Here is a 55,352-nt window from a genome sequence, read left to right as displayed (position 1 = left end):
CAGTCCGCTGGCCCGTGGCCGGCAGACGGCAGAAATCTACGGGAAGGCGCTGGGGGTGCCGATCGAGGCATGGCCGGAGTGGATCGAAGTGAACATGGGAGAGTGGGAAGGTTACACCCACGGGGAGCTATCGGCCCGGGAGCCCGCGGAGTACGACCGCTGGCTGGCCGATCCGTCCCAGGTTCCGCTCTCCTCTATCGGAGGGGAAGACGTCTGGAGTGCGCGCAAACGTGTCGTCGGCGCGCTCTGCTCACTGATCGGCAGGCCGGAGCGGGGGATCCTCTTGATCCTCCACAAGTATATCCGGGCGATTCTTCAATGCGCGATTCTCGACCTGCCGTTCCGGCGTTTCTCGGAAGAAATCGTCGACTCGACTGCACCTTCCGAACTTCCTTCTCCCGCCGCCGAAAGACTCTGCCGGTGACGACCGTGCGCTGGGACGGGCTCATCTGGGACGTCGACGGGACCATCGCCTTGACCGAGAGGGAGGGACACCTGCCGGCCTGCAACGCGGCGTTTGCGGCCATGGATCTGCCGATCCGCTGGGCCTGGGAGGAGTTCCAGAACCTCTTGGGGATTCCGGGAAACGAGCTTCGCATGAAGCGAGCCCTGGAAGCTCTCGCTCGCCCTCCCGATAATCTCGAGGAGGTGGCCGGGCAACTCGCGCGACTCAAGAAGAAGCTTTATTTGGAAAGATTTCTGCCTGGGACCAGCCTGCGGCCGGGGATTCGTGATCTGATCCGGGAGGCGAGGGAGCGGAGGATGCGGCAGGCGATCGTCTCGACGAGCGATGAGGAACAAATCCATGCTCTTCTTTCGCTGCACCTCCCGGAGGAAAAGGGGTGGTTTTCCCCGGTTTTAGGAAAACGGGCGGGAAGGAAGACCGCTCCCGACTCTCCCCTCTATCGGCGCTGCTTGGCCGAATGGCGGTGCGCCGGCGACCGGGCGCTGGCGATCGAAGACTCGGAGGTGGGATTGCGCGCGGCGTGCGAAGCGGGAATCCCCTGCGTCGTAGCCTACAACGATTACACGGCGGGGCACGATTTCCGCGGAGCGACTTGGATTACCAGCAGTCTCGCCGGTGTCTCCCTGGATCGCTTGGCGCAGGAGATGTCCGAGGCTTAGCGCGACCGGGTTGCGTTTCGCTCGCTTTTTGCCAGCTCCTCCAGCAGCTCTTGCAGCACCACCGCTTGATTGTGCTCCTTGTCCCGAGCGCTATAGAGCAGCGTTAGATCTCGAGAGCCGGCAGCATGGAGCAGCTCCTGCAGCAGATCGGCATGGAAGTCGAGTTCGCGGCGGTAGCGCCGGGAGAACTCTTCCCACCGGCTTGGGTCGTGCGCAAACCATTTGCGAAGCTCAGTGCTCGGCGCGAGCTCCTTTTTCCAGGCTTCGATCGGCAGCTTCTCCTTGGAGACGCCGCGAGGCCAGACGCGATCGACCAAGACGCGATACCCCTCCTCGGCACCGGGAGGCTCGTAGACGCGCCGGATCCGGATGCGGTGTGGCGGGAGCATCACCACTCCCAGGTAAAGAGCTCGAGTCCTCCTCCCGGAGTCATGACCTCGGTCTGCCCCGCCGAATAAGGAATATGCGGAGTGTAGGCGGACTTCGACATATAGCGCCGGCCATATCCATATTCCTTGGGGGCCAGCGGGTTGACCATGTTCGGTCCCTTTCGCACGCCTTCAGGGATGATCCCCTTGAGCTTTGGCGGCTTCGCTTCCGGAGGCTTCGCAGGCTTTTCGGGAAGGACTGGAACTGTCGGTCTCTTTTCGATGCGGTGCGACGCGGAGGCTTTGTGAGAGGCGGGCGCTTCCGTCCCGCCCTCTCCCGCCGGTTGCGCGACGAGGAGGCCGACTCCGAGCCAGAGGCCGAGAGAAACGAGCAGGGCGATACGCACTAGCACAAGTTAACGGCAAGAGCGCGAAACGGTCAAGGGGCCGATGCCGCTCTAGCCTGCCGGTCTCACAAAGTTCGTACCCGAGGCGCGGCGGATGGGTCTGGATGCAAGGCGCAACGAAGCAGAAAGGTCCATTTCGCAAGCCGCAGGAGATCGCTTGTGAGACAGGCAGGCTAAATCTGTACCAAGCGCACGGAGTAGACGTCCGGGATTCGAAGAATCTCTTCGAGAACCTCGCTCCCCGGCGCCGCGTCGACGTGAAGAACGCTGACCGCTCGCGAGCCCTGCTCGGTGCGAGCGAGCGACATGGAGGCGATGTTCACGGAGCGCTCGCCCAGGACCGAACCCACCCGGCCGACGATGCCGGGGCGATCCCGGTTTTCCAAGACCAGGAGCGCGCCCTCGAGCGGCGCTTCGATGGGATTTCCGTTGATCTGCACCAGGCGCTGAGCGCTTCCCCAGAACGTGGCTCCCGCTTGAAGCGAGGTGGAATCGACCTGGATCTCCATCCCGATCCAGTCGGTAAACTCGCCGGCCTGGGTGGTCTTGACCTCGCTGACGACGATGCCCAGTGTTTCGGCGAGGTAAGCGGCGTTCACTTCGTTGACTTCCGAACCGGCCGCCTTCCGAAGTAGGCCCTTGAGCGCTGCCCGCGTCACGGGCGTTGTATCGTATTCGTTGATCTTGCCCGCGTAGGAGAGAGCAACCCGACTCATCCGGTTCGGCGCCCACTGGCCCATGAAGAGACCGAGGCGCTCCGCCAGCGACAGGTAGGGGCGGAGCAGGGCGGCTGTGCGCGGATCGACATTGGGGATGTTCACGGCGTTGCGAATCGTTCCATTCACCAAAAGATCGAGAACGGCTTGGGCGATCTGAATCCCCACCTGCTCTTGCGATTCGGCCGTGGAGGCGGCTAAATGCGGGGTGAGGATCACGTTCGACAGAGAACGCAGTGGGAAGTCGGCGGGGGGCGGTTCCGGATCGAAGACATCGAGCGCGGCTCCCGCTACGTGGCCCGAATCGATCGCCTCGCGGAGGTCGTTAGGCACGATCAGGCCTCCCCGCGCACAGTTGACGATCCGGACCCCTTTCTTGCAGAGGGCCAGGCGGCGCGCATCCAACAGCCCCTTGGTTTCCGGCGTCAAGGGGGAGTGAAGGGTAAGGAAGTCCGCTTCCTTGAGAACGGTGTCGAGGTTGTCCGCAACCTGGACGGGAAGGTTTTGCACCCGAGCCGGGGAGAGATAGGGATCGAAGCAGATCACCCGCATGTTGAAGCCAAGTGCTCGACGGGCCACTTCGGTTCCCACCCGGCCCATGCCGACGATTCCGAGCACCTTGCCGCAGAGCTCGACCCCTTCGAAGGCCTTCCGATTCCAAGCACCCGCCCGCATCGAGGCGTCGGCCTGGGGAATGCTGCGCGCCAGAGCAAGCAGGAGGGCCACCGTCTGCTCGGCCGTGGCGATCGTGTTTCCTCCGGGGGTGTTCATGACCACGATCCCGCGCTCGGTGGCCGCCGTAACGTCGACGTTGTCGACTCCGACCCCGGCGCGACCTACGACACGGAGGCGATCCGCCTTTTCGAGGATTCTCCTGGTGATCTTGGTTTGGCTACGCACCAGGATCGCCTCGCACGAGGCAGCCACTTCGATCAGTTGGTCTTCGGTCAGGCCCGTCTTTTCGATGACGCGGACGGACGGATTGGCGGAGAGAAGCTCGATCCCCTTCGGACTAATCGAGTCGGCGATCAGGATAGTGAATGTAGCGGACATAGGAAGCTCCAGAGCGTAACGACGCGGCTCATCGCTGTCAAAGCCGTTATCCTCCTCGATGGCCGGGACCGATCTCCGATCGGGAGGGGAACGGTCTGGGATGGAAGCGATTCGAAAGGGAATCTGTCCTTTTTCCCATCGTCTGTTCAAAAAGCGATTAACGAGGCCGCTTGATCTCTGCTACAACGAAGCCGAACCCCTTTCCCTCTCGTCAGTTATGGATAGCGACAACTCCTCGCCGATTCGGAACCAGAAGCAGGCGATCCTTGGCGAGATCAAGCGGAGCGACGGCCTTTCGGTGGGAGAGCTCGCGGAGCGGATGAACCTCTCCTACATGGGGGTGAAGCAGCACTGCAACGCCCTGGAAAAGGAAGGTTATCTCTCCACCCAGCGCAGAGCGAAACGGGTAGGAAGACCCGAAAAGCTCTACATTCTAACTGAGAAAGCCAATGAATTCTTTCCTCAAAAGGGGACACCCTTTGTTCTGGAACTTCTGGAATCGATCGACGACGTCTACGGTTCCCTGGCTGTAGATCGGATCCTCCACCGCCTTTACAGCCGTCGCATCGAGGCGTTGCGCTCCCGCATTTCCGCTTCGGCGCTCTCCGAGCGGGCGCGGCAGTTGGCGCGGGCTCGCGAGGAAGAAGGCTACATGAGTCGTTATGAGCCAAGCGGGGCGCCACACGGGCAGGTCCTCGAATTTCATTCCCCGGTTCTGGAGATTCTCGACCGGTTCCCTCGGGCACGAGAGTTTGAGCGAGCGCTGTTCGAACGGCTGCTCGGCACGCAGGTGGAGCGCAGCGAGGATCGGACCAGAGGAGGATTCCGGGTCGCCTTTCTCCTTCTCGATTCGGAGGACCGTGAGCCTGTCGAGGAGGCGGGAAGTTTCGTTGCTTCTTCGGAGGCACCCGGGAGAGAAGTTGCCCCGCCCCCGCCCGTGATCACGCCGATCCCGTCCGCTGCTAGGGGAACAGCCGTTAGAGAAAAGCGTTGCGGGAAACGGAATGGTCAGGTATTAGATTAAATTAATCCATGTCTTCCGAAATGGCTCGTCCGCTCGAGGAGATATCCTCCGCTTCCTCTCAGAAAAGTTCACCGCTATGCGTCGGAGAATACTATCTACATCGTAGTTGGGGATTCGGGCTCATCCGAGAAATCTCGCTCGACGCGGGCTCGGTCATCATCGATTTCCAAGAGAAGCCGCGCCACCGGATGCAGTGGGAGTATGCGGTCCAGTCCCTCCAACTGGTCTCACGGGATCATCTCTTTGTCCTGAAGGCCGAGAGGCTTGCGATGCTTCGGGAGCAGGCCGCCTCCGATCCTCTTGCGCTCGTCGAGCTTTGTGTCCGCAGCCTAGGCGAGGCAGCGACCGTGGAGGCGCTCCAGGAGGCGTTGAGCCCATCGGTGATTGCCCCCGAGGCGTGGAAGAAGTGGTGGGACGGCGTCCGTCGGGTCATGCGCCAGGAGGGCCGCTTCGAGATTCCGACCAAAAAGAATCAGCCGATTCGCATCGCTTCCAGCGTAGTCCCGGCTTGGCAGAAGTTGCTTCAGGAGTTGGAAAAGCCGGCTTCCAGCAAGTCCGCGGTCGAAACGGCGCGCGCCCTGGCCAAAGCGGAGGGGGAGCTTTCCCCCAGCGGACGGGAGCAGGCCGTCTCGGCGATCCGTGCCATTCTTTCCTCCCCGCATGGGGCGCTCCCGGAAGAAAAGCTGGAACTCGCCGTCCTCCGCGACCAGTTTTTGGCGGCATTGGCGAAAGAGCCGGAGCAGGGAGCCCTGGCCGTATCGCAATGGCTCCCCGAAGACAACCACTCCCTTCGGAAGGCTTTGTCGGCGATGGCAGCCTCCTCGCAGAAAGAGGTTCTCCGAAGGCTGGTTCTGGAGCGGGGAGGGACCGTATCTCTCCTGTTGGAGCTTCTTCCTAACGCTCCGGCACGAACGGCTGATGCCATCGTGACGGTGCTCGCGGATGCGGGGCAGGCAAACGAGCTGCTGGAGCGGCTGGGGCGGGCCATTCGGGAGAGGACTATCGGCACCGAAACCTTGGCTTGGATCTGCCGCACGCGCGACGAGCTCTTCCGTCCTCTTTTTCGTCCGGATCTCTTCTTCTGCATTCTCTATCTCCTGGAGCGCGAAAGCAGCGGTGCCGCCAAGAAGGGCTCGAAACTCTACGAGCTGCTCACGGGAAAGCTGGCGATCCTGCATGCGATTTTGTCGGATGCCCATCTCACCGATGCACGCGACGTGGCCCGGGCCGCGCTGGCGAGTCCCGTCCTCCGGGAACTGGATAAGCGCTCGCTCTTGGGTGCGATCCTCAAGAAGTTCCCCGGGGTTCAGGATCTGGTTGCGGGGGGCCAACAGCAGAAGAGTGAAGAAGTCCTGATCGTATCGTGGACAAGCTTGGCCCAAAAGAAGAAGGAGTTGGAAGAGCTCGTGACCAAGCAGATCCCGGAAAACACCCGAGAGATTGCGATCGCGCGATCCTATGGAGATCTTCGCGAGAATCACGAGTATAAGGCAGCCAAGGAGATGCAGGGAGTCCTCCACCGCCGGAAAACCGAGTGCGAGGTGGCCATCGCCCGAGCGCGAGGCACCGATTTTTCCGATGTGGCCACCGACTCGGTCAACATCGGAACCCGGGTTGTGCTGAAGGATCTGGCGACCGGCAAGGAGCGGCAGCTCACGATTCTGGGAGCCTGGGATAGCGATCCGGCGGCCGGAGTGGTTTCTTATCTGGCCGGACTGGGACAGGTCCTTCTCGGGCACAAGTCTGGCGACGAGGTAACCTTGCCTGCGGAAGGGAAGGAAGAGGGAGCCAAGGTCCGGGTGGAGCGGATTGAAGCGGCTGGTCCCATCCCGGCTTAGCGAAAAAGGTCTGGTCATGCCTACGTACGAATACGAGTGCGCAAAATGTGGTGCCGTGGTGGAGGTCGTCCAACGGATCTCCGATCCACCGCTAGAGGAGTGCCCTAAAGAGCTTCCCGGGGAGGGAGGCCAGCGTTGCGGAGGACGGCTCAAACGGAGAATTTCCGGCGGGGCTGGGCTCATTTTCAAGGGGTCGGGCTTCTACCTCACCGACTATCGCAGCGAGAGCTACAAAAAGGCCGCGAAGGCCGAAAAAGAATCCTCCTCTGCCGGAGGATCGACCGCCGCCAAGAAGAGCGCGAGCGAGGCGAAGCCGGCCGCCTAGTCCGCCCGTCTCACCAAGTTCGTCCCAGAGGCTTGTGAGAAATGCCGGCTAGAACAGGTCCGGTTCCGCTGCGAGGGGAGGAACATCCTCCCTTGGGGGGAGCGTAGGACGTTGCTGCGGGACGATCGCGATCTGCTCCGGCACCTGTGGACGATCCAAGACCAACTGGGCCCTGGCAAGGTGACGGAAGTGATATTGCGCTTGCAAAGGACTCTTGCCGGGAGATTGCTTCAGACGTAGATAGCTTCCGTCAGGCTGAAGAACCCGAGCCTTGACACAATCGGAGAGATAGGTTTCTAGGATTTCGTTCGTCAGCCGCTTCTTGATGTCGGGCACCTCGATGGGGAACGCGACCTCGATCCTCCGGTAGAAATTGCGCGGCATCCAGTCCGCGCTGCCCAGGTAGATCTTGGGGTCTCCGTTGTTCGCGAAGTAGAAGATGCGAGAATGCTCCAGAAAGCGGCCGACGATGCTGACTACGCGGATGTGCTCGCTCACCCCGGGGATCCCGGGGCGGAGGCAGCAGATGCCACGGACGATCAGGTCGATCCGGACACCCGCGGCGGAGGCTCGGTAGAGGGCCTGGATCATCTCCTGATCCACGAGCGCGTTCATCTTCGCGATGATGCGCGCGGGCTTTCCCTGCTGAGCGAAGGCCGCTTCGGCGGCGATCAGATCGTGGAATGCCTCCGCCATGCGGAAGGGTGCCACCAGGAGCTTGCGGATTCCGTGGAAGCGGGAGAGACCCGTGAGGATGTTGAAGAGAGTGCCCACCTCCTTCGTGAGATCTTCCCGAGTCGTCAAGAGGCTCAGATCGGTATAGAGGCGCGCCGTGCCGGTGTGATAATTTCCCGTTCCGAGATGGACGTAGAGCCGGATCCGATCCGGATCGCGGCGGATGATTTCGAGCACCTTGCAATGGGTTTTGAGCCCCAGCAGCCCGTAGACCACGTGCACGCCGGCTTCCTCCATTTGCCGTGCCCAGACGATGTTGTTGGCTTCGTCGAAGCGCGCCTTGATCTCGACCAAGGCGGTCACCTGCTTGCCGTTTTGCGCGCCGCGCATCAGCGCGCGGACGATCGGAGAATCGCCTCCTGTCCGGTAGAGGGTCATCCGGATTGCGAGAACTCCCGGATCGTCTGCGGCCCGCTGCAGCAAGTCGACGATGACTCCGAAGCTTTCAAACGGGTGATGGAGAAGAATGTCCCGACGGCGAAGAATCTCGAAGATGTCCGAGTGGGAAGCGAGATCCTTCGGGATCACAGGAGTCCACGGCCGGTCCCGCAAGTGCGGGAACGCTTCGTGAGAGCAGACCGGCAACAGATGGAGGAAACTCAGCGGCTCGAAATGGCGGTAGCTGTCTGCTTGTCTTAGATTGAGAGCGTGCAGGAGAAACGTCTCCATCTCCGGAGGGCATCTCTCTTCGATCTCCAGACGCACGGCATTTCCCCGGTTCCGCTTGCGCAGCTCCTCCTCGACCGTCTGCAACAGGTTCTCGGCTTCCTCGTCGTCGATGTAGAGGTCGCTGTTCCGAGTCACGCGGAAGCCGTTGATTTCGCTGATCTCGTCTCCGGGAAAGAGGCTGCCGAGAAAAAGCCCGATGACCTCCTTGATCTGAATGAAGCGATACCGGTTGGGTCCGCTTCCCGGCAGCGTGAGCAGCCGCGGCAGATTGTGAGGCACCTGGACGATCTCGAAACCCGCCAGGTGCGCGGCCACCGGCCGGCGCAGCGTGACGATCAGGTTGAAGCTCTTGTTCGTTACCTGTGGGAAGGGGTGGCTGGGATCGACGGCCAGCGGCGTGAGCACCGGCAGGATCTCCTCGGTGAAGTATCGCTCTGCCCACTCCTCTTCCTCGGCCGTCAGGTCGTTCCTTTGGCAAAGGAGGACGCCGTCCTTTCGTAGCAGCGGCTCAACCTCCTGCCGCCAGATTTCGTACTGGCGGGCGACGAGCTGATGCGTCCGCCGTTGAATGCCTTCGAAGATCTCCTGCGGGGTCAGCCCGTCGGGTCCTTCCTGATCGCTCTGGATTTCCACCTGCTGCTTGATGCCAGCCACGCGGATCTCGAAGAACTCGTCCAAGTTCGCGCTAAAGATGCAGAGGAAGCGGAGCCGTTCGAGGAGCGGCTGCGATGCATCCGCCGCCTCTTCCAGCACCCGGGCGTTGAACTCGAGCCAGGAGAGCTCTCGATTGATGTAGTAGGCGGGGTTGTCGAGATCGAGGGTCATCCGCAACCTAGAGAGTAAAGCACGAGTTGGGTCACCCGCCGACTGAAATTTGGTCCACCAGAAACTTCGCGGGTCGCGTGGCCGCCAAGACCCGGTGCGCGAACGGACGGGGGAAGAAGAGCCGAACGTTGACAGGGAGGAGCGAGGGCGATAAGCGCATGGGGAGCCATGATGCTATTTGAGCAGGAATCGGCGGATGCTTGGTGCAAGGCGATTGGGGAGAGCGAGGCGTTTCAAAAAGAGGGGCGCAATTGGACGACACGCTTGGGCCTTATCGCCGGAGCCAAGGGGATTCTTCTGGAACTGGAAGGCGGGAGCTGCCGTTCGGCGAAGGCGCTTCCGGCCGAGGAGACGATCGGGCAGGCCGACATCGTCTTTTCGGCAAGCGAGGAGACTTGGCGGGCGCTCATCCAGGGTCGGGAAGGCATCGTGGGAGCCGTCATGGGCGGCAAAGTTCAGGTCCCCAAGGGCGATCTACTCTCTTTGGCCAGCTATGTGAGTGCTGTAAAGGCGCTCTTCGACGCAGCGCGGAAGGCGTCGGCTAGCTTGGGAAGCGTTTGATCCAGCCTTTGAGCTCGCTTCGCGGCTCCTTCGCCATTCATCGAAAATCGTGGGAGCTTGGCTCGGGCACTCCCCGGGAAGCCAGGGCGGCGATCTTTTCCCCTCGGATCTGGATGGGGCCGTCTGCCTTCTGGAGGATCCCCTCTACCAAGAGAAAGGGCTCCAGGGAGATCAGGAGCCGGTTGGCTTCGAAGAGATCGGGAGCGATGATCACGTTGGCGATTCCCGTCTCGTCCTCCAGGGAGAGGAAGAGGAATCCTTTGGCCGTTCCCGGCCGCTGACGGCAGATTACGGCTCCCGCTACCTGCACGCGCACTCCCTGCGGGAGCCCGTAGAGGTCGGCGGCCTTTCGGGCGGCGGGCACTCTCGGGCGCAGGTAGGCCATCGGATGGGAGCCCAAGGTGATCCCCGCTCCAGCGTAGTCCGCTCGTAGCCGTTCCGGCGGCGACATGGGAGAGAGCGGGCAGGGACCCTCTGACGGTCTAGGGAGGATTTCCTCCGAGAAATTGGGTCGCTCGATCTGCCAGAGTGCCTCCCGCCGGTGGGAAGCGAGCCCCTGGAAGGCGCCCAGGGAAGCCAGGAGCCGAAGCTCTCTTCGGCTCATCGGAACCCGGCGCCGGAACTCCTCGAGCGAGCCAAAAGGAGCCTGGGCGCCCGCGGCGAGAATCCGGGCGCGAGTCTCCCCGGTCAGCCCGAGTGCCAAGCGAAGACCCAGGCGGACCGAGCCGCCCTCCTCGATCGTGCAGGAATCCTCCGAGAAGAGCACCGAGATCGGCCGGAAGCGGATGCCCCGCCGCTTCCCCTCTTGGATCAGGGTGGCGGGAGCATAGAAACCCATCGGCTGGTGGTTGAGGAGCGCCGCGTAGAACTCGGGGCCATGGTGCGCTTTGAGGTAGGCGCTCGCATAGGCGAGGCCCGCCCAGCTGATCGCATGCGATTCGGGGAAGCCGTAGAGGGCAAAGGAGGAGAGCGAGCGGACCACCCAGGCGATGGTGGGAGGAGAGATGCCTCTCTTCCGCATGGCTCGGTCGAGATCTTCGAGAGCCCGCTCCATCCGCCGGGAGTCCCGGCGAAACCCGAGCGCCCGACGCAGATCCTCGGATTGGGCGGCCGAGAAGCCTCCAAGCACCATCGCGATTTGAATCGCCTGCTCCTGGAAGAGAACGACCCCTAAGGTCCGCTCCAGGATGGGAGCAAGCCTTGGGTCGGGATAGGTAACCGGCTCGCGGCCGCTCCGGCGGGCCAGGTAGCTGCCGATCAGCCCCCCGTGGATCGGTCCCGGACGAACGATGGCTACCTGGACCACGAGGTCGTAAAAACACTGGGGGCGCAGCCGGGGAAGAATCGACATTTGGGCGCGGCTCTCCACTTGGAAGACCCCGATGGTTTCCCCCCGCTGCAAGAGAGCAAAGGTCGCGGGATCGTCCTTGGGCAGGAGGGAGAGCTCGACCGGATGATCTCGAGCCCGGCAGCGCGCAAGCGCCTCTTGCAGCACGGCGATCATTCCCAGCCCCAGGAGGTCGATCTTCACCATCCCGAGCTCCTCGCAATCGTCCTTGTCCCATTGAAGGATCGAGCGGCCCGGCATGGCGGCATTTTCCAAGGGGACGATCCGGTCGAGCTCCCCTTGGGCGATCACCATGCCTCCGGGATGCTGGCCCAAGTGGCGCGGCAGGCCGAGGAGCCTTGGGTAGAGCCGTAAAAAGGCCGCCTGCCGGGGATCGGCAAGGGAGAGCCCGCTCTGCCGTCCATGCTCTTTCCAGGAAAGCGTGTGGGGATAGTCCCCTCCGGGGAAGAGGGCGGAGAAGCGATCGATGATCTCCTTGGGCAGGGAAAGAACTTTGCCTAGATCCCGGGCGGCACTCCGGCCTTGGAAGCAGATGACACTCGCCGTCATGGCCGCTCCCCGGCGCCCGTAGCGGCGGTAGACTTCCTGGATCACCCGCTCCCGGGCCTCTCCGCTCGGCAGATCGAGATCGATGTCGGGCCAGCCCTTCCTCCCCTCGCTCAGAAACCGCTCGAAGAGCAGGCGGCTGCCGACGGGATCGACCGATGTGATTCCCAAGCTGTAGCAGACCGCGCTATTGGCCGCACTCCCTCGCCCCTGCACCAGCATCCCCTGCTGCGTGCACCAGCGGACCAGGTCCCAGACGATCAGGAAATAGCCGGCGAATCCGAGCTTTCGGATCACTCCAAGCTCATGATCAAGCTGTCGGCGAACCGCCGGGGAGAGGGAGCCGTAGCGCTTCTGCGCCCCGGCCCAGACCACCGTTTTCAAAAAGTCGTCCTCGCTCTCCCCCGTGGGAGTGGCATATCGCGGGAAGGAGTAGCCTAGGTCCTCCAAGGAAAAGGCGATCCGGGAGGCGATCCGCCCGCTGGTCTCGATCGCTTCGGGAAGATCGGCAAAGAGCGCTTCCATCTCCCGGGGGGCGTGAAGATGCCTCCGGTCATTCGGGGAGAGCAGCGACCCCGCCGCATGGAGAGTGGTCCGGTTCCGGAGGCAGTGGAAGACGTCGAGCAGGGGACGCTCTTCGGCCTTCGCGTAGAGGACCCCTCCCGTCGCCGCCACGGGAAGGGCGAGTTCTCGGGCAACCGAGCAGAGCGTCCGGTTGCGGAAGCAATCCCCTCGGAGCCCGTTTCGTTGCAACTCGACAAAGAGCCGCTCCCGGCCGAAGAGACGAAGGAGCCGCTTGGCTGGCTCCCCAGGGGATTGGCCCCGGGCCAGCGCGCGCAGGAGCGGCCCTTCCTCGTCCCCGGTCAAGGCCAGAAGGCCGGGAGCATGGTCACCCAGCTCCTCCCACCGGATCACCGCCTCCCCTTTGGGGCTGCGGAGCTTGGCTTCGGAGAGAAGCCGGCAGAGGTTCTGGTAGCCCTCGCGCGTTTCCACCAAGACGGGCAGGACCGACCCGTCGTTCAAGGAGAGCTCCGCTCCGACCAGCGCCCGGAGGCCGGCTTCCCGCGCGGCGGCATGGAACCGGGGAATCCCGTAGACCCCGTCCCGGTCGCAAAGGGCAAGCCCGGGCAGGCCCAGACGGGCCGCCTCCCAGGCCAGCTCTTCGGGCCGGGAAGCTCCCCGAAGGAAGCTGAAGGCGCTCCGGGCGTGGAGTTCGACGTAGGGAAACCGGCGGTGCATTGCGGGAAAGACCTCCTCTTAGGATAGATTCATATGTATAATATTCAATCCTTTGATTCCCTGGCGGATCTCTCTCCGGCTGGGTAACCCATTCCGCTGCTGCAGGCGCATCGCTCTCCAATGGCCTTTGCGTCCTTGCGCCAGGGTTTGAACAGTTTTATTGAAATGTTAGCAAAAATGCTTTATTCTCTCCAAGATGGACAGGTTGGTTGGCATAGGTGAGGCGGCGCATGCGCTGGGGGTATCGATCACGACACTCCGGCGTTGGGAGGCGGAGGGCCGCTTGCTGGCGGAACATACCGCTGGCGGTCATCGCCGGTATGATCTAGCAAAGTTGCTGCCGGAACGCTTCCGAGCCGGACAGCAGGCAAGCCGCAGGACCATTGCCTATGCTCGTGTTTCCAGCCATGACCATAAGGACGATCTGGAGCGCCAGAAGCAGGTTCTGGAACTGTATTGCGCCCAGCAGGGCTGGACGTTCGAGATCGTCGCCGACCTCGGGTCGGGCATGAACTACCGCAAGAAGGGACTCAAGCGGATGCTGGACGCCATCATTGACGGTCAGGTCGGGCGATTGGTGATCACTCACAAGGACCGACTGCTCCGCTTCGGGGCGGAACTGGTGTTCGCGATCTGCGAGGCGAAGAGCGTCGAGGTGGTGATCCTCAATCAGGGCGAGGATACGACCTTCGAGGAAGACCTCGCCAAGGACGTGTTAGAGATCATCACGGTATTCTCGGCCCGGCTCTACGGCTCGCGTTCCCGCAAGAACCAAAAGCTGCTGGACGGGGTGAAGCGCGCCGTGGAGGAATCCGTAACATGCTGATTGCCCATCGCATCGCGCTGGATCCGACCGACAAGCAGCGGACCTACTTTGCCCGCGCATCGGGCGTGGCGCGGTTCGCATGGAACTGGGCATTGGCCGAATGGCGACGGCAACATGCGGCGCGGAAGGAAGATTCATCGTTGCCGCCGCCGTCCGACGTCGCCCTTCGCCGCCAATTGAACAGCCTCAAGCGGGAGCGGTTCCCGTGGATGTTTGATGTGACGAAATGTGCGGTGCAAGAGGCAATAATCGATCTTGGCACGGGGTTTCGGGCGTTCTTCGATCGTCGTGGCCGATATCCCCGGTTCAAGAAGAAGGGCGTGCGCGATAGTTTTTGCGCCGCCAATGAAGCCGGCACCTTCCGGGTGGATGGCCTGCGGATCCGGCTGCCGGTCATCGGCTGGGTGCGGATGCGTGAGGCGGTGCGCTTCACGGGCAAACTCAAGCGCGTCACGTTCAGCCGCGAGGCCGACCGCTGGTTCGCCAGTATTATGGTTTAGACAGACGACATCAAGCCGGTGGAGCATCCGCAGGATGCGGTTGGCGTTGACTTGGGCGTGACCACGCTGGCGACATTGAGCCGGGGAGAACCGATACCCGGCCCCAAGGCGCATGCACAGCTTTTGAAGAGATTACGCAGGGAGAATCGGCGGCTGTCCACGAAGCAAAAAGGATCCGCCAACCGGAGGAAGGCCAGAAAGCGCATTGCCAGGATTCATCAGCGCATCACCAACATCCGGCGCGATGCCACGCACAAAGCCACCACGATGCTGACGCAGACCTACCGCCGCATCGGCATCGAGGACCTGAACGTGTGCAGCATGGCCCGCAATCGGCATCTCGCCCGGTCGATCATGGACGGCGCATTTTTCGAGTTCCGCCGCCAACTTGCTTACAAGGCAAGGTTTTATGGTTCCACGGTCATTGTTGCCGACCGATGGTATCCCTCAAGCAAGACGTGCTCTTGCTGCGGTTCGGTAAAGGCCGAACTGGCGCTGTCGCAGCGGACTTATCATTGCGACGCCTGCGGGCATGAGGTCGATCGTGACCTCAATGCCGCCCGCAATCTCGAAATTCTGGCCGCAAGCTCTGCGGTGTCAGCCTGTGGAGAGGAACGCTCTGGCGCGAGGCGCAGGCCACGCGTGAAACGGGCCTCGACGAAGCAGGAACCGAACAGCACGATCGCCGCATAGCTTTAGCCGGCTATGCGACGGTTTGCGTAGGTTTCGGAGAACGGCTGTTTACCCGTCGGTAAGCGTGAGGAAGAACGTGGTTGTTGCGGTGGTTTTCCGCTTGCGTCTCTTCTGGCGCAGAATGATCGTCCTCCATGACGATGCAGAAGCTGTACGACCGCGACTTCTACGCTTGGAGCATGGAGACGGCGCGGCTCCTGCGCCAGCGCCGCTTCGGCGAGTTGGATCTCGAGAACCTGATCGAGGAGGTAGACGGCTTGGCACGGAGAGAGCGCAGAGAACTCAAGAATCGGTTTGGAATCTTGATGCAACATCCTCTCTACATTGCCTACCTGACCAGACCTTCGCAGAGAGAGTGGTGGGGCTGGGGCGATACGGTCAGGGGAGCAGCGTCGCGAGTTGGCGGTGCTTTTAGAAGACAATCCAAGCCTTAAACACGGGTTAGACGAGACGGCAGTGAAGGCGTATAGCGGCATCCGAGACCTAGTTGTCGACAAGTCTCGGAAGATGTGCCGGGAACAGGATATCGATTGGACTGTGGACCATGATGATCTGCCAGAGAGATGTCCTTGGACGATCGGGGAGCTATTAACTCCAGGCCTTTATTTCACGCGCGCCGAGCTCGCCCGGCGCATAGATCCAGCTTCCGAAGCTAGGCTGCATTGAAGTTTCTTCGATTTTGCGGACAGGAGTTTTGGGGCAGAGAAAGGAAATCCCAAATAAAGAACGAGAAGAGCCGCCGCAACGAGTGCGCGCGGCGCGATGACCGGGAATTCAAAGAGAATCCGGTGGTCCTGGTCAGTGGCGGGCGTTCGATTCTCGAGGTGGGCCCGGCGCAACGTCAGCCAGATCGCTCCAGACACCAGAGACCATCTCGGCACTACCGGGATGGCTTCCTCTCTTCCTTCCCGAGGTGCAACGCCTGCCGGATCTTCGGCATCTCCAGGGAGAACTCCGGCAGGAGCGGAGTCCGCAAGGTCTCCTCGAAGGTCTGGAGGGCGACCGGCTTTTCCGCGTCTTCCGAAAAGCGGTAAATTCGGATCGTCTCTTCGCGCCAGTCGAAAATCCAGTATTCCCGAACTCCCGCCATGCGGTAGATCTCCACCTTGTCGACCAAGTCGATCTGGGCTGTTGAGGGCGAGAGGATTTCGACAGCGAACGCCGGGATCACCCCCTCCTGAACGTTCGCGTAGTTGTCCCAGCTGCCGAGTTGGTCGTTTGAGATATAGCAGAGATCGGGCACGACTCCTTCGCGCTCGGCATCCAGCATGCCCGGGAAATGAAAGGCGATGTTGCGCTCGACGGTTCCCAAGGGGTGCTGGCGAAGGAACAAGCCGATTTCGAGCTCGATCTCCTTTGCCAACCTGCTGTTGCCGCCTGTTTCCTCGGTCATGAGGAGATTCCCGTGAATGAGCTCCCAATGTTCTCCCTCGGGAGTGGCGAGCCAATCCTTCACCGTGTGCGGGCCGAGAGTCGTCGCGGGCATGATGGCCTCCTTCCTGCCGCTTCCCATACTATCAGCCGCGGAGCGCGGCGGCTAGGGAGACTGCTTCCGCTCTTCCTTCCCGAGGTGCAACGCCTGCCGGATCTTCGGCATCTCCAGGGAGAACTCCGGCAGGAGCGGAGTCCGCAAGGTCTCCTCGAAGGTCTGGAGGGCGACCGGCTTTTCCGCGTCTTCCGAAAAGCGGTAAATTCGGATCGTCTCCTCGCGCCGGTCGAAAATCCAGTATTCCCGAACTCCCGCCTTGCGGTAGATCTCCATCTTATCGACCAAGTCGATCCGGGCCGTCGAGGGCGAGAGAATTTCGACCACGAGCGCCGGGATCACCCATTCCTGGACATTCGCTTCCCCATTCCATTTGTCTAGCTGGTCGTTTGGGATATAGCAGAGATCGGGCACTACTCCTTCGCGCTCGGCATCCGGGATGCCAGGGAAATGAAACGCGATGTTGTGCTCGACGATTCCCAAGGGGTGCTGGCGAAGGTAGAGCCGGATGGCAAACTCGATCTCCCCTGCCAATCTGCTGTTGTCTCCGGCTTCCTCGGTCATGAGGAGATTCCCATGAATGAGCTCCCAATGTTCTCCCTCGGGAGTGGCGAGCCAATCCTTCACCGTGTGCGGGCCAAGGGTCGTCGTGGGCATGGTGGCCTCCTTCCTGCCGCTGCTTACGTGCTTATATTTTATCAGTTTCGGAGCGCGACGGCTAGGGAGACTGCTTCCGCTCTTCTTTCCCGAGGTGCAATGCCTGGCGGATTTTCGGCATCTCCAAGGAGAACTCCGGCAGGAGCGGAGTCCTCAAGGTCTCCTCGAAGGTCTGGAGGGCGACCGGCTTTTCCGCGTCTTCCGAAAAGCGGTAAATTCGGATCGTCTCCTCGCGTCGGTCGAAAATCCAGTATTCCCGAACTCCCGCCATGCGGTAGATCTCCATCTTGTCGACCAAGTCGATCCGGGCCGTCGAGGGCGAGAGAATTTCGACCACGAGCGCCGGGATCACCCATTCCTGGACATTCGCTTCACCATTCCATTTGTCTAGCTGGTCGTTTGGGATATAGCAGAGATCGGGCACCACTCCTTCGCGCTCGGCATCCAGGATGCCAGGGAAATGAAAGGCGATGTTGCGCCCCACGATACCGGATGGATGGGTGTCAAGATGCTTCTCAAGCTCGACTCCGATCTTCCACGCCAATCTGCTGTTGTCTCCGGCTTCCTCGGTCATGAGGAGATTCCCATGAATGAGCTCCCAATGTTCTCCTTCGGGAGTTGCGAGCCAATCCTTCACCGTGTGTGGGCCGAGAGTCATCGTGGGCATGGTGGCCTCCTTCCTGCCGTTTCCAGCATACCGGCGCCCCTGGCGAAGGGCAAGCGCCGTGGGCCGCCAACAGGGAGAGAAGGCGGCAGCCCAGCTCACCCATACTCGCCATCGACCCGCCAGCCCTCCGGCAGCTCCGCCAGCCGGAGGATCCTTCCGCCGCGGAGGCCGGCATCCCACTCCCGCCGCGTTCACTCCTCCTCCCACCACCTTCCGGACAGGGGATAGGGTCCTGGAAGCGGAAGGTAGGATCCAGAACCGGCCTCGCATCGGGATCGGAGCCGGTCTTACGGTAACCAATTTAACTAAGCGATCGCGCTAATTAAGTAATATGGCTCTTGATTAAATAAGGAACTTCTTCCACCTTGTCGCGTGGCTATCGCCGCCCTTCCCAGTCAGCGGCTAGGCCGATTCGTTGAAATCACGGCGGGCGGAGAGATCGTTCGCGCGTTTCTTCCGCCGCCGCTCCCTCCGAACCCGCCCGTCGACCTTCTTCGGCTGCAGGAGCGGCTCAGCCTGGCCCATCTGGCTTTAGGACGCCTGGATGGCATCGCCATGCTCCTCCCGCGCCCGGAACTCTTCCTTTACATGTATGTCCGAAAGGAGGCCGTTTTATCTTCGCAAATCAAGGGTTGCCAACAGCTAAATAATATATGGACACATAGGGAGGTTCCTGGTAATGTATTCAAGTGAACTTGAGTGTCTGGGCCAAGCGGCAGGGCCTTTGCTACAAGACGGCTTGGCGGATGTGGAAGGAGGGGCGTTTGCCCGTCCCGGCCGAGCAGTTGCCGACCGGAACGCTGATCGTTCATGCGTAGTCCTTACAACCTAATGGGGTCGCCCTCTACGCGCGGGTATCCAGCGCCGATCAAAAAGCGGATCTGAACCGGCAATTGGCGCGGGTTTTCCGAGTTCGCTCTCAAGCAAACGGTTGCCGATCGTCAAGGTCGTCAAGGAGGTCGGCTTCGGACTGAAGGGCCATCGGAAAGGCATGATCGGGCTGCTCCGTGATCCGAAAGTCGGCGTCATCCTGGTCGAGCATCCCGACCGGCTGATGCGCTTCGGATTCGAGTACCTGGAAGCGGCATTGGCCGCGCAGAGTCGATCGGTCCTGGTAGTGGATCCGGACGAGAGGACCGACGATATCGTGCGCTACCTGCACGAAGTTATCGTTTCCCTGTGTGCAAGGTCTTACGGGAAGCGATCCGCGCAGAACAGCGCCAAGAAGGCGCTGGAAGCGATCCATGAGTAAGCTCCCTGTTTTCACCTACCAGACCCGTTTGAGTGTGACCCCCGAGCAGGCTTCGTGTCTCGATGCCTATGCGGCGCTCCACGGGCTGGCGCAGCGGACTCTCTTCGCCAAGATGCGGGCTGGCGTTCCCCTGAACGAGCTCAAGCGGTCGTTCCTACGCCGCTTCGGCCTCACCGCCCGGCAGTTCAACGCCATCCGGGTCGAGCTCGAAGGCAAGATCGCCTCGATCCAGGAGAGGCGGCCCGAGTTGATTGAGGAGACCAAAGGGCGGCTCAAGAGAGCGGAAGAGGCGATCGGCCGGCTTGAGAAGAAGGAGCCGGGCTCAAGCCTGCTGCACCAGAAAAAGCGGCGGCTGGCCATCCTACGGACGAAGCTCGAGACGCTCCTTGCCGATCAGGAGTCCGGCCAGGTCCGGCTCTGCTTCGGTTCCCGCCGCCTCTTCCGCAAGCAGTTTGCCCTGGAAGAGAACGGCTATGCGGACCACGCCGGTTGGAAGAAGGATTGGCAGGCGGAGCGGAGCAGCCAGTTCTTCGTGCTCGGATCGAAGGACGAGACGGCGGGCAACCAGTCCTGCCAAGCAGTAGCCGGACCGGACGGCAGCCTGCGGCTGCGGTTGCGGCTGCCGGACGGATTGGGAGGCCCGAGCAAACACCTGGTGCTCAATGGCGTGCGCTTCGCCTACGGCCAGGAGGCGATCCTCCAGGCGCTCTCCGCCAGCCGGATCGTGACCGCGCAAACCAAGACAGGGAAACTCGTCCGCAAGCGGGAGGGATCCGCGGTGAGCTACCGCTTCGTGCGGGACCGATCGGGGTGGCGGGTGTTTGTGAGCGCCGAGGCGCAACCTGTTGCCCTGGTGACACGCCGCCTTGCCGGAGCGATCGGCATTGACCTCAATGAGGATCATCTCGCCTTGGCCGAAACGGAGCGCTTCGGCAACCTGGTGAGGATTCGCCGGCTTGGATTGAATCTCTATGGCAAGAGCGAGGAGCAGGCGAAAGCCGCGATCGGCGATGCGTGCCGGGAGATCGTCCGGGCCTGCACCGAATCGGGCAAGCCGCTCGTGATCAAGCGATTGGATCTTCGTAAGAGGAAGGCCGAACTGGAGTCGGTCGATCCCGTTCGGGCTCGCTCGCTCTCTTCCTTCTCCTACGCCAAGGCGATCTCCATGCTCAAGGCGGCTTCTTTTCGTGCCGGAGTTGAAGTGATCGAAGTCGACCCGGCCTACACTTCCGTGATCGGCGCGGTCAACCACGCGCGCCGTCATGGCATCAGCTCTCACCAGGGCGCGGCCTATGCCGTCGCCCGGAGAGGATTGGGTCTATCCGAACGCCCGTCCGTGCGGGAGGCCGTCGTGCCGACCCGCAATGGCGGTCATGTCACCTTCGTCCTACCCGTGAGGAATCGGACGAAGCATGTATGGTCGTTCTGGGCGGGCGTTCGGAAGAGGCTCAAAGCGGCGCATGCAGCGCATGCCCGGTCGGGAGCCAATCGACTGCCTCCCGCGCCTCTGTCCCCGAAAGCGCGGGCATTGGGCGCTACCCGGGCTTTGCCGGCGGAACCCCGGCACGCGAACCGTCGGCAGCACTGTTCGGCCGACGTCCTGGACGATCTTCCCTGGTAGGGGAATGGTTGTCTATGGTCTTAGGAACGGTTCACGAGTTGTTCCAATGCCATCCTTTCCTTACCGCACATTTTCTCGTCGAGCAGACGGGACTGAGCATGCCTACCGTCAACTCGGTGCTTTCCGTTCTGGAGGAGGTCGGCGTGGTCGAAGAGGTGACGGGCCGCCGGAGGGGACGGGTCTTCGGCTACCGGGACTATCTCGCGATTCTCAACGATGGCACCGAACCGCTGTCCGCCGCAGGATCGAATGTGGCAAAGGAGTAATGCGGGAGCTGCCAGGGAAATGAGGCAGACTTACCCAGTTGACGGACGTGCCATCGCAACATCGGCTAGCTTGGGAGCGCCCAAATCGATCACGTTCGCGATCCCCGTCTCCTTCTCCAGGGAGAGGAAGAGGAATCCTTTGGCCGTTCCCGGCCGCTGACGGCAGATCACGGCTCCGGCTACCTGCACGCGCATTCCCTGCGGAAGCCCGCGAAGGGACGCGGCCTCCCGGGTACTGGGCACCTCAAAGAGCCGCTCCCGGCCGAAGAGACGAAGGAGCCGCCTGAATGGCTCCCCAGGGGATTGGCCTCGGGCATCTCTTCCGGCCGGGAAGCTCCCCGAAGGAAGCGGAAGGCGCGCCGGGCGTGGGGCTCGACGCAGGAAAACCGGCGGTGCATTGCCGGGAAGCAAGAGAGGTCTCCGCAAGGCTCTACTCAAATGCAAAACTCTGCAATGTTCTTTCCTCTCTTGGCCAGTCCGATGCGACAGTCGAAGAAACAGATTGCTCACCATTTGATACGGGAACATAAGTTGCTAAAACATACTGAGCAGTAACTTACGCATTCCATAAAGAAGGACGGAAGTGCGAACATTTGAGCGAACACATCCCTGGATCTCTTTTCAGCTCGACCTGACACGAGCCGCACCGAGATTCTGGTTGCTCTTGGGAGAGGCGGCCTCCAAGTGTGAGCACCTGGTGGGAGTCCCGCTTCGGCCGGATTTTGCCCGGAAGATGCACCAGATCTATCTCGCCAAAGGAGCGCTGGCCACGACCGCCATCGAGGGCAACACGCTCACCGAAGAGCAGGTTCTTCGTGCTCTTGGAGACGAGCTCCATCTGCCGCCTTCCCAGCAATACCTGAAGAAGGAAGTGGACAACATCGTCGGTGCCTGCAATCGGATCCAGCAGGAACTCAAGGAGGGCGAGATTGTCCTTACGCGCGAAAGCCTCTGCCTCCTAAACCGCTGGGTGCTGGAGGGGTTGCCGCAGGCCGAAGAGGCCGTGCCCGGCCGGCTGCGCACCCATTCGGTCGTCGTCGGCCGCTACCGCGGGGCTCCGGCCGAGGATGGGGAATTCTTGCTCGATCGTCTCTGCGAGTGGCTTTCCGGGCCGGATTTTCGTCCTCCATCCGGGGAATGGACGATTCCCTACGCCATCATTCAGGCCGTGGTCGGCCATGTCTACTTGGCCTGGATCCATCCGTTCGGCGACGGAAACGGAAGGACGGCCCGCCTGCTCGAGTTTGAGCTCCTCCTCTCCGCCGGTCTACCCAGCGTTGCCGCCCATCTGCTGAGCAACTATTACAACCGGACGCGTGCGCACTACTACGCCCGGCTCGATCGGTCGAGCAAGAAGGGAGAGAGCCTCTTGCCCTTCCTCGAGTATGCCGTGGAGGGCTTCGTCGAGGAGCTGCGCGCGCAGGTGGCGGAGATACGGGAGCAGCAACTCGAGCTGGTCTGGAGGAACTATGTCCACGAGCGCTTCCCCGACAAGAACTCTCCGGCGAACGCCCGGCGAAGGCGCCTGCTGCTCGATCTGGGCAAGAAGAGTGTACCCGTCTCCAAGCTTTCGGAAATCTCCCCGCGGGTCGCTGCGGGCTATGCCGGCAAAACCCCCGTGACCCTCCGCCGCGATTGCCGCGTGCTCGAGGCGATGGATCTGCTCGAAAGGACGCCGACCGGGGTGCGGGCGAAGCAGGAGGTGGTTCGCGCGTTTCTCCCTTGGCGGAAGAAGAAGGCAGGAGCCGGAACCGGCCCGTCATCGGAATCGGAGCCGGTGTTAAGGTAACCCGCTTAACTAAGCGGCAGCACTAATTAAGGAATAGGGCACTTGCTTAAATAGTGGAGTTCTTCTCTCTTGCCGCATGGCTATTGGCGCCCCTCCTAACCTGCCTGTTTCCTAAGCGTTCTCCTGCGGCTTGCATAAATGGGTTCGGCTGCTTCGTTGGCAGTTGGTTTTCCCTCCTCGCAGGTTGTCGTCATACAGCTCCGGGGGAAACCGGCGCCCCCCTAGCATCCAGACCCATTCCCCGCGTCTCGGATACGAACTCCGTAAGACAGGCAAGCTAGGGAGACTGCTTCCGCTCTTCTTTCCCGAGGTGCAACGCCTGACGGATCTTCGGCATCTCCAGGGAGAACTCCGGCAGGAGCGGAGTCCGCAAGGTCTCCTCGAAGGTCTGGAGGGCGACCGGCTTTTCCGCGTCTTCCGAAAAGCGGTAAATTCGGATCGTCTCCTCGCGCCAGTCGAAAATCCAGTATTCCCGAACTCCCGCCATGCGGTAGATCTCTACCTTGTCGACCAAGTCGATCTGGGCCGTCGAGGGCGAGAGGATTTCGACCGCGAGCGCCGGGATCACCCCCTCCTGGACGTTCGCGTAGTTGTCCCATTTGTCTAGCTGGTCGTTTGGGATATAGCAGAGATCGGGCACCACTCCTTCGCGCTCGGCATCAAGGATGCCAGAGAAATGAAAGGCGATGTTGCGCCCCACGATACCGGAGGGATGGGTGTCAAGATGCTTCTCAAGCTCGACTCCGATCTTCCACGCCAACCGGCTGTTGCCGCCTGTTTCCTCGGTCCTGAGGAGATTCCCGTGAATGAGCTCCCAATGTTCTCCCTCGGGGGTTGCGAGCCAATCCTTCACCGCATGCGGGCCGAGAGTCGTCGTGGGCATGGTGGCCTCTTTCCTGCCGTTTCCAGCATACTGGCGCTTCTGGGAAGGGCAAGCGCCATGGGGGCAAAGGAAAGAGAGGAGGCAGGCTAAGAAGAGATTGGCCGCTCACCCATACTCGCCCTCGATTTGCCAGCCCTCCGGAAGCTCCGCCAGCCGGAGGATCCTTCCGCCGAGGAGGGCGGCATCCCACTCCCGCCGCGTCCACTCCTCCTCCCACCACCTTCCGGACAGGGGATAGGGTCCTTCCATTCCTTCGATTTTCCACGTCCCTTCCGGAGTTTGCAGCTCCCTGGGTCTCCCTTTCCCGCACCGCACCGTTGCCGGAACAGGAGGACGAAACCGCCGGAGCGGGACTCCGAGAAAGGGAGGCCCGGCGCGGGAGGGAGGCGTTTCGGCAATGAGCGGATCGAAAGGCTCCAAGAGAAAGCGATCCGGCCGATGGTCGGGGGAGGGAAGGGGCACGCCCACCCGCTCTTCCCCCAAGAGAGATAAGAGGCGTCCCAAGGTCGCCGAAAGGCGGGAAGGATCGGGAATCGCCGTCCTTTCCCAGGTCGGCTGATGCCAAGAGGGGAGGGAGGGGGCGATCCGGAGGCGGAAGCCCGCCAGGGGAGAAGAGGTGCGGCAGTTCTCCAGGAAGGGATCGAGAAGCTCGAGGAGCTTTTGCGGCTCCGCGGTCGGGGCCGGCACCGAAAAAGAAGATTCCAGCGGGACCTCCCCCTCCGGACGGAGCGTCAGCCGAAGAGAGGCGGCGGCCTTGCCCTCCCTCTCCAGCCGCTCGCCGAGAGTGAGCAGGGAGGAGCGCAAGGCTTCCCGCAGGGGGCCGAGCTCCTCGATCGGCGATTCCCACTCCCATGCCGCCTCGAAAGGCTCCTCTGGAAGGAGAAGATGCAGAAGCCTGCCTTCTTTCCCTTGGGTCCGCTCCCAAAGAGAGAGGCCCTCCCGGCCCAGCCGCTCGGAGACCCCTTCTCGGGGAAGAGCGGCCAGTTCGGCAGGGGTCCTCACCCCCCAGAGCCGGAGGAGCGAGGAGAGTTCAGGATCGGGAGCCACCTCCTCGATCGGAAGCTCGCCCGCAATCTCCTCCGCTTTCTCGACGAGCCGGTAAGGACGAGCCACCCGGGCCGCCCAATGGGCGAGCTCGGGCGTGGGCCCAATCCCGACTTGGAGAATGAGGCCGCGAGCTTCAAAGAGAGAGGGAAGGTTTCTGGGATCGGAGGGATCGGAGCCTTCCCGGAAGAGGCACCCTGTCCGTCTTTGAAAGCTGGGATGGCGGCGCAGATCGAGGAGGAAGAGACCGGGAGCACTCTCCTCGGCCTGACCCGAACAACGACAGGCCGATTCCCGGAGGAAGCGGTGGAGCCATGCTTCCTCTTGCCTGTTGCGGGAAAGAAAGAGCAGGTGAGGGCATCGTGCCTGCGCCTGAGCCGGGCTCATTCCGGGCTCGACTCCCGCCGACCGGGCCTCCCGATTGACTTCTCGGACTGCGGCTTTCGGTCCATCGCCTTCCACGAGGGCAGCCGGCCCCTGCTTGGACTCGGGTTGGGGACGCAGAGCGGCTTGGAGAGGAAATTGGGGCAAAAGGAGAGCGGCAAACATCGGATCTTTTCCCCGCCTCTATCCAGCGCTCACCGGAAAAGATGCGTTGAACGCTTCCTCCTTGGATTCAGAGAGCCGCAAGGGGGCGAGCCGCAGCCGTTGCCAGAGCGCTTCCCTCGGCTCCTCCAGGGAAGCCAAGGAGAGGGAAGACTCGATCCGGTAGCGCTCCCGGGCCGCGGGAATCCATGCGACCGGGGTAATCAGGAGCGCTGCCGTTCCCTTCCTTTCGACCAAGCGCCCGAAGCGGTGCCAGCTCGTCGGGGGAATCCGGCGGAGCTCTCCGAGGGGAAGTCGGCCGAGGTCGATCCAGACCAGGGGAAAGCTTCCGTCCCGGAGCAGGAGGTCGGCCGTACAGAGGATCTCCCGGCGGAGGCGGCAGCGGACCCAGAGCAGGGAGGAGGTCGGGCCGGCCAGGGTGCTCTTGGGATCGAACGCATCGGCCCCGTCGATGAGCGCCACGGGCACTCCCTTCCGGGCGCAAAAGCGGAGCGCGCCCGAAAGCAGGAGCCCAGCTCCCGATCCGGGAGCCACGATCTCGGTGAGCGCGTGGGAGAGAACCCCTCGCCGCAGCCAAGGATCGGGACTCTCTTCCAGGAAAGAGAGCCGCTTCCGCAGAGGCGCCCTGGGAAGTCCGAGAAGGCCCATTCGGCTGCGGATTTCGACAAGCTGTGGCGGAAGCACGGAAATAACTTATACGTATGTATTCTATTTGCAAGGAAGCTTGCCGCAGCCCGCCCCGTGGGCTACCACAGAACTCGGGAGGATCGCCCCTTGCCCGAATGCCACGCCCCAACTGCCGGCGAAGCGATCATCGATCGGGAAGGGCTGCAGGCGCTTCTCGATGCGCTGAGCGCCCGCGGCTTTTCCGTGATCGGCCCCCGGGTCCGAGAGGAGGCGATCGTCTACGCTCCCCTCCGAAACGTTTCCGATCTTCCCGAGGGGTGGACCGACCGGCAGGACGGGGGCCACTACCGGCTCGAACGGAGAGGGGACCGGGCGCTCTTCGGCTACGCGGTCGGACCCCATTCCTGGAAGCAGTTTCTCTTTCCCCCGCGGCAGCGGATCTGGCGAGCGGAGCGCACCGAGGCGGGCTTTGACCTCCTCGAAGAGCCGCCGCCCTCCGAGCGCTGGGCCTTCCTGGGTGTTCGCGCCTGCGAGCTTCGGGCCCTGGCGATCCAGGACCGGGTCTTCCTGGGGGGAAGCCTCCCGGACCGTTCCTACGCGGAGCGCCGTCGGGAGCTTTTTGTCGTGGCTCTCCAGTGCGGAGAGCCGTCCGGCACCTGCTTTTGCGTCTCGATGGGAGCAGGCCCGAAGGCCTCTTCGGGCTTTGACCTCGCGCTCACCGAGATGATCGCCCCGAACTCCCACCGCTTCCTGGTCGAAGTCGGGAGCAGAGCCGGCGAGGAGATCCTGGCGGCGATTCCTCACCGCCCGGCGAGCGAAGCCGACCGGCGGGAGGCGGAGGCGGTCTTGGACTCCACAGCCTCCCGGATGGGCCGCACGCTCGACACCCGCGGGATCCGGGAGCTCCTCCAGGACCATCCCGAGCATCCCCGGTGGGAGGAGGTGGCGACCCGCTGCCTCGCCTGCGCCAACTGCACGATGGTCTGCCCCACCTGCTTCTGCTCGACCGTCGAAGACCATACCGCGCTGACGGGCGAGAGCGCCGAGCGGACGCGGCTCTGGGACTCCTGCTTCACCGTCGATTTCTCCTACCTCCACGGAGGCAGCGTCCGCAAGGAGATCCGCTCCCGCTACCGCCAGTGGATGACCCACAAGCTCTCCACCTGGTTCGATCAGTTCGGCAGCTCGGGCTGCGTCGGCTGCGGCCGCTGCATCACCTGGTGCCCGGTCGGCATCGACATCACCGAGGAGGTTCGAGCGATCCGATCCTCCCTTTCGGAGCCAACCCATGCCTGATCCCAAGGCGGCGCTCGCCGGGCACCCGTTCTTCTCCGGCATCGACCCCTCCATCGGCGAGACTCTCGCCGAGTGCGCGCACGAAGTCTCCTTCCCGGCCGGCCGGTTCCTGGCGAGGGAAGGGGAGCCCGCTTCCGGCTTCCTCCTTCTCGAATGCGGCACCGTCGCGCTCGAGCTCCACCGGCCCGGCCGGATGCCCATCGTGCTCGAGACCCTTCACGAGGGCGAGCTGGTCGGCACCTCCTGGGTGATTCCGCCCTACCGCTGGAGCTGCGACGTGCGCGCCCTCGATCCGATCCGGGCGATCGCGGTCGACGCCCGCTGCCTCCGAGGCAAATCCGAATTCGACCCGAAGCTCGGCTACGAGCTCCTCAAGCGCTTCCTCCCTCTCTTCGTCCAGCGGCTGGAGGCCGTCCGGCTCCAGCTCCTCGATGTCTACGGCGAAACTCCCACCTGAGTCATGCGATCCCCCGATCCCTTCGTGCCGAGCCTCTTTCGGGTGGACCGCGTCTGGCGGGAGTCGGCCGATACCGTCACCCTCGGGCTGCTCCCCATTCAGGGCGAGATCCCCGCTTTCCGTTCCGGTCAGTTCTTCATGCTCTATGCGTTCGGGATCGGCGAAATCCCCGTAAGCGTGAGCGGGCTCTGGGGCCAAGGCCCCCTCCTTCACACCGTCCGGGCGGTCGGTCCGGTCAGCCAGGCCCTCTGCCGGCTCCGCCCGGGTGACACGCTGGGCGTTCGCGGCCCCTACGGCTCCCCCTGGCCCCTCCCGCAAGCGGAGGGAGGCGATCTTCTTCTGATCGCCGGCGGCCTCGGCCTGGCTCCCCTCCGCTCCGCCCTCCTCCCGGCCCTGGCCGAGCGGGAGCGCTATGGGCGGATCGCTCTGCTCTACGGCGCCCGCAGCCCCGCCGACCTCCTCTTCGGAGAGGAGAGGGGCGACTGGAGCAGCCGCGGCGATCTCCAGGTCGAGGTGACCGTCGACCATGCTTCTCCCGCCTGGCGCGGCTCCGTCGGGGTGGTTCCCGCCCGGATCTCCCACACTCGCTTTGCCCCGGAGCGGGCCCATGCCTTCGTCTGCGGACCCGAAGTGATGATGCGCTATAGCGCCGCCGCTCTTCTGGGTGCGGGAGTTCCCCCCGCGCGGATCTTCCTTTCGCTCGAGCGGAACATGAAATGCGCCTTCGCCGTTTGCGGCCGCTGCCAATTCGGACCAACCTTTGTCTGCCGGGACGGACCGGTCTTCTCCTACGACCGGATTGCCCGTCTCCTTTCCATCCGGGAACTCTGATCATGCCCGCCCGACCTCGCCTTGCCGTCTGGAAATTCGCCTCCTGCGACGGCTGTCAGCTCTCGCTCCTCGACTGCGAGGAGGAGCTTCTGTCGCTGGCGGAAGCAGTCGAGATCGGCTATTTCCTGGAAGCTTCCCGGAAGACGCTCCCGGGACCCTACGACCTGTCGCTCGTCGAAGGCTCGATCACCACCCCGGAGGATGCCGAGCGGATCCGGGAGGTGCGCCGCCTCTCCCAAAAGCTCGTCACGATCGGTGCCTGCGCCACCGCGGGCGGGATCCAGGCCTTGCGCAACTTCGCCCGCATCGAGGAGTTCGTTTCGGCGGTCTACGCCTCCCCGGAGTATATCCGCACCCTGGAACGCTCGACCCCCATCGCGGCCCATGTCCCGGTCGATTTCGAGCTCCAGGGCTGCCCGGTCAACCGGCTCCAGCTCCTGGAGGTGATCTCGGCCTTCCTGGCGGGCAGAACCCCGGCGATCCCCCGCTACAGCGTCTGCGTCGAATGCAAGCGGGCGGGCACTCCCTGTGTCTTGGTCGCCCGGGGAACCCCTTGCCTGGGTCCGGTCACCCATGCCGGCTGCGGGGCGATCTGCCCGGGCTATGGCCGGGGCTGCTACGGCTGCTATGGGCCGATGGAGACCCCGAACACCCCGAGCCTCGCGCGCCGCTGGCAGGCGCTCGGCGCCTCCGAACGCGACCTCCACCGTGTCTTCCGGACCTTCAACGCGGGGGCGGAGCCCTTCCGGCGGGAAAGCGAGGCCCATGGCGGTTAGGAAACTTACCCTCGAAGCGCTTGCCCGAGTCGAAGGCGAGGGGAGCTTGGAGCTCTCCCTCCAGGACGGGAAGGTGGAGACTGCCCGGCTCAAGATCTTCGAGCCGCCTCGCTTCTTCGAAGCCTTCCTCCGCGGTCGGTCTCTTTCCGAGGTTCCCGACATCGTGGCCCGGATCTGCGGGATCTGTCCGGTCGCCTACCAGATGAGCGCCGTTCACGCGCTGGAGCAGGGGCTCGGGATCGCCGTCGACGGCCCCCTCCGGCTCCTCCGTCGGCTGCTCTACTGCGGGGAGTGGATCCAGAGCCATGTCCTCCACATCGTGATGCTCCACGCCCCCGATTTCCTCGGGCTTCCCGACGCGATCGCGATCTCCCGGGATCACCGCGCGGAGGTCAAGCGGGCCTTGACGCTCAAGCGGGCGGGCAACGAGATCCTCCGGCTCCTGGGCGGCCGGGAGATCCACCCGATCAACGTCCGGGTGGGGGGCTTCTACCGGGTGCCGACCCCCTCCGAGCTCTCGGCCCTTCGCGAAAAGCTGGAGAAGGCCGGGGAGGAGGCGGTCGCCCTCCTCCGTTGGGTCGCGACCTTCCCTTGCCCAGAGTGCGAGCGCGACTACGAGTTCGTCTCGCTCCGCCACCCGTCCGAATATCCGATGAACGAGGGGCGGCTGGTTTCGAGCCGGGGGCTCTCCTGCCTCCCGGAGGAGTTCGATGCCGAATTCGAGGAGAGCCATCTCCCGCACTCGACCGCCCTCTACTGCCGCCTCCGCCAGCGGGGCAGCTATCTGGTCGGCCCGTTGGCCCGGTACAACCTCAACTTCGACCGCCTCTCCCCTCGGGTCCAATCCCTCGCCCGCGAGGCGGGCCTAAGTGCCTACTGCCGCAACCCTTTCCAGAGCATCTTGGTCCGATCGGTCGAAGTGCTCTTCGCCTGCGAGGAAGCCCTCCGGCTCCTCTCCCTCTACGAGCCGCCCCAAGGCCCGTCGGTGGCGCTCCCCGCGGTCCGGGGCGAGGGCCACGCTTGCACCGAGGCCCCCCGCGGGCTGCTCTACCACCGCTACCGCTTCGACCGCGAGGGGACGATCGAGGAAGCCCGAATCGTTCCCCCCACCTCCCAGAACCAGTCCTCGATCGAGGAGGATCTCAGGCTCTGGGCCGAGCGCCACCTCTCCGAGCCCGAGGAGCGGCTCCGAAACCGGTGCGAGCAGGCGATCCGCAACTACGATCCCTGCATCTCCTGCTCGACCCACTTCCTCCGGCTGGTGATTCGTAGGCGATGAGAACCTCTTGGGAGTCCTCCGGTCCGCGACCCGTCCTCCTCGCCGGCGTGGGCAATCCCGACCGGGGCGACGACGGCTTCGGACCCGCGGTCCTCGCCCGCCTGGCGCGGCTCTCCCTTCCCGAAGCGGAACAGATTACCTGCGCCCGGCCGCTCGACCTGCTCGATCGCTGGCCGGGCAGGCGGCTTGCGATCGTCGTCGACGCCGCCTTGGGCGAGGAGCCCGGCAGGCTCCGCCGACTGGAGCCGCTCTGCCAAGGGCTTCCCCTGGCCACTGCCTGTTCCACCCACGGGTTTGGGCTCGCCGAGGCGATCGAGCTAGGCCGCTCCTTGGGCCTGCTTCCGGCGCGGCTGATCGTCTATGCGGCCGAAGGGCTCGACTTCTCTCCGGGAGTCCCTCTTTCTGCGCCGATCGCCGCGGCGGTGGAAGAGGCGGCGGCGCGAATCGCCGAAGAGTGCCGCGGATAGGCGGGAAGGGCGGTCGCGACATCGAAGCTCGTGAGCGGAGTTCCTTCGCAGGCGACCTATCCTTGCCAATACGGCACGCTCTGCCATGAATACAAGAATGATTCCTCGCTGGAAGGCGGACATCGTTCGCGCCCGGCTCGATCAATTTCCCGCCGTGGCTCTGCTCGGTCCCCGGCAGATCGGGAAGACCACGCTCGCCGAGCAGATCGGCCGAGAGAGGCCGAGCGTCTACCTCGATCTCGAGAATCCGGCCGATCGGGAAAAGCTATCCGCTGCCGCTTTCTACCTAGGCGGCCAGGAAGAGAAACTCGTGATCCTCGACGAAGTCCATCGGATTCCCGAGCTCTTCCAGACGTTGCAGGGGCTCATTGATCGCGGGCGGCGCCGAGGATCCCGTGCCGGACGGTTCCTCCTGCTCGGATCCACCTCGATCGACCGATTAAAACGGACGGGCGAAACCCTGGCGGGGCGGATCGCGTATGTGGAGCTGGAGCCGTTCGGCGTGCTGGAAGTCGAGGAGGACCGGGGCGAGAAGCTCTGGGTTCGCGGCGGCTTTCCCGACAGCTACCTCGCCGCTTCCGACGAAGCCAGCGCTGTTTGGAGAGAGAACTTCCTCCGCACCTATCTGGAGCGCGATATCCCGCAGCTGGGACCCCGCATCCCGGCCGAGACGCTCCGCCGGTTCTGGACCATGCTCGCTCACAATCAGGCGGGGATCCTCAACGCGGCGCAGTTGGCTCGCGGTCTGGGCATCGACGGCAAGACAGTTGCCCGCTATCTCGATCTGCTGGTCGATCTTCTTTTGGTTCGCCGCCTGCCTCCTTACTTTGTGAATGTGGGCAAGCGCCTGATCAACTGAAACTCCCCATGGCTAAATCCAGGGGGTTCTAGAGAATAGAGATCCGGCTCTCCGGGGCTCTCGCTTGCGCTACAGCATCCCCAGCCTCGCCGGAACGGCTGCTAGGGCAGCCGCTTCCCATTTTCCCCTTCGACGGGCGACCAGCTCTGACGTTCTTGACGTGCGGTCGGGACAAGCCCTCCCGGCTCGCTGGTTCCTTCACCCTCGACATCGCCCGTCGCAGGAGCGGTTCCGCACCCGGCCAAGCCTTTCGGACCCGGCTAATGTCGAGGAAATCCTTCTCGGAGCATTTCGCGAGAAAGGCGCTGTAGAGATCCCGCTGCACCGGCTCGGTGCGGCCATCGCCGAAGACGTGCGTCCGCAAAGAGAGCGGCTTCTTCACGTAGTGCCCGGTCGTATGGTCGAACTGGCTCAAGCGGGTCTTCCAGGGGTCGATCTCGATGAATCCTCCGCCGGCGCTCTCAGCCTTGCGGCGAATCCTCTCCACCAACATCCCCGGAGCGCGCACCTTCACGCTCCGTCCGAAATTCTTTTGAAAGCTCCTATAGCATAGCCTTTCCCCCTGGATGATTTTCCCCTGGGCCAATATCCGATTCGCGAGATTGCCGTGCGCGGTCTTCCGTGCGGCGGCCAGCCGCCGCTCGGTTTCCGCGAGATCCCGTCGCCTNCGCTTGTAGNGNTCCGACCGGACCCAGCNCTTGGGTCCACGCTTGACGCATCCCTTCGCGTCGTAGTTTGCGGGATTGGTCGCCCGGCGGGACCGGTCCANGGACCGCAAGATCCGCCGCGTCTCCCTCCAGGGCTGCTCGACTTCCGGACAGAGCTTTTCCAGGCTTGCATCCGTTTCGGAGACGAAGGCCACTGTCGATGGCCCCAGATCGTACCCGACGACATCCTCTCCCGCGGGCCGAACCTGCGGGGCGAGTCCTTCCTGGAGGAGCTGCGCGTACCAGCGCATCCGGCACCGGATCGTCCTGCGAAGGATGCGGACGTATTTGGTTCGGGCTTCCAGCGCGATCCGCTGCCAGCCGCGCTTGTCCTTCGGATCGAGCCGAAGCGGCAAGACCAAGCCCGCCCAATGAATCGCCGGAACCGGTTCTTTCCGGAACCGGATCAGGGCATCGCCCTTGCCTTCGACCGAGTGGAACCGGCTGGCTGGCTTGAATCTTGGTCGGCCCCGAACGCCGAAGGCATAGCCCTAGACGGCCTGAAATGCCCGCAGACTCGCGGTCTGCGTGTCGTGCGATCCGAGATGATCACCGATGGAGCAGGCATCCCGGCATGCCTCCGCGAACTTCTGGATGGAGTCGCGAGTAAAACCGAATCGTTCCTGTGTTTTTCGGAAGCGGCTGGATCGCTCCTTGTTGGCGATCCGATTCCCGCTTTGTTCATCCATGACCGTTTTCGGCATCCGGCAAGCGTGCTGCCAGTCCTTGGATTGCCGCATCAAGGCCAGCCGGCGAAGGGCCTCGCCCAAGGAGGCATTGTAGATCTGGCGTGCTGCTGCGAGGCGCTTGGAGAGGGCAACCTCGTCCGCCGCGGTCGTTCGCAACGGAAACTCGGCGATGAAAGATGGAGTCTTGGCTCGCATCGAATGCTCTCCAGCATCTTATACAGACACGTAAATATCCATCAAGCTTTGCCTCGCCGCTCACCCCATGGCTAAAGCCAGGGGCTTGCGCGGCGATTTTCGGTCACCGAAGGTCTACGTACGCGACAGCGGCATCGTTCATGCCCTGCTCGGACTCGAAAATCGGGAAGCAGTCTTGGGACATCCGGTCGCGGGCGCCAGTTGGGAGGGATTCGTCTTGGAAAACCTGCTCCTCGCTGCGCCGGAACGGGCAAAGCCATCCTTCTATCGGACGGCCGTCGGAGCCGAGATCGACCTCGTTCTGGAGCTGCCCGGCGGAGAGCTCTGGGCGATCGAAATCAAGCGGGGCCTGACCCCGAAGCTCGACCGAGGATTCCACCACGCACGCGAGGACCTTCGGCCGCACCGCTCGTTTGTCGTCTATTCGGGCGAAGAACGCTACGCGAAGGAGCAGGGAATCGAGGTCTTCGGCCTCCGGGATCTGGTGCGAATGCTCGCCGCCGGATGGGATGGAGCGCGCAGGGTAGGGCCGCATTCCCCATTGCACCGGATCCTCTTTCCTCCGTGAGGCCAAGCGCAGCCGAAAGCCTCCCGCCACAGGCGAGCGGTTGGGAGACACCCAATGCATCTTCCGCATGATCTAAAGGAAGAGGTCGGCGCATGGACTTCCGTGTTGACGGCCACCGTACGGAGTATAGGGTCAATTCCGTGGAGCAGGAGCCTGCCGCTGCGCTGATCTTTTCGGAATCGCTCATTCGGGAGGCCAATACGGGAGAGTTATCGCTCATCCATTGCTTCGGGATGTTCAACGCACCTTCTATCCCGTTTCCGGCAGCCCCCTTTTTTTGTCACTGCTCACGTGACACACCTCCACGCGATGCCGAAGAAACTCAATGGTGCGGTTCTCGCTTCCTGCCGGTTCCATCGGCGGCAACCGCCATCGGGTCAGGAAGGCCGGGAGGTCGCCAATGACCGTTGCCGAAAGAACCGTTGCCACAGTTGTTGAACCACAAGTGGAAGCGGACCAAAAGTCAACGCGGGCCAACGCTCCGGTTGCGGAAGTGGTGTTTACCGTGACCGAAGAGGATGGCCGGTATGTGGCTCGCTGGGACGATCCGTCGGGAAAAGGCGGAATCACCAGCCAATCGGAGAGCTGGGAAGGCTTGGAAGAAATGCTTTGGGAGGCCGTCCTCTCTCATTTTGACGACGAGAAGGTCCCAACATCGCTTCGTTACGTTTTTCTTAGGGCATAGGTCCGGGAAGATCGTGTGAAATTGCCGAGGGATCTCTCCGGCAACCAAACGGTCCCAATCTTGCAACGGCCCGGCTACCCAGTCACACGGCAGAAGGGATCGCCCCCTCGACTAAAGGGTTCCGACTGGGCAGATTAAAAGCGCTACAGACGGCCGATGATCTCCACGATCCGGTCGGGAATCTCGCCGAAGAACGGCTCCTCCCCATGCACCCTCCTTGCGCCCAACAAGGCGGAATAGTGCACCCTTCCTTCGGGAACGATACTCACGGAAAGCGTCCGATGCGCAGAGCGGTGCCATTCGAAAGTGATCTGTCCATCGGCTTCCGCCCCTACTGTCGGCATCGGGCTTCCCAGCGGTAGTGCCGCGAGAAAGGAGTGGGCGAGGCCATACGTCACGTCCGAGATCGGCTCCGCGCCGTAGCCATCCCAATTCGGGTCGCGGCACTCCTCGGCAATCGTGCAAAGCCGTTCTTCGATGTCTCTTCGTCCCAGGGAAATAGAGTCTTGCAGCTTATTCCGACTCTCAGCCCGGTGCTTCTCGATAAACCGACCCTCTGGGCTTGCGCCGCCACCAGTACAGGTCATGGAAAACGCGCCCTTGGCTTTTTTGTGATCATGCCGAAGAAGAGCTTGTTTTTCAACCGGCGCATTTTTGCTAGTTCGCCCGAAAACCGTCCTCGCCGGGATCAGCCGAAGCTCAAGCGAGGACGTCCAGAGAATCCAACCTACCAATCCGCCTCGTCAAAACCGTCCATGGCCCGCATCTCATGGACACTCCAGGCGCAAATCCCAAGCGGTTACTTCCCTTGCTTACGACAAAAAGGTAAGCGCGTGTTGACGACAGTTATGTGCAGTTCTAGACTTTATATGTCTATCGTGTATACGAAAGTAAGCTATGCGAGACGCTGCCATTAACCTACGGGCAATGCCCGAGCAGCGCGATCTGATCGACCGAGCCGCTCACCTCCTGGGCAAGAACCGTTCGGATTTCATGCTCGAGGCCGCCTGCGACAAGGCCCAGGCCGTGCTGCTCGATCAGGTCTACTTCAACCTAGACGCCGACAAATTTCAGCAGTTCATCGACCTGCTCGATGCGCCACCCGCGCCCAACCCGGGGCGCGAACGGCTCATGGCATTGAAGGCTCCCTGGGCCAAGGAATGAACCCGCCGCTCAGCGCGCCGCAGCCGCTGAGCGCTGCCCACCGTGTTGGCGACTTTTCCTGCGGAGAGCCGGTGCTCGACGAGTGGCTCAAGCGCCGGGCGATGGCCAACCAGCAGAGCGGCGCCAGCCGCACCTTCGTGGTCGTTGATCCGGACAACTGCGTTCAGGGATACTACGCGATGGCTGCGGGGGCGGTCGCACACCGTCTGGCTACCGGCGCAGTGCGCCGCAACATGCCAGACCCCGTTCCGGTCCTGGTGCTGGCCCGGGTGGCTGTGGACACCCGCATCCAGGGGCACCATCTCGGCGGGGCCATGCTGCAGGATGCCGTGCAACGGGCGGTGGCGGTCTCGCTGAACGCCGGCGTTCGGGCGCTACTCGCCCATGCCCTTCACGATCGCGCGAGGCAGTTCTACGAGCACTACGGCTTCCAGGCATCGCCGACCGAGCCGTTCACGCTGATGCTACGCTTGGACACCCTCCGGGCATGACGGGCGTTGCCTTGACTTCCGACTCGAGAATCGAAACGGCGTCGGAAAGCAGACGCGGAAGGCCATTCCGGTAACCAGTCCGCCAGAAGAACCGCTCGGGCCATCTGCCGATCTCCACGTGTCAACCCTTGCTGGACGCCAGGCACGCCGGTATCGTGGAGGGAGCAGGAAGGAGACGACCATGCCGACAACCACTTTCGGGCCGCACACGGTCAAGGATTGGCTCGCGACTCCCGAGGACGAGCATTGGGAGCTCATCCATGGGAACCTCATCATGACCCAAGAAACGGCGGGCAATAGCGGGTTGGCAGGGGAAATCGAGCGGAGAATTGGAAATTACCTCGAGCAGCATCCGCTGGGCATCGTGCGCCACGGCATCGCCTTTTCCTTTCCCGGGATCCTGGCGCCCGACCGGGAAGGGGTGGTGCCCGACCTCTGCTACATCGCGAACGACCAGCTTGAGAAGTGGGATGAGGAGGCGAACGTCCAGGACGGAGTCGTCCCGGCTCTTGTCCTGGAAATGCTCTCGCCCTCGACCAGGGAGATCGACTGGAAGGACAAGGTGGAAATCTACCGCGAGGCGGGGATTGGAGAATACTGGATCTTCGACCGTCACGAGGAGAGCGTGCGGATTTACCGCTTCAGTGAAAACCGGGAGAAGCCGGTCGCGATCATGAGCTTTGAGGATTCGATCCCCACTCCGCTTTTGCCGGGCTTCTCCTTGGAGATGCCGAGGATTCGGCAAGCCCTGGCCATTGGAACGCAACGCTCGCGGAAAGCTCGCTAGCGATTCCTGCCTCCCCTCCGACGGCAGATCGAGAAACCTAGCTGTCTCCCTCTCAAGGCCCTACTCCTCCCTCTCTTCCGTCGCCCGCCGACCGTTTCCGATCCCCAACCCCGGAATCTTCCCATACCCCACGAACCGGCTGCTGCTCGGAGCCGCCGCCTGCCCGGGAAACTTCGGCCAGAGGTCGAAGACACTCGCCCCCCATCGCTGCTTGCCGTGGTAGGTCCGGCCGTCGCTCGATCCGACCATCACCCGCTCTCCGCTCGCCTTTTCCCGACCGAGGTAGATCATCGAATGGGTAATCGGCGGATCGTTCTTGGTCGCATAGGTCCCTTCCCAAAAGAGCAGATCTCCCGGCCGCAGCTCATCCATCTCGAAGGTCTTGGGATCCCGGCTCACGGCCGCCCGGAAGTTGCCCGCCTTCCGAACCCAGACGTATTGGCCGCTCGAGGTGCGGGGGACGTCGCGAATTCCACACTGCCGGAGCACAAAGTAGACGAAGCCCGAGCAGTCGATCCCGCCGGTCGTTGGATCGGCGGAGCCGTACCGGTAGGTGAGATCCTTTGTCGTCAAAAGAAGTGCCTGACGAATCAGCTCTTGGACCGGCGTCGGCTGCCGGTCGAAGTCGGCGAGCTCCTCGGGCGTAAGCGAAGCATCGGGCGCCATTCCGGCGGGGCGCTTCTCCTCCTCGGCCGCTTGCGGGGTGCCTTGCGCCCCGGCGGGCGCAACTGAAAAGAGCAGGGCCAGGACAAGCAGGCACCCTTCGGCCGTGATCTTCTTCGAGGATCCCGCGGGTCGCAGCCGAGCGCCCAGTGGGAAGCGAAGGGAAGGCCCGGGCGGGTCTGGTTCCGACTTGGGCTTCACAGTCTTCCACGATGGGCTGCTGCCGGAAGGAAATCATTCCTTTCCAAGCGGAAAAAGACCAAACCAACCCTGAAAAAGGAAAATACAATGAAAAAGCGAACTCTTCTCTTGGCTTCGATGGTGCTGCTCGGAATCGGATTGGCGGCATCCCCTCTCTATTCCCAGGAGCGCCAGTCCGACAGCTCGATGCAACTCCACCACATGCATGCGGTCATCAACCATGCGGTCGAGATGGCGGCCGAAGGCTCCAATCTGGTGATGCTTGGTGAAATGCAGATGGCCCCCGGAACGGACGATCTGGCGGCCGAGCATGGCAAAGGGGCGATTCGCGAAGCGAAGGCGCTGGTCAAAAGAGTCATGGAGAGCAAGGCGATGGCCGAGCTCCACAAGCAAGGGCAGGGGGAGAGCCGCGAAATGGCTTACACCCATAAGCTCGCAGAGGCAGCCAACGCCTACATCGATCTGCTGGCCGAGATGTGCTCGATTAAATGATTGAGGTAAGATAAGGAAAGTCGGCGGCTTGCGCCCCTCTCGTCCGGTCGCTCCCCGTCACCAATGCGCGGATGATCCCTCGGGTCCGCCGGGTAGCAAACCAAGGCGATTCCCATGTCCCAAAAACCAGATCGGCAGAGGACGGCGGGCGGGGAGGGGGTCGGAGAGGCAGGATCCGGCCGCAACGAAGCCCTCTTCGACCTTCTCGCCTCTCTCGGCGTCGAGGAGACGGTGGTGGAGCGCCACTTCTCTGAGTTCGAAGGACCCGCGCGGAACCTCTTGGATTGGATTCAGGGCCATGCCCGGATCTGCGGAATCTGGGGCGAGATCGGGTACGACGGCAAACCGAAAGGATCGCCCGAGCTGTCGGTCCTGGCCAACGGGGACCTCTGTCCGGTCGAAGCGGTCGTGCAGGCCGAGATCGGTAGAGAAAGCTTCCTGTTCGAGTTCAGCAGGAAGTATTCGAGTGACCGGTTACGGGTGCGCGTTCGCACGCATCCGCGGAACGTGCAGCGCATCGAATCGATCCTTTTCCAAAGCTGGGGTCATCGCGTAGTGGTCGAGCGTCGCTTCCGCTCCCTGCGCTCTCTCTGCCGCCTCTTCCAGGAAGTTTCCAGCGGCTTCGAGGGAGTGACGATCCGCTCCGACCGATCCCAAGGAGCCCCGAAATTGGCGATGGATCCCGTCCTAGGACTCTATCCGACCGATTTGCAGCTCGAAGCCCGGAAAGGAGCGTCGCTCTTCCGCTTCCGTTTCTTGGGCCAGTCGCTCTCCGTGGAATGTGCCTGGGAGGCGGCTGCCGAAGTGCGGGAACTCTTGGAAACGGCAGAGCCTCCGTCCGACGAAGAGGGGGCGGGGCCCTGTGCTGCAGTTCGGGTCTCGGAAGCGTCTTGGGAGGACCTCGGAGGCATGCCGGAGGTCGAGCGGACGATGCGGGATCTGATCGAATATCCCCTCCGCAACCCCGAGCCCTATCGGCGCATGGGCCTGGCTCCGTCCAAGGGGATCCTGCTCGTCGGTCCGGCCGGCACGGGAAAGACGACGATCGCCAAGATCTTGGCCAGTCAGCTCGATGCGCTCTTCCTTTCGGTTTCGGCCAGCGACATCAACTCGATGTGGCATGGGGAGAGCGAAAAGAACGTAGCTAGGCTCTTTGAGGATGCTCGTCGCATCGCCTCCGGCGGGCGGCTGGTCGTTCTCTTCTTCGATGAGATCGACGGTCTCCGCACGAATCGGGACGAAATGGGCGCCGAGGGCGTCACGCGCCGCACCTTCGGCGAACTCTGCCGGGAAATGGACGGCCTGCGCCAAAACACGGGGATTGCCGTGCTTGCGGCAACCAACCGGTTCGAGGATCTGGATCCCGCCCTGGTTCGGCCCGGGCGCTTCGACCGCAAGATCGAGATCGGCCTCCCCGCCGAAGCGGCTCGCGCCGCCATCCTCCGGATCCATCTCCGAAAGATCCCCGGCAGCGAGAAGCTGGCGATCGAGCCGCTGGCCGCAGTTACCGAGGGCCTTTCCGGAGCCGAGCTGGCAGCCATCTGCCAGCGGGCCGCTTTCCTGGCCATCCGCCGCCATGCGACTGGGTGCGGAGTGTCCCTTGTCGACCTGCGGGGATTCTTTTTGGAAGGCCTCTTCCTTGAGCAGGAGGACCTCGTCTGCGCCGTAGAGGAGATTCGTCGGGAGAAGGATCCGGGGTCGATCCGCTAAAACTCGGGAAGCGCGGGAATCGGCGACCGGAAGGCGTGACTTCCGTCTCGTCCTTCGCGGCAAGCCCGATTTCTGAAACAAGGGGGATCTTCGAAAGCCGACCCAAGACGGCGGCGCGATCGCCGGCTCTCCGCAAGGGAAGCCGAAGCGGGATTGGAACCCGCCCAATCGCAAAAGAACTATCCCGTTCCTCCGTTCCCCGGGCCTTCCTCCAGCAGCTCCGGCTCCTGCAGGAGGCGGGCCGACTGGTCGATCGGTTCCGGGGTCTCGATGACCGCTTCTTCCGGGGCCGCCTGGAGCCCCGTAAAACGCCTCGCCGTCACCAGCACCCGCGATTCGAGAGTGGCCGTTGCCTTGTTGTAGGCCTTGATCGCCTGCTCCATCCCCTTGCCGACCCCGGCCCAATGGTCGGCCAGGGTGGTGATCCGCTTGTAGAGGGTTCGGCCCAGCTCGCTGATCGCCCGGGCGTTTTCGGTGAGCGCTTCCTGTTGCCAGCCGTAGGCGACCGCTTGCAAAAGGGCGATCAAGGTCGTCGGCGTTGCCGGGATCACCCGCTTCCCGACCCCGTAGTCGAGGAGCCCCGGGTCCTGCTGGAGGGCCGCCGAGAAGAACATCTCCCCCGGCAGGAAGAGGACGACGAACTCCGGGGTCGGCGCGAACTGCTCCCAATAGGCCTTCTTGCTCAGATTGGCGATATGCTCCCGGACCTGCCGGGCATGGTCGGCCAGCCGGGCGATCCTCGCCGGCTCGTCGGACGCCTCGACCGCTTCCAGGTAGGCGGCGATCGGCGCCTTCGCATCGATGACGATCTGCTTTCCCCCGGGAAGCCGGATGATCAGGTCCGGCCGCAGCCGGCCCTCTTCCCTCTCCACGCTCGTCTGCTCGAGGAAGTCGCAACGCTCGACCATCCCCGCCATCTCGACGACCCGCCGGAGCTGCATCTCCCCCCACCGCCCGCGCGCCACCGGCTGCCGGAGAGCCTTGACCAGGTTGGCGGTTTCGCTGCGAAGCTGGGGCAGGTGGGTCTCCACCAGCGCCTTGAGCTGCTCGTAAAGCGCGCTGTAGGCCCCGATCCGGCTCCGCTCGATCTCTCCCAGCTTCCCGTCGACCTTCTGGAGCGATTCGCGGATCGGCTGCGTCAAGGCCTCCACCGCCGTCTTCCGGGCCTCGAGCTCGGCCTTCGCTCCTTCCTGGAACTGGGCGAAGTTTTCCCGGGCGAGCGTCAGGAAAGCCTCGTTGTTCTGCCGGAGCGCCTCCGCGGAAAGCCCGCGGAATGCCTCTCCGAACTTGGCCCGAGCCTCCTCCAGGATTTGGAGCTTTTCCTGGGCTGCTTTTTCCGTTTGGAAAAGCCGGCTCTGGAGTTCGGCAATCCGCATCTGAGCTTCCCCGAGCTCGGCCCGGCTTTCCTGAAGCTCGGCTTCCAAGCCGGGGAGCCGGCTCGCCTTCTCCTCGGCTGCCGCCCGCCGTTCGGTCTCCCCTCGCAGGGCGGCTGTGGCTTCCTCGACGGCGCGCTTCTTTTCTGCGAGCTCCGCTTCCGATCGGTCTCGGGCGCTCTCCGCCGCCGCCAGCTTGGCTCGCTCCGCCGGTCGCGTTCCCCTTCCTAAGAGCCAGGCCGCCGCAGCCCCGAGCGCCGCTCCAGCCAACCCAATCCACCAGGTGTCCATGGTCTCTCCTATCGGGGAGAGTCTCCCCGAGGGCGGAGCCGGTCAACGGAAAACCCGAAAAGATCCTTTTGCTGGGGCAGCGATGCGAAACGAATGGCGCCGGATGACTCTTTCGGCCGGTTGCCGCATCAAAGAAAGGATACCGAACCAATCGGTGCGGTGCGGTCCGTTGCCCTTCCCGACCTTTGAGGCTGCAGTCGAGCCGTGAGCATTCCGATCCGGTCCATCGACGAGTTCCTGGCCGCGCGCCGGGAGCATCTGGAGTGGAGGGAGGCGATCCGCCGGAAAATCCTTACCGAGGAGCTGCTCGGGCTTCCGGCCAAGCTCGAAAAGGCCGAGCTCGAACGGAGGGAGGATTCTCGGGAGATCCAGGAGTCGATCCAGGGGCTAACCGAAACAACCCGGGCGCTCGCCCAACAGCAGGAAAGGACCGAGGCTACGCTTCAGTCCTTCATGGAATCGACGCAGGCGTTTCAGCGTTCCATGGAGGAGTTCCAACGCTCTATGGAGACGTTTCAGCGTTCCATGGAAGAGTTCAAGGAGGCGAGGAGAAAAGACTGGACGCCTTGGAGGCCACGCTCCAGTCCTTTCTGGACTCCACGGAAAGGCGGTTTATCGCGGTCGAGAAGCTGCTGGCTGGCACGAGCATCAAACTGGACGGACTGGACCGGGAGGTGACGCAGCGCGATGCCGTGGAGAAGCTGGACAACTACCTGCACAAGCGGATGGATCCGCTGGAGGTTCTGGAGCGGCGGCTGCTCAGCCGCATTTTTGCTGCTGCTGACAGGGCCGGCGCGATTACCGAGGAGGAGCGCGATCAACTGGGGTATGCGGACGCTCTCGCGGTGGGAGAGGATAAGGAGACGGGGGAGCCCGCCTGTGCCGTGGCGGAACTTTCGGCGACGGAGGACGTCCACGATGTGAAGAGAGCCGATGTGCGCTCTAAGCTCTTTCTGAAGGCATTGAGGGCAGCGGTTGAGTCCATGCCCAAGCAGTGGGAGAAGCTCCTGCCTCGCCTTCCCGCTAAATCTTACCCCCTGGTGATCGGGCGGCGGATCACCGAGGAGGCGCGCCGGGAAGCGGAACGGCTGAGCGTTCTCTTCGCGAACTACCGCAACGGCTACGACCGGCAGGGGCCGTGACGGTCCGGGGCCGGCGGGCGTCCTCCCGCCGAAGAGGAACTCCCGGGCGCTAACCTAAGAAGCTTTAGGTTCCTTAACGCCATAAAGCCCACGGCGGCGGATTGCGCCAGGGTCTTTTGTTTTGGAGTTCATGCGACGGCAAGGATGGCCAGACATTGTTTAGGGGTGGAGCAGAATCGTTCGCGGAACTGCGGGAGGGATTGTTCGCCGAGGCGTTCGGAGAGGAGCGAGAGGAGGGCATTACGGATGAGCGCCAAGTTGGCCAGCAGGTTGGCCTGACAGGAGCGGGAACCGTCTTCGCCCATCAGGACATCGCGTCGCCAATGGTTGCGGATTTCGATCCCGCCCCAATGTCCTCGGATCCAGTTCAACCATTCTTGGGGCGAATACTGATTCGGTGGCGCGCTGGAGAGGTAGTAACGGGACTCGGTGGTGGTGAGGCCGCTTTTTTTCTTCGTGCGGTGGCTGCGCACCACGATCAGGGCGCGGGCAAAGGGGAAGTCGACGGCCAGGGGCTCGATGGGGAAGGCATGGAGTTGGCGGATTTCGACTCGGCCATGACCGATTTGGTTGTCGGTAAAAAGGGGGTGTCGGGCAAGGCGTCCAAGGCTTGAGCCTCTTGAAGCAATCGCGGCTGGTTTCCCTTGATCCCGAACAGGTAATCGCCCCCTTTTTCGACGATGAGGCGGGCCTGGCGCCGCTGACAGTGCAACGGGTCGCCGGTGATGATTTTGCCATCCAGGGCCGGCAGCTTTTCCAGCAGCGCCACCGCCGCGCTTTGTTCGCAACGGGGCGTGCCCTGCTTTTGGTCGTAGACCGCCACCGCTTGCGGGGCGCCGTCCTCCTGTTGGGCCAAGGTCAGGAGGCCAATGTGGTGACGAATCATTTTGCCGTCCATGGCCAGCGCCTGCGGCAGCGTGCCGCTCTGCGCTTGCAACCAGTCGGTGAGCCTGACAGCGAAGGCTTCGGGATCCATGCGGGTGAGCACTTGGTAGAAGACACTGTAGCCGGGAACCTGATGAAAGCCTCGGGTGCCTTTCTTGAGCGGCAAGCCCAGCCGACGGCGCTGGGGTTGGGTCAGCGTAGTGGCAAACCGGGCGATCTCGGCGATCTCCCGCCGCCCGGCCAAAAGCGCCATCGCGATCAAGGTCAATACCGGCCCGACCGGATAGTGGGCGTTCTTCTTGCGCGGATCGGGCGCTTTCCAAAAGACCTCCAGCAACGATTCGACTTGCTGGGCGTTGACCGGCAGCGTGCCCGAGGGCCTCGCGCTCAAACCGGCGCGGCACTCTTCGGGTAATTGGACCGCTCGTAACGTTTGCCGCGCTTGCGCCGAAAGAGGACGCAGCCAGAGCCGCTTGGGCCGGTCGTTGGGCAGATAAAAATCGGCCCGATGGCGGCTGTAGCCCGCGCTGTAGCCTACCGCCTCCCAGTTGCTCGCCTTGTAGCAGGTCCCCGCATAGGCCTCCGGGATCGGTGAAGCTCTTCGGCCAAAAGAGCGGAGTGTAGCCAAAGCGATCCCGCCACTGCCCCGGCAACGCCCGCAAGGCCGCTCCCAAAGCTTGGGAGGCCAGATTGGGCGCCTGCCCCTTGGGAGTGAGCAGCAGAAAACGCCGATTTTGTACGATCAACTTGAGCCGCTCCACCCGCTGTACGGCGCTCCATCCAATCCACCGATCCCGATCCTTGAGCGCGTAGCAGGCCGGCCCCAAACCCAGCAGCGCCACCGCCTGCCCATCTTGGGCAATGACCTGGCGCAAATAGTCGCCCACCGATCGCCCCGCCCCCAGATAGTGGCGTTCCTTCAACTGCCCATCGAACCATTCGATTTCTTCGGGAAAACTGGCAATCGAAACTTCCAGTCCGCAATCCCTTGGCCCACCGGTTCCTGAATGGAAATGCTGTTTCATCGAGCCTATGGCATCGAAAAAGTCGCCTCATGTCTAGCCTTTCTTTCCCTCCCTGGCGCAGAATCACTTGGCCGTTCATAAAAAAAGACCCTGCGGATTGCGCTTGTCCATGCCCCTTTTGTCTTGGTACAAGCCTAAGCGGCAGTCAGAGGGCAGCCAGTTACAGGGCAGCCCGTAGGAGTCGTCGCGCCGGTCGGGCCGTAAGGCCAATGTCCGTGACGTATTTTTACAGGTCACAAAAAAGGAGTCTGGCGTTCCCGAGAGCGGAGCGGCCAAGGGCGGCAGCTTCTCTTCAAAAATGCGGACTCGGGGGGAGCCGGTGGCCATGACCTCCCCCAACCTGCCTTTGATCGCGGGAAGGGGAGCGGCCCGGGGGGTCTGGGCGGGGAGCCGCGGCGTTCGCCAGGACCGGTTGGCGGTCCTCGTGGACAGCCTCCTGATACTCGCCGCCGGAATCCTGGTCTTCTGGCTGCGCACCTCCGTGGAGGGAGGAACGATCACCTGGGAGAGGAGCTACCGTCATTTGGGCTTTCTCCTGCTCTATCTGGCCCTAGTCCTCCTCTTCCTCCAGCGCGAAGGAGTATACACGCTCGCCTGGGCGAGGGGCGAGAGCCGGGAGCTCTGGGCGGTGGCCAAGGGCGTCTTGCAAGGGGCGGTCCTGCTCATGGTCGTCTTTTACATGGCGCGGATGCCGATCAGCCGCCTCATGGTCCTATGGCTCTGCGGGATGTCCCTGGTTGCCTTGCCTGCGTGGCGGGTCTTGTTCTGGAATCTCGCGCGGCGGGATGTCGACGCAGGAAATGGATGGCATCATGTGCTCATCGTGGGAGCCGGTCCCCGCAGCCGGGAACTCGCGGGGAGCCTTTCGGCGTCCGCCCACCTGGGGGTCTTCGTCCGGGGCTTCGTCGACGACTCCGAGGGAGAAGGGATTCTAGGGAAGATCGCCGACCTTCCGCAGATCCTCGACCGCTTCCTGGTCGACGAGGTCTTCATCGCCCGTTCCTTGGAAAGGGAGCAGTGGGAGCTGATCGCCGCGGAGGCGCGCGCCCGTCGCAAGAACGTCTGGCTCCTTCCGGTCCATCCGGCGGAAGGATCGGCCATCCGGCCCGACTGGCGGGCGCTCGAGCTGATCGCCGGCCGACCGATCGTGCCGGTCCATTGGGAGCCCGTGCCGGTGCTCTGCCTTTTGCTCAAGCGCGCCATCGATTTCGGGGGATCGCTTGCCGGTCTTCTCCTGCTCTCCCCCCTCTTCCTCGGGCTGGCGATCGCGATCAAGGCCCACGACGGAGGCCCGGTCTTCTATCGCTCCGCCCGGATCGGACGGAAAGGGAGGACCTTCCTCTGCTGGAAGTTCCGGACCATGATACCGGATGCGGACGCCAGGAAAGCGGAGCTCGCCACCCGGAACGAGCGGCAGGGGCCGATGTTCAAGATCTCGGACGACCCCCGGATCACCCCAATCGGCCGGATCCTGCGCAAGTACAGCCTCGATGAGCTTCCACAGCTCTGGAACGTACTCAAAGGGGAAATGTCCCTAGTCGGACCCCGCCCCCCCACGCCCGACGAGGTGGCCCGCTACGAGGAGCTGAGCGTCGGCTACTATCGCCGGCTCGACGTGAAGCCGGGAATGACCAGCCTCTGGGCCGTCGAAGCCCGGAGCGACCCCCGCTTCGAGCGGGCGGTCGAGCTCGACCGCTACTACATCGAGCACTGGAGTCCCTGGCTGGATATTCAGATCCTTTTCCGGACGATTCCCGCGGTTTTCGGCGGAAAGGGGAAGTAGTGGCTTCCCATGTGGGCGAACGTGTGGGCAAGAAAAGCGTTGACGCGGGTAAGAAATTCCCTAAACCTTTCACAGGTTTTGTGTATAAGGGAAAACCACAGCCAGAAAAACAACGGGGAGGAAAGATGAACTATAGGAAAAAGGATTCGGTGGGACTGCTTCGTTCGAAGAAGCTGTCTCGATTCTGGACGGCAACGTCCTTGGCAGGTACAGCGGCGATCCTGATGGCGACAGCCCCGATTTCGCCCGCGCTCTGGGCGGCATCGGTGGCGGCTGCTTCCGTGGGCAACGTTACTGGTGTGGGGACTTTGGCCCAAAACGGAATCCATCTTCCGCTCAGAGGCGGCAACATGCCGCTGGCGAGCGGAGCTCGGATTGAGACCCAAGACGGCACCGCCCGGGTCAATCTGTTGGGTGGCGGCTCGATCGCTCTTGGGCCCTACGGGTCGATGGTCCTCCAGAAAACCGGGACGGGTGTCGTAGCAAAGGTAGAGTCGGGAATCGTCCGCTTCCGTCTGCCCGCCGGCTCGCGCCTCGTCTTTGAGAGTGAGAAGTTCCATGCGACCTCCACCGGCAAGGAGCTTCGCGAAGGAGAGATCCTTTTGGGCGCCTATGGCAACACGGCGATCTACATGACCAAGGGGAGTCTGCCGGTTGAAGATTTGGCTACACACAAGGTGACGCTCGCCACCGCCGGGAACCCGGTCGATGTCGGCACCGGGGCCGTTGCGAAGATCAAGCGTACCCAAGCTCCCGCTGGCCTCGAAGAAGGGGACACAACCCTACCCGCCGGGGCGAAGCCGGTCTACGGCATGAACGGCCAGTCGTTCGGGTATGTACCGCAGGAGGGTGGATTCGCCCTTCAGAAAGGGGTCGTACCGCCGATCAACAAGACGTTCACCGACGCCGATGTCCCGGCCGATGCGGGTCAGCCGGCGGGAGCGACTGCAGGCTTTGCCAAGAACGGAAGCTACAAGGGCTATCTGTATAAGAACGTCTGGTACCCCTACGGTCAGAAAGCCGTCGGCGGCGGTGGATTGCCCTGGTGGGTGTGGGTCGCAACCTTGGCGGCCGTGGGTGCCGGTGTTGGTGCTGCGGCGGCGTTTACTACCACGCCCTCGACGGCCGTGCCGGTGACATCGACGAGCCCATAAGCGGCTCGCTCGGGGAGGCCGGTGAGACCAGGCCCGTTTAGCTACCGCATTACTGCATGAAGAGCCGCTTGCGCAAGTTGTCGGTGCGAGCGGCTCTCTCGCATGCCATGCTCGCGCTCATGGCTGCGCTTGCCCTAGGCGCCTGCTCGAGCACCAAGGCGCCGGTTCCTCCGCTGGTCACCACATACCCGGGAGGTAGTCTCGACTCCCCGAACAGTCGGATCAACCATGTCGTCTTGGGGCAGGCGACGCAGGAACCCGATCGTAACGAAGCCCCCTTGGGAGGCGGGGACCTTCTTGAGATCCAGGTGGCCGATGTGCCGGAGCTGAGGAACGTTAAGATGCGGGTGACCCCCGCCGGAACCATATTGCTGCCGCTTTTAGGCCAGCTCCGGGTGGAGGGGATGACGGCCGAGGAGCTTCACGAGAAGCTGCGGACGCTGCTTGCGGAAAAGTATGTGAGGAATCCCCAGGTTTCCGTCTCGGTCGCCGAGATGCGCAGCCACAAGGTAGCCGTGATGGGGCAAGTCCAGCATCCCGGCCTTTTTGACATGAGCACTCGGATGCGCGTTACCGATGCAATCGGGATGGCCGGGGGTCTCAAGGATGAGGCTTCGCCAAGAGTCTACCTGTTGCGGCGCTTGCCGGAGCGCCCTTCGACCGCGGGCAAAAAGGCGCCCGCCTCTTCGGGGCCGGAACAGGGAGCGAAAACAGTTTCTCCGGGCGGGCTCGCTCCAGGCATCGTGGAAATCGACTTGCGGCAACTGCTGGATGGCAGGGGGGAGAGGGGAAATCTCCTCCTGCGCCCCGGCGATATTGTGGAGGTGCCGCGCGCGGGAACGGTCTACGTGGGCGGCAACGTCAAAAGTCCAAAGGCGGTCGACATCCTTGGAGGACAAATGACGGCGCAGCAGGCCATCATCGCCGCGGGTGGGCCGAGTCAGATTGGGGAGATGAGCAAAGTCAGGGTCTATCGGCTGCTACCCAACGGACAGCGGCAGGAGATCAAGCTCGACCTCAGTAAAAAGAACAGCGGCCGAGTCGACTTTGCGCTCCAAAAAGAGGATGTGGTCATCGTTGGGTTTAGCGGCGGGATGGTCGCGTGGACCGTCGTGAAGGACCTCATCTATCCGGGAATCATGGCGGTCTGGCTACTTGGGATGTAGTCTCCAATGGAGGAAATTCAACCAAGGCCGCGGGAAAGTCTCGGGCCCTTGGCTTCCGGGGCGCAGGCTTTGGCGGAGCCCTATCCGGAAGAGGGGGGTTGGGAGGGAGTGCGTGCCCTCCTCTCCGATGTCAACCGCTACCGCGGAGCGGCTCTCACCTTCTTTGGCTGCGTCTTCGTTTTGACGGTCGTGGTGACCTTCACGCAGAAGCCGGTCTACGAAGCGGCCGCCGTGGTGAAGATCGGCACCGGGGCGGGGAACTCGATCCTCCCCTATCGGCAGGTCGGCGACGAGTCGGCCAACGCCTTCGAGTATGACACCGTCTACAAAACCGAACTTGAGATTTTGAGGAGCCGAGGGTTGGCCGCCCGGGTGGTCGAGCGGCTCGATCTGGAGGAGCATCCGGACTGGTTCGGCCTCAAGGCGGCTTCGCTACAGGCGACTCAAAAAGGCGACGCGGAGGGGGAGGTCCACGCTTCTCCTTTGGTGGGCATCCTCATGGGGTCTCTCATGGTAGAATCGGTCAAGGGTACGCGGCTCGTGCGGATTCGATGCGAAAGTGGCCAGCCGATTGTCGCCATGCGGCTCGCCAACGGGTATGCCGATTCGTTCATCAACTTCGGCCTCGACCGGAAGCTCGAGGCGAACCGTCATGCGCGGAAGTTTCTGGCGGGTCAAATGGATGCCCTACGGAAGAAGATGGCCCAAAGCGAGGAGCGGCTCGCGGACTTCATGGCAGAGGCGGGGATCGCGCGTTTGTCCCCCCAGGAAAAGGCCCCGGCCGAGAAGGAGGTGGCCCAGATCAGGGATTCGCTCTTGCGCGCCCGGCTCCGGATGCTGGAGAAGGAGATCCGGCTCGAGCGAGCGAAGGCTGCGCTCGCCGACGGTAGGGCAGGCGTGCCCGAAAATCCCTACACGCTGGAAATCAAGAAGCTTCTCCTCAAGGAGGTCGCTAGGTACAACCAGATGGAGGAGACCTACAAGCCCGAGTATCCGGGCATGACGCGGCTTCACGCGGAAATCGAAGGGCTGAAGGAGGAACTCGCCCAGGAAAAGGAGGGGAGCGTAGCCGACCTCGAGGCCGACTTCGAGGCGGCTAAGGCGAACTACGAAAGCCTGGAGCAGGAGTTTCAGCACTCGATGGAAAAGGTGCGCGGGGAGGGCAAGGCCCTGGCGCACTATGCCATGCTCAAGCGCGAGGCCGACACCGATCGGGAGATGTACGCGAGCGTCATGAAGCGGATGCGCGAGACCGACATCACCTCGGCCCTCAATGCGAGCAACGTCGAGGTGGTCGAGAGCGCCCAGATCCCCGGCTTCCCGTCCCGCCCGAAGAAAGGCCGCAACCTGCTCCTCGGTTTTCTGGGCGGGGGGATGGGCGGAATCGGGTTGGCTATCGGCTTGGCGAAGTTCGATACCCGGCTCCGTGGAAAGGACGAGGTCGAGCGGGCCTTGTGCCTTCCCGTCCTGGGTATGGTTCCAGATACCCAGAAGCTCCAGGCCAAAGGGATCGACGAGATCCCTACCGGCATTCCGATGGCCCTCGCGACGCACGTGTCACCCGACTCGGCGGTAAGCAACTCCTTTCGCCAGATCCGCACCCTTCTTCATTACAGCCTACCCGACCGGCGACCGCAGTTGATGCTCATCACGAGTTCCCAGATGGGGGAGGGAAAGACGTCGACGGTCATCAACACCGGCACCGTCCTCGGCCAGCAGGGTACGGTCCTCCTGGTCGATTGCGACCTGCGCCGCCCCAATCTTCACAAGACCTTGGGGCTCCGTCCCCATCCGGGACTCTCCGAGCTGCTGACCAACCAGGCGGGGCTGGAACAGGCCGTCCAGCCGACCGCTCTCCCTAACGTCTGGGCGATCGGAGCGGGCCGCACTCCCTGCCACCCCGCCGATCTTCTCGGCGCGGCGGCGATGGCCTACCTCTGCCAGTGGGCCCGCTCCCACTTCGGCTACGTCCTGCTCGATTGTCCGCCCTTGACCGGCATGCCCGACGCCGCGGTCTTGGGGACTCTGGTCGACGGTGCCATCCTGGTGCTCCGCGATGGACAGGTCGACCGCTCGGAAGCGCGCCGGGTCGTCGAGACCCTCTTGGTCGTTAATACGCGGATCCTCGGGATCATCCTCAACCGGGTGCAGACGTCGGCCCGATCCTACTGCGCCTATCATTACGCCTACCGGCTTCCCGAGGAGCAAGGGCAGCCGCCGTCTGGTGGCTTCTCTGAGCGGTCCTGAAACGAGCATGCCGCCAACCAAGGCGATCGAGTCCGAGAGCGGTCCGACGGTTCCTCTGCGAAGCCGGAGCTTGGGAATTCTGGGTAGTGGATGCCTGCTTCTCCTCTTGGCCGTCCGCCTGCTCGATTCGCAGAGCCCGAGGGAGCGGCTCCTCGTGGCACCGCTCCAGCCGGAGCGGTGGCTTGCCCTCGCCCAGGAGCGAGCGAATCAAGGAAGGCTCGATGAGGGCAAGGCGATGCTCGCCGAATGCCGAAGGGAAGCGGGGCCGGTCAGCTCGATTCGCCTCAAGGCGGCGACTTTGGCGATCGAGCTGGGGGAGCTTCGCACGGCCTTCCGCGATCTCCGGCTTGTCTTCCGCTACGATCCCGATCTGCGTCGCCAAGCGGCCTACATCGCGAAGGCGACTTGGGGAAAAGAAGGCGCGCTTCGGCTCGTTCCGACAAAAGACTCCCGGCTGCTCGCCGCCTACTTCGACCTCGCGCTGAAGGAGCAGTGGCTGGGCGAGGCGGCCCAGCTCTGGGCGCGGGCGGAGCGGGAAAGGAAGCCGTTCGACACCGCGCTTTCCCGCCGCTACGTGGAAGCGCTCTGGGAAGCGGGCCAGCTCTCCGACGCGAGGAAGGCCTGGGAGAACCTCTATCCCGGGGGAGGCATCGTCTCGAACGGGGGATTCGAGCAGGAGCTCGTGGGATGGGGCTTCGGATGGAGGACCAAGCGACAGAACGGTGTGGGCGTCCGCCGGGATCAGGAGCAGGCTTCGGCGGGGAAGACCTCCCTCCGGATCCGCCTGAGCGGACTTGCGGTGGAAAGCGACCATGTCTTTGTCGAACAGACGGTCCTCTTGACCCCCGGCCATCGTTACGAGCTGCGCGCGAAGGGCAAGGCCGAGGAACTCACGAGCAGCTCGGGGCTGGTCCTCGAAGTCTGCGACGCGGAAACCGGTACCGTGTGGGCGACCACTCCCGTACTAGGCGGCACGACCGATTGGTCCGAGCTTGCGGTTCCGGTGGATGTACCTTCTGACGGCGGCCCGGCACTCTTGCAGATCAAATGGAAAGGGACCTCCGAGTGGGAACCCCCCACCTATGGGATGGCGTGGTTCGATGAGATGGAGATCGTCGACTCAGTACCGGGAATCGACTTCCGGGGAGCCTCGTCCGCACCCGGAATCCGCGCGCCCTAGCCGGCTCTCCCGCTGGACCGAAGGAATCCTCGAGGGGGGGGCGCTCGGAGTGCTCGTGCTGGCCCCCTGGCTCTTCGGTGCCGTCGAACCCTGGGCGCAGGCCGCAGTCTTCTCTGCCACCGCGTTGCTCCTGGCCGTCTGGATAGTTCGAGCGTCCGCCACGGGAAGGCCCTTGCATCTCCCGTCAGGGTGGATCCCGGCCGTCTGCTTCCTGGCCTGGGTGAGCTTTCAGGTGATGCCGATCCCCTCGGGCCTCGTTGCGTTGCTCTGCCCGGAGCGCTTCCGACTGGAGCAGCAGGCGGCACATCTTCTCGGAATCTCAGCCCCGAGATGGTTTGCGCTCTCGGTCGATCCTCAGATGACCCGGCGCTATGCCTGGGAATTTGCAGGAATTGGCCTGTATGCTGTTCTTCTCTGGAACATTGTTTCGGATGGTCGCCGGCTTCGTCGGCTCCTGCTTGCCATCTTGGCCGCAGGTGCGGCTTTGACGCTCTTCGGAATCATCCAGCGAGCGACATGGAACGGTTACCTCTACTGGGTTCGCCCGATCCATGGCGGTGATCCCTTTGGCCCCTACGTCAATCGGAGTCACATGGGGGGTCTGCTCCTGTTGATCGTCCTGCTGGGGCTCGGCTACCTCTCGGCTCAGTCGCTACGATGGGAGAACGACCAACGCTTCGACTGGCGGACTTGGGTGCGGCTGCCGCCGGATGAGCTCTTCGAGCGGCTCCTTCTTCCGCTGCTTCTCCTCATCATGGCGGCGGGTGTGCTGACCTCGAAATCGCGCGGGGCGATGGTGAGCCTCCTCCTTGCCCTCTTCCTCATGGCACTCTGGTTTGCGTCCCAAGGACGGGAGGAGCGAAGGGGCTTGCTGGGAATCGCAGGGTTTTTCGTGGCCGGGCTTCTTGCTGCCCTCTGGATCGCGGCCGATCTTTTTCTAGGCGCGACCGAGCGGCTTGGGGGCGAGGCACTGGCCCTCGATCAGAGCCCCCGCCTAGCGCTCTGGCCGGAGGCTCTGGAGCTTTGGCGCCGCTTTGCCTGGACGGGGACAGGGTTAGGGACCTTTGATTTCGCATTCGGTCTGGTGCGTACGGTCTTTCCCGGCAACCACGCGGTCACCCATGCCGAGAGCGATTACATGCAGCTTCTCTGTGATACAGGGGTGGTGGGTCTCGGGTTGGCGTTCTGGTTGATCCTGGCGCTGCTAATGGCGGGATCGCGGTCTCTGGCCCGAACGGAGGGTCGAAGGCGCAAGAGACTGGTGCTCGGCGGGCTCGTTGCGGTGATCAGCGCCTGCTTGCAGGGGATAGCAAACTTTGATTTGAGCATCATGGCCAACTGGCTCTATGTGGTGGCGGCGATTGTAGTGATGGGAAAGGGAGGGGATCTGGGGGCCAGCGCCGGCGGCCGCTGGGCTCGAGGTGGGGAGACAAGCCAAGAGTCAGAGTTCGCATGATTGCCGGCTAGAAAATCTCGGTCCGTTGCCCGTTGAATCGCCGTGGGGATCGCCGGCGTAGTCGTCGCATTCTGGCCCAGGGTGATTCTCATACCTTTACCTCGGCTTTCCAGCTTGCGACAACCTCCCGAAGCACCGCCCGCCCGATCAGCAACAGACGGCGATTTTCTAGATTATAAGCATGCGATTACCCTGACACCTACGTTCTGGAGGACGCGTGGTGACCTTTTTTCCGAATCTGGAGGGAAGGAAGGCAAGACATTTGGGCATGTTCTGGGCTGAACTGCATGCGCCTCGGCATCTTGCCTTACCGACTCTTGCGGGGTATCGGGCCGTCTTGCGCTCCCTCCCAGTAAGGGCGGAACTCGGCACGGGATCGCTGTAGACGGGCGCCCTCTGGTGGTAGAGTCGATCGTACGAGAAGGCTCGTAGAGAGCGATGCTGGAAGCAGCTTATGCCTTTTGGTTGGATTACATTGGCGGGTCGCTCCGGCTCCTATGTCGTCCCGAGGACGGAGAGGAGTGTATCTGCTTGCACACAAGGATAAGGCATCTGCATGTACCAACTGCGACATGGGGGTCATCGGCCTCGGGCGGGCGCTCTGGCTCTTGCGCGCCCCCGGGCCTTCGCGGGATCGCGGGCTTTGGCCCCGGGCCGAAGGCCATGCGCGGCAGCGGCTCCTTGTGTGGACTCATCTCGGCGCTGGCGTGCTCCCGCGCCCAGGGTCTTTTGTTTTAGAGTTCATGCGGCGGCAAGGATGGCCAGACATTGTTTAGGACTGGAGCAGAATCGTTCGCGGAACTGCGGGAGGGATTGTTCGCCGAGGCGTTCGGAGAGGAGCGAGAGGAGGGCGTTACGGATGAGCGCCAAGTTGGCCAGCAGGTTGGGCTGGCGAGAGCGGGAACGGTCTTCGCCCATCAGGACATCGCGTCGCCAATGATTGCGGATTTCGGCTCCGCCCCAATGTCCTCGGATCAAGTCCAACGATTCTTGGGGCGAATACTGATCCGGTGGCGCGCTGGAGAGGTAGTAACGGGACTCGGTGGTGGTGAGGCCGCTCTTTTTCTTCGTTCGCTGGCTGCGCACCACGATCAGGGCGCGGGCAAAGGGGAAGTCGACGGCCAGGGGCTCGATGGGGAAGGCATGGAGCCTGCGGGTTTCGACCTGGCCATGACCGGATTGGTTGTCGGCAAAAAGGGGGTGTCGGGCAAGGCGTCCAAGGCTTGCGCCTCTTGGAGCAAACGAGGCTGATTTCCCTTGATCCCGAACAGGTAATCGCCCCCTTTTTCGACGATGAGACGGGCCTGGCGCCGCTGACAATGCAATGGGTCGGCCGTGATGATTTTGCCATCCAGGGCCGGCAGCTTTTCCAGCAGTGCCACCGCCGCGCTTTGTTCGCAACGGGGCGTGCCCTGCTTTTGGTCGTGGACCGCCGCCGCTTGCGGGGCGCCATCCTCCTGTTGGGCCAAGGTCAGGAGGCCAATGTGATGACGAATCATTTTGCCGTCCAAGGCCAGCGCCTGCGGCAGCGTGCCGCCCTGTGCTTGCAACCAGTCGGTGAGCCTGGAAGCGAAGGCTTCGGGATCCATGCGGGTGAGCACCTGGTAGAAGACACTGTAGCCGGGAACCGGATGAAAGCCTCCGGTGCCCTTCTTGAGCGGCAAGCCCAGCCGACGGCGCTGGGGCTGGGTCAGACT

The 55,352-nt window shown here is 63.1% G+C and carries 52 protein-coding genes and 7 pseudogenes (1 of these 59 cut by a window edge); 37 read left to right on the top strand and 22 right to left on the bottom strand.

The window, feature by feature from the left end; genetic code table 11:
• Both A37A_RS0103600 and A37A_RS0103595 read left to right on the top strand, forming a co-directional pair.
• On the top strand, positions 1-424 hold the 3' portion of the coding sequence (locus A37A_RS0103600) for a histidine phosphatase family protein (protein ID WP_018290168.1). The gene continues 218 nt to the left of window position 1, outside the view; 424 of the gene's 642 nt are visible here — the last part of the coding sequence; the start codon falls outside the window, past its left edge; it ends in the stop codon at positions 422-424.
• Complete coding sequence (locus tag A37A_RS0103595) at positions 421-1,125, top strand: HAD hydrolase-like protein (protein WP_018290167.1); 705 nt, start codon at positions 421-423, stop codon at positions 1,123-1,125. Before A37A_RS0103600 ends, A37A_RS0103595 begins: the two co-directional genes overlap by 4 nt.
• On the opposite strand, the gene A37A_RS15620 is transcribed toward A37A_RS0103595, so the two are convergent.
• From A37A_RS15620 to serA, 3 genes are all read right to left on the bottom strand, one after another.
• Positions 1,122-1,514, bottom strand: a complete 393-nt coding sequence (locus tag A37A_RS15620) for a DUF488 domain-containing protein (protein ID WP_018290166.1) — start codon at positions 1,512-1,514, stop codon at positions 1,122-1,124. The two genes, A37A_RS0103595 and A37A_RS15620, sit on opposite strands and share 4 nt — an antisense overlap.
• Entirely contained in the window at positions 1,514-1,906 is a 393-nt protein-coding gene (locus A37A_RS0103585) for a hypothetical protein (RefSeq protein ID WP_155996466.1), read from the bottom strand. Before A37A_RS0103585 ends, A37A_RS15620 begins: the two co-directional genes overlap by 1 nt.
• A 167-nt stretch (positions 1,907-2,073) precedes the next feature.
• Positions 2,074-3,669, bottom strand: coding sequence for a phosphoglycerate dehydrogenase (serA, locus tag A37A_RS0103580; RefSeq protein ID WP_018290164.1), 1,596 nt, complete (start codon positions 3,667-3,669; stop codon positions 2,074-2,076).
• A 100-nt stretch (positions 3,670-3,769) separates the two neighbouring features.
• Between serA and A37A_RS15615 the strand changes: the two genes are divergently transcribed.
• The 3 genes from A37A_RS15615 to A37A_RS0103565 are packed head-to-tail and all read left to right on the top strand — an operon-like array spanning position 3,770 to position 6,856.
• Positions 3,770-4,693 carry a metalloregulator ArsR/SmtB family transcription factor gene (locus A37A_RS15615; protein WP_051076240.1) on the top strand — a complete coding sequence of 308 codons (924 nt, stop codon included), beginning with the start codon at positions 3,770-3,772 and terminating at the stop codon, positions 4,691-4,693.
• A gap of 8 nt (positions 4,694-4,701) precedes the next feature.
• Positions 4,702-6,531, top strand: coding sequence for a GreA/GreB family elongation factor (locus tag A37A_RS0103570; RefSeq protein WP_020493965.1), 1,830 nt, complete (start codon positions 4,702-4,704; stop codon positions 6,529-6,531).
• Between the two features lie 16 nt (positions 6,532-6,547).
• On the top strand, positions 6,548-6,856 hold the full coding sequence (locus tag A37A_RS0103565) for an FmdB family zinc ribbon protein (RefSeq protein ID WP_026195624.1): 309 nt from the start codon (positions 6,548-6,550) through the stop codon (positions 6,854-6,856).
• 48 nt (positions 6,857-6,904) lie between these two features.
• Here the strand turns inward: A37A_RS0103565 and ppk1 are convergent, their stop codons facing one another.
• Positions 6,905-9,085, bottom strand: a complete 2,181-nt coding sequence (gene ppk1 / locus A37A_RS15610) for a polyphosphate kinase 1 (RefSeq protein WP_018290160.1) — start codon at positions 9,083-9,085, stop codon at positions 6,905-6,907.
• Positions 9,086-9,253: 168 nt separating this feature from the next.
• Between ppk1 and A37A_RS0103555 the strand changes: the two genes are divergently transcribed.
• On the top strand, positions 9,254-9,646 hold the full coding sequence (locus A37A_RS0103555; RefSeq protein WP_018290158.1) for a hypothetical protein: 393 nt from the start codon (positions 9,254-9,256) through the stop codon (positions 9,644-9,646).
• 37 nt (positions 9,647-9,683) lie between these two features.
• Here the strand turns inward: A37A_RS0103555 and A37A_RS0103550 are convergent, their stop codons facing one another.
• Entirely contained in the window at positions 9,684-12,779 is a 3,096-nt protein-coding gene (locus A37A_RS0103550) for a DNA polymerase III subunit alpha (protein WP_018290157.1), read from the bottom strand.
• A 196-nt stretch (positions 12,780-12,975) separates the two neighbouring features.
• On the opposite strand from A37A_RS0103550, the gene A37A_RS0103545 reads away from it, so the two are divergent.
• The 4 genes and pseudogenes from A37A_RS0103545 to A37A_RS18925 all read left to right on the top strand — a co-directional run bounded on the left by A37A_RS0103545 (position 12,976) and on the right by A37A_RS18925 (position 15,464).
• Complete coding sequence (locus A37A_RS0103545; protein WP_018290156.1) at positions 12,976-13,605, top strand: IS607 family transposase; 630 nt, start codon at positions 12,976-12,978, stop codon at positions 13,603-13,605.
• Positions 13,599-14,798: pseudogene (locus tag A37A_RS21985) on the top strand (RNA-guided endonuclease InsQ/TnpB family protein). The gene A37A_RS0103545 and the pseudogene A37A_RS21985 overlap by 7 nt, the downstream one beginning before the upstream one ends.
• A gap of 134 nt (positions 14,799-14,932) precedes the next feature.
• Complete coding sequence (locus A37A_RS15600; RefSeq protein WP_051076239.1) at positions 14,933-15,232, top strand: DUF29 domain-containing protein; 300 nt, start codon at positions 14,933-14,935, stop codon at positions 15,230-15,232.
• Positions 15,204-15,464: a DUF29 family protein gene (locus A37A_RS18925; RefSeq protein WP_231363879.1), complete on the top strand. Its 261-nt coding sequence runs from the start codon at positions 15,204-15,206 to the stop codon at positions 15,462-15,464. The genes A37A_RS15600 and A37A_RS18925 overlap by 29 nt, the downstream gene beginning before the upstream one ends.
• Positions 15,465-15,678: 214 nt before the next feature.
• On the opposite strand, the gene A37A_RS18085 is transcribed toward A37A_RS18925, so the two are convergent.
• The 3 genes from A37A_RS18085 to A37A_RS0103520 form a co-directional block, all read right to left on the bottom strand.
• Positions 15,679-16,284: a Uma2 family endonuclease gene (locus A37A_RS18085; RefSeq protein WP_020493963.1), complete on the bottom strand. Its 606-nt coding sequence runs from the start codon at positions 16,282-16,284 to the stop codon at positions 15,679-15,681.
• Positions 16,285-16,335: 51 nt separating this feature from the next.
• On the bottom strand, positions 16,336-16,941 hold the full coding sequence (locus tag A37A_RS18080; protein ID WP_020493962.1) for a Uma2 family endonuclease: 606 nt from the start codon (positions 16,939-16,941) through the stop codon (positions 16,336-16,338).
• Positions 16,942-17,002: 61 nt separating this feature from the next.
• On the bottom strand, positions 17,003-17,608 hold the full coding sequence (locus tag A37A_RS0103520) for a Uma2 family endonuclease (protein WP_081616268.1): 606 nt from the start codon (positions 17,606-17,608) through the stop codon (positions 17,003-17,005).
• Positions 17,609-17,980: 372 nt separating this feature from the next.
• Here A37A_RS0103520 and A37A_RS18920 point away from each other — a divergent pair.
• The 4 genes and pseudogenes from A37A_RS18920 to A37A_RS0103500 form a co-directional block, all read left to right on the top strand.
• A pseudogene (locus A37A_RS18920) lies at positions 17,981-18,247 on the top strand (Fic/DOC family N-terminal domain-containing protein); the annotation flags it as partial.
• Positions 18,248-18,297: 50 nt separating this feature from the next.
• A pseudogene (locus A37A_RS15585) lies at positions 18,298-18,860 on the top strand (IS607 family transposase).
• Positions 18,853-20,481 (top strand): IS200/IS605 family accessory protein TnpB-related protein, encoded by a 1,629-nt coding sequence (locus A37A_RS0103505; RefSeq protein WP_026195623.1) that lies wholly within the window; start codon positions 18,853-18,855, stop codon positions 20,479-20,481. Before A37A_RS15585 ends, A37A_RS0103505 begins: the two are co-directional and overlap by 8 nt.
• 29 nt (positions 20,482-20,510) lie before the next feature.
• A pseudogene (locus tag A37A_RS0103500) lies at positions 20,511-20,747 on the top strand (Fic family protein); the annotation flags it as partial.
• Between the two features lie 30 nt (positions 20,748-20,777).
• Here the strand turns inward: A37A_RS0103500 and A37A_RS19960 are convergent.
• Positions 20,778-20,990, bottom strand: a complete 213-nt coding sequence (locus A37A_RS19960; RefSeq protein WP_155996465.1) for a hypothetical protein — start codon at positions 20,988-20,990, stop codon at positions 20,778-20,780.
• Positions 20,991-21,330: 340 nt separating this feature from the next.
• Between A37A_RS19960 and A37A_RS0103490 the strand changes: the two genes are divergently transcribed.
• Positions 21,331-22,536 (top strand): Fic family protein, encoded by a 1,206-nt coding sequence (locus tag A37A_RS0103490; RefSeq protein WP_020493959.1) that lies wholly within the window; start codon positions 21,331-21,333, stop codon positions 22,534-22,536.
• 277 nt (positions 22,537-22,813) lie between these two features.
• Here the strand turns inward: A37A_RS0103490 and A37A_RS18070 are convergent, their stop codons facing one another.
• The 3 genes from A37A_RS18070 to A37A_RS0103475 all read right to left on the bottom strand — a co-directional run bounded on the left by A37A_RS18070 (position 22,814) and on the right by A37A_RS0103475 (position 25,657).
• Positions 22,814-23,419, bottom strand: coding sequence for a Uma2 family endonuclease (locus A37A_RS18070; protein WP_020493958.1), 606 nt, complete (start codon positions 23,417-23,419; stop codon positions 22,814-22,816).
• Positions 23,420-23,524: 105 nt separating this feature from the next.
• A complete protein-coding gene (locus A37A_RS0103480) occupies positions 23,525-25,012 on the bottom strand; it encodes a DNA polymerase Y family protein (RefSeq protein ID WP_018290144.1) in 1,488 nt (495 codons plus the stop codon).
• Positions 25,013-25,030: 18 nt separating this feature from the next.
• Positions 25,031-25,657: a hypothetical protein gene (locus tag A37A_RS0103475; RefSeq protein WP_018290143.1), complete on the bottom strand. Its 627-nt coding sequence runs from the start codon at positions 25,655-25,657 to the stop codon at positions 25,031-25,033.
• A gap of 126 nt (positions 25,658-25,783) precedes the next feature.
• Between A37A_RS0103475 and A37A_RS0103470 the strand changes: the two genes are divergently transcribed.
• The 7 genes and pseudogenes from A37A_RS0103470 to A37A_RS15570 all read left to right on the top strand — a co-directional run.
• Positions 25,784-26,932, top strand: a complete 1,149-nt coding sequence (locus A37A_RS0103470; protein ID WP_020493957.1) for a sulfite reductase subunit A — start codon at positions 25,784-25,786, stop codon at positions 26,930-26,932.
• On the top strand, positions 26,925-27,389 hold the full coding sequence (locus A37A_RS0103465; protein WP_018290141.1) for a cyclic nucleotide-binding domain-containing protein: 465 nt from the start codon (positions 26,925-26,927) through the stop codon (positions 27,387-27,389). Before A37A_RS0103470 ends, A37A_RS0103465 begins: the two co-directional genes overlap by 8 nt.
• Positions 27,390-27,392: 3 nt before the next feature.
• Entirely contained in the window at positions 27,393-28,220 is an 828-nt protein-coding gene (locus A37A_RS0103460) for an FAD/NAD(P)-binding protein (protein ID WP_018290140.1), read from the top strand.
• A 2-nt stretch (positions 28,221-28,222) separates the two neighbouring features.
• A complete protein-coding gene (locus tag A37A_RS0103455; protein ID WP_018290139.1) occupies positions 28,223-28,996 on the top strand; it encodes a hypothetical protein in 774 nt (257 codons plus the stop codon).
• Positions 28,986-30,275 carry a Ni/Fe hydrogenase subunit alpha gene (locus A37A_RS0103450; RefSeq protein ID WP_018290138.1) on the top strand — a complete coding sequence of 430 codons (1,290 nt, stop codon included), beginning with the start codon at positions 28,986-28,988 and terminating at the stop codon, positions 30,273-30,275. The genes A37A_RS0103455 and A37A_RS0103450 overlap by 11 nt, the downstream gene beginning before the upstream one ends.
• The gene (locus tag A37A_RS0103445; protein WP_018290137.1) at positions 30,272-30,742 is read left to right on the top strand and encodes a hydrogenase maturation protease; all 471 of its coding nucleotides are present in this window, start codon (positions 30,272-30,274) and stop codon (positions 30,740-30,742) included. The genes A37A_RS0103450 and A37A_RS0103445 overlap by 4 nt, the downstream gene beginning before the upstream one ends.
• A 97-nt stretch (positions 30,743-30,839) precedes the next feature.
• Positions 30,840-31,595: pseudogene (locus A37A_RS15570) on the top strand (ATP-binding protein); the annotation flags it as partial.
• Between the two features lie 34 nt (positions 31,596-31,629).
• On the opposite strand, the gene A37A_RS21200 reads toward A37A_RS15570, so the two are convergent.
• Together A37A_RS21200 and A37A_RS18060 are read right to left on the bottom strand one after the other, a co-directional pair.
• Positions 31,630-32,670 carry a hypothetical protein gene (locus A37A_RS21200; RefSeq protein ID WP_018290135.1) on the bottom strand — a complete coding sequence of 347 codons (1,041 nt, stop codon included), beginning with the start codon at positions 32,668-32,670 and terminating at the stop codon, positions 31,630-31,632.
• Between the two features lie 129 nt (positions 32,671-32,799).
• Positions 32,800-33,192, bottom strand: coding sequence for a hypothetical protein (locus A37A_RS18060; RefSeq protein WP_018290134.1), 393 nt, complete (start codon positions 33,190-33,192; stop codon positions 32,800-32,802).
• A 67-nt stretch (positions 33,193-33,259) separates the two neighbouring features.
• On the opposite strand from A37A_RS18060, the gene A37A_RS0103425 reads away from it, so the two are divergent.
• Together A37A_RS0103425 and A37A_RS0103420 are read left to right on the top strand one after the other, a co-directional pair.
• Positions 33,260-33,760, top strand: coding sequence for a DUF4143 domain-containing protein (locus A37A_RS0103425; protein WP_018290133.1), 501 nt, complete (start codon positions 33,260-33,262; stop codon positions 33,758-33,760).
• A 445-nt stretch (positions 33,761-34,205) separates the two neighbouring features.
• The gene (locus A37A_RS0103420) at positions 34,206-34,445 is read left to right on the top strand and encodes a hypothetical protein (protein WP_018290131.1); all 240 of its coding nucleotides are present in this window, start codon (positions 34,206-34,208) and stop codon (positions 34,443-34,445) included.
• A 143-nt stretch (positions 34,446-34,588) separates the two neighbouring features.
• Here the strand turns inward: A37A_RS0103420 and A37A_RS18055 are convergent, their stop codons facing one another.
• A complete protein-coding gene (locus A37A_RS18055; RefSeq protein WP_155996464.1) occupies positions 34,589-35,032 on the bottom strand; it encodes a hypothetical protein in 444 nt (147 codons plus the stop codon).
• A 310-nt stretch (positions 35,033-35,342) separates the two neighbouring features.
• Between A37A_RS18055 and A37A_RS0103410 the strand changes: the two genes are divergently transcribed.
• From A37A_RS0103410 to A37A_RS0103400, 3 genes are all read left to right on the top strand, one after another.
• Positions 35,343-35,609 (top strand): DUF1778 domain-containing protein, encoded by a 267-nt coding sequence (locus tag A37A_RS0103410; protein ID WP_018290129.1) that lies wholly within the window; start codon positions 35,343-35,345, stop codon positions 35,607-35,609.
• The gene (locus tag A37A_RS0103405; RefSeq protein WP_020493953.1) at positions 35,606-36,100 is read left to right on the top strand and encodes a GNAT family N-acetyltransferase; all 495 of its coding nucleotides are present in this window, start codon (positions 35,606-35,608) and stop codon (positions 36,098-36,100) included. Before A37A_RS0103410 ends, A37A_RS0103405 begins: the two co-directional genes overlap by 4 nt.
• 181 nt (positions 36,101-36,281) lie before the next feature.
• Positions 36,282-36,887 (top strand): Uma2 family endonuclease, encoded by a 606-nt coding sequence (locus tag A37A_RS0103400; RefSeq protein WP_018290127.1) that lies wholly within the window; start codon positions 36,282-36,284, stop codon positions 36,885-36,887.
• Between the two features lie 60 nt (positions 36,888-36,947).
• Here the strand turns inward: A37A_RS0103400 and A37A_RS0103395 are convergent, their stop codons facing one another.
• Entirely contained in the window at positions 36,948-37,751 is an 804-nt protein-coding gene (locus A37A_RS0103395) for a C40 family peptidase (protein WP_018290126.1), read from the bottom strand.
• 87 nt (positions 37,752-37,838) lie between these two features.
• Here A37A_RS0103395 and A37A_RS0103390 point away from each other — a divergent pair, with 87 nt between their 5' ends.
• Both A37A_RS0103390 and A37A_RS18050 read left to right on the top strand, forming a co-directional pair.
• Entirely contained in the window at positions 37,839-38,243 is a 405-nt protein-coding gene (locus tag A37A_RS0103390; protein ID WP_020493952.1) for a hypothetical protein, read from the top strand.
• Positions 38,244-38,357: 114 nt separating this feature from the next.
• Complete coding sequence (locus A37A_RS18050; RefSeq protein WP_018290124.1) at positions 38,358-39,953, top strand: 26S protease regulatory subunit; 1,596 nt, start codon at positions 38,358-38,360, stop codon at positions 39,951-39,953.
• 179 nt (positions 39,954-40,132) lie between these two features.
• Here A37A_RS18050 and rmuC read toward each other — a convergent pair whose 3' ends face one another.
• A complete protein-coding gene (gene rmuC, locus A37A_RS0103380; RefSeq protein ID WP_018290123.1) occupies positions 40,133-41,617 on the bottom strand; it encodes a DNA recombination protein RmuC in 1,485 nt (494 codons plus the stop codon).
• A 204-nt stretch (positions 41,618-41,821) separates the two neighbouring features.
• Between rmuC and A37A_RS0103370 the strand changes: the two genes are divergently transcribed.
• Together A37A_RS0103370 and A37A_RS0103365 are read left to right on the top strand one after the other, a co-directional pair.
• Positions 41,822-42,295: a hypothetical protein gene (locus tag A37A_RS0103370; protein ID WP_020493950.1), complete on the top strand. Its 474-nt coding sequence runs from the start codon at positions 41,822-41,824 to the stop codon at positions 42,293-42,295.
• Positions 42,184-42,759 (top strand): hypothetical protein, encoded by a 576-nt coding sequence (locus A37A_RS0103365; protein WP_231363748.1) that lies wholly within the window; start codon positions 42,184-42,186, stop codon positions 42,757-42,759. Before A37A_RS0103370 ends, A37A_RS0103365 begins: the two co-directional genes overlap by 112 nt.
• Before the next feature lie 128 nt (positions 42,760-42,887).
• On the opposite strand, the pseudogene A37A_RS21725 reads toward A37A_RS0103365, so the two are convergent.
• The 3 genes and pseudogenes from A37A_RS21725 to A37A_RS21190 form a co-directional block, all read right to left on the bottom strand.
• Positions 42,888-43,280, bottom strand: a pseudogene (locus A37A_RS21725) (hypothetical protein); the annotation flags it as partial.
• Positions 43,238-43,981, bottom strand: coding sequence for an ISAs1 family transposase (locus tag A37A_RS21720; RefSeq protein WP_343122729.1), 744 nt, complete (start codon positions 43,979-43,981; stop codon positions 43,238-43,240). The pseudogene A37A_RS21725 and the gene A37A_RS21720, both read right to left, overlap by 43 nt.
• Positions 43,982-44,315: 334 nt before the next feature.
• Positions 44,316-44,669 (bottom strand): annotated as a pseudogene (locus tag A37A_RS21190) (Druantia anti-phage system protein DruA); the annotation flags it as partial.
• A gap of 325 nt (positions 44,670-44,994) precedes the next feature.
• Between A37A_RS21190 and A37A_RS18045 the strand changes: the two are divergent.
• From A37A_RS18045 to A37A_RS0103320, 6 genes are all read left to right on the top strand, one after another.
• Entirely contained in the window at positions 44,995-46,452 is a 1,458-nt protein-coding gene (locus A37A_RS18045; protein ID WP_081616267.1) for a sugar transferase, read from the top strand.
• A gap of 125 nt (positions 46,453-46,577) precedes the next feature.
• Positions 46,578-47,606, top strand: coding sequence for a hypothetical protein (locus A37A_RS0103340; protein ID WP_020493946.1), 1,029 nt, complete (start codon positions 46,578-46,580; stop codon positions 47,604-47,606).
• A 68-nt stretch (positions 47,607-47,674) separates the two neighbouring features.
• Positions 47,675-48,772 (top strand): polysaccharide biosynthesis/export family protein, encoded by a 1,098-nt coding sequence (locus A37A_RS0103335; protein ID WP_196799481.1) that lies wholly within the window; start codon positions 47,675-47,677, stop codon positions 48,770-48,772.
• Between the two features lie 48 nt (positions 48,773-48,820).
• Complete coding sequence (locus A37A_RS0103330) at positions 48,821-51,019, top strand: polysaccharide biosynthesis tyrosine autokinase (RefSeq protein WP_020493945.1); 2,199 nt, start codon at positions 48,821-48,823, stop codon at positions 51,017-51,019.
• Positions 51,020-51,026: 7 nt separating this feature from the next.
• On the top strand, positions 51,027-52,199 hold the full coding sequence (locus A37A_RS20495; protein WP_018290115.1) for a hypothetical protein: 1,173 nt from the start codon (positions 51,027-51,029) through the stop codon (positions 52,197-52,199).
• Positions 52,120-53,655: an O-antigen ligase gene (locus A37A_RS0103320; protein WP_196799480.1), complete on the top strand. Its 1,536-nt coding sequence runs from the start codon at positions 52,120-52,122 to the stop codon at positions 53,653-53,655. The genes A37A_RS20495 and A37A_RS0103320 overlap by 80 nt, the downstream gene beginning before the upstream one ends.
• 741 nt (positions 53,656-54,396) lie before the next feature.
• Here A37A_RS0103320 and A37A_RS21715 read toward each other — a convergent pair.
• Both A37A_RS21715 and A37A_RS21710 read right to left on the bottom strand, forming a co-directional pair.
• On the bottom strand, positions 54,397-54,789 hold the full coding sequence (locus A37A_RS21715) for a hypothetical protein (protein ID WP_255324902.1): 393 nt from the start codon (positions 54,787-54,789) through the stop codon (positions 54,397-54,399).
• Positions 54,747-55,352, bottom strand: a 606-nt coding sequence (locus tag A37A_RS21710) for an ISAs1 family transposase (RefSeq protein ID WP_155996592.1), incomplete at its 5' end; no start/stop codon positions are given. The genes A37A_RS21715 and A37A_RS21710, both read right to left, overlap by 43 nt.

Source organism: Verrucomicrobium sp. 3C, from assembly GCF_000379365.1.
Lineage (GTDB): Bacteria > Verrucomicrobiota > Verrucomicrobiia > Methylacidiphilales > Methylacidiphilaceae > Methylacidimicrobium.
The sequence above is the reverse complement of the archived record's forward strand: the minus strand, read 5'-3'. Positions and strand labels throughout refer to the sequence as shown.

What these genes read in the sequence shown, in the direction of transcription:
- A37A_RS15620 (WP_018290166.1), bottom strand. Translation starts at nt 1,514, where the DNA reads ATGCTCCCGCCACACCGCATCCGGATCCGGCGCGTCTACGAGCCTCCC.
- serA (WP_018290164.1), bottom strand. Translation starts at nt 3,669, where the DNA reads ATGTCCGCTACATTCACTATCCTGATCGCCGACTCGATTAGTCCGAAG.
- A37A_RS15615 (WP_051076240.1), top strand. Translation starts at nt 3,770, where the DNA reads ATGGAAGCGATTCGAAAGGGAATCTGTCCTTTTTCCCATCGTCTGTTC.
- A37A_RS0103570 (WP_020493965.1), top strand. Translation starts at nt 4,702, where the DNA reads ATGTCTTCCGAAATGGCTCGTCCGCTCGAGGAGATATCCTCCGCTTCC.
- A37A_RS0103565 (WP_026195624.1), top strand. Translation starts at nt 6,548, where the DNA reads ATGCCTACGTACGAATACGAGTGCGCAAAATGTGGTGCCGTGGTGGAG.
- ppk1 (WP_018290160.1), bottom strand. Translation starts at nt 9,085, where the DNA reads ATGACCCTCGATCTCGACAACCCCGCCTACTACATCAATCGAGAGCTC.
- A37A_RS0103555 (WP_018290158.1), top strand. Translation starts at nt 9,254, where the DNA reads ATGATGCTATTTGAGCAGGAATCGGCGGATGCTTGGTGCAAGGCGATT.
- A37A_RS0103550 (WP_018290157.1), bottom strand. Translation starts at nt 12,779, where the DNA reads ATGCACCGCCGGTTTCCCTACGTCGAACTCCACGCCCGGAGCGCCTTC.
- A37A_RS0103545 (WP_018290156.1), top strand. Translation starts at nt 12,976, where the DNA reads ATGGACAGGTTGGTTGGCATAGGTGAGGCGGCGCATGCGCTGGGGGTA.
- A37A_RS15600 (WP_051076239.1), top strand. Translation starts at nt 14,933, where the DNA reads ATGACGATGCAGAAGCTGTACGACCGCGACTTCTACGCTTGGAGCATG.
- A37A_RS18085 (WP_020493963.1), bottom strand. Translation starts at nt 16,284, where the DNA reads ATGCCCGCGACGACTCTCGGCCCGCACACGGTGAAGGATTGGCTCGCC.
- A37A_RS18080 (WP_020493962.1), bottom strand. Translation starts at nt 16,941, where the DNA reads ATGCCCACGACGACCCTTGGCCCGCACACGGTGAAGGATTGGCTCGCC.
- A37A_RS0103520 (WP_081616268.1), bottom strand. Translation starts at nt 17,608, where the DNA reads ATGCCCACGATGACTCTCGGCCCACACACGGTGAAGGATTGGCTCGCA.
- A37A_RS0103505 (WP_026195623.1), top strand. Translation starts at nt 18,853, where the DNA reads ATGAGTAAGCTCCCTGTTTTCACCTACCAGACCCGTTTGAGTGTGACC.
- A37A_RS18070 (WP_020493958.1), bottom strand. Translation starts at nt 23,419, where the DNA reads ATGCCCACGACGACTCTCGGCCCGCATGCGGTGAAGGATTGGCTCGCA.
- A37A_RS0103480 (WP_018290144.1), bottom strand. Translation starts at nt 25,012, where the DNA reads ATGTTTGCCGCTCTCCTTTTGCCCCAATTTCCTCTCCAAGCCGCTCTG.
- A37A_RS0103475 (WP_018290143.1), bottom strand. Translation starts at nt 25,657, where the DNA reads ATGGGCCTTCTCGGACTTCCCAGGGCGCCTCTGCGGAAGCGGCTCTCT.
- A37A_RS0103465 (WP_018290141.1), top strand. Translation starts at nt 26,925, where the DNA reads ATGCCTGATCCCAAGGCGGCGCTCGCCGGGCACCCGTTCTTCTCCGGC.
- A37A_RS0103460 (WP_018290140.1), top strand. Translation starts at nt 27,393, where the DNA reads ATGCGATCCCCCGATCCCTTCGTGCCGAGCCTCTTTCGGGTGGACCGC.
- A37A_RS0103455 (WP_018290139.1), top strand. Translation starts at nt 28,223, where the DNA reads ATGCCCGCCCGACCTCGCCTTGCCGTCTGGAAATTCGCCTCCTGCGAC.
- A37A_RS0103450 (WP_018290138.1), top strand. Translation starts at nt 28,986, where the DNA reads ATGGCGGTTAGGAAACTTACCCTCGAAGCGCTTGCCCGAGTCGAAGGC.
- A37A_RS0103445 (WP_018290137.1), top strand. Translation starts at nt 30,272, where the DNA reads ATGAGAACCTCTTGGGAGTCCTCCGGTCCGCGACCCGTCCTCCTCGCC.
- A37A_RS18060 (WP_018290134.1), bottom strand. Translation starts at nt 33,192, where the DNA reads ATGCGAGCCAAGACTCCATCTTTCATCGCCGAGTTTCCGTTGCGAACG.
- A37A_RS0103425 (WP_018290133.1), top strand. Translation starts at nt 33,260, where the DNA reads ATGGCTAAAGCCAGGGGCTTGCGCGGCGATTTTCGGTCACCGAAGGTC.
- A37A_RS18055 (WP_155996464.1), bottom strand. Translation starts at nt 35,032, where the DNA reads ATGACCTGTACTGGTGGCGGCGCAAGCCCAGAGGGTCGGTTTATCGAG.
- A37A_RS0103410 (WP_018290129.1), top strand. Translation starts at nt 35,343, where the DNA reads ATGCGAGACGCTGCCATTAACCTACGGGCAATGCCCGAGCAGCGCGAT.
- A37A_RS0103405 (WP_020493953.1), top strand. Translation starts at nt 35,606, where the DNA reads ATGAACCCGCCGCTCAGCGCGCCGCAGCCGCTGAGCGCTGCCCACCGT.
- A37A_RS0103400 (WP_018290127.1), top strand. Translation starts at nt 36,282, where the DNA reads ATGCCGACAACCACTTTCGGGCCGCACACGGTCAAGGATTGGCTCGCG.
- A37A_RS0103390 (WP_020493952.1), top strand. Translation starts at nt 37,839, where the DNA reads ATGAAAAAGCGAACTCTTCTCTTGGCTTCGATGGTGCTGCTCGGAATC.
- A37A_RS18050 (WP_018290124.1), top strand. Translation starts at nt 38,358, where the DNA reads ATGTCCCAAAAACCAGATCGGCAGAGGACGGCGGGCGGGGAGGGGGTC.
- rmuC (WP_018290123.1), bottom strand. Translation starts at nt 41,617, where the DNA reads ATGGACACCTGGTGGATTGGGTTGGCTGGAGCGGCGCTCGGGGCTGCG.
- A37A_RS18045 (WP_081616267.1), top strand. Translation starts at nt 44,995, where the DNA reads ATGACCTCCCCCAACCTGCCTTTGATCGCGGGAAGGGGAGCGGCCCGG.
- A37A_RS0103340 (WP_020493946.1), top strand. Translation starts at nt 46,578, where the DNA reads ATGAACTATAGGAAAAAGGATTCGGTGGGACTGCTTCGTTCGAAGAAG.
- A37A_RS20495 (WP_018290115.1), top strand. Translation starts at nt 51,027, where the DNA reads ATGCCGCCAACCAAGGCGATCGAGTCCGAGAGCGGTCCGACGGTTCCT.
- A37A_RS0103320 (WP_196799480.1), top strand. Translation starts at nt 52,120, where the DNA reads ATGAGATGGAGATCGTCGACTCAGTACCGGGAATCGACTTCCGGGGAG.